At 70.2% G+C, this 56,367-nt stretch carries 50 protein-coding genes and 3 pseudogenes (1 of these 53 only partly in view); 30 read left to right on the top strand and 23 right to left on the bottom strand.

Translation table 11 applies throughout. The features are described 5' to 3' along the window. Positions 1-689, bottom strand: the 5' portion of a protein-coding gene (locus A3Q37_RS23380) for a hemolysin III family protein (protein ID WP_065487589.1). It extends 4 nt beyond the left edge of the window; the window shows 689 of its 693 coding nt (coding positions 1-689); its start codon is at positions 687-689; its stop codon lies off the left edge, out of view. A gap of 220 nt (positions 690-909) precedes the next feature. Between A3Q37_RS23380 and A3Q37_RS23375 the strand changes: the two genes are divergently transcribed. Further along, entirely contained in the window at positions 910-2,733 is a 1,824-nt protein-coding gene (locus A3Q37_RS23375; RefSeq protein ID WP_065487588.1) for a phosphoenolpyruvate carboxykinase (GTP), read from the top strand. A gap of 312 nt (positions 2,734-3,045) precedes the next feature. On the opposite strand, the pseudogene A3Q37_RS23370 reads toward A3Q37_RS23375, so the two are convergent. The 7 genes and pseudogenes from A3Q37_RS23370 to A3Q37_RS23340 all read right to left on the bottom strand — a co-directional run. Next, positions 3,046-3,639: pseudogene (locus A3Q37_RS23370) on the bottom strand (hypothetical protein); the annotation flags it as partial. 61 nt (positions 3,640-3,700) lie between these two features. Further along, entirely contained in the window at positions 3,701-5,320 is a 1,620-nt protein-coding gene (locus A3Q37_RS23365; protein WP_065487587.1) for a VWA domain-containing protein, read from the bottom strand. Then, positions 5,317-6,537 carry a toxic anion resistance protein gene (locus A3Q37_RS23360; protein ID WP_065487586.1) on the bottom strand — a complete coding sequence of 407 codons (1,221 nt, stop codon included), beginning with the start codon at positions 6,535-6,537 and terminating at the stop codon, positions 5,317-5,319. Before A3Q37_RS23360 ends, A3Q37_RS23365 begins: the two co-directional genes overlap by 4 nt. Before the next feature lie 53 nt (positions 6,538-6,590). Further along, positions 6,591-7,706 carry a hypothetical protein gene (locus A3Q37_RS23355; protein ID WP_079137954.1) on the bottom strand — a complete coding sequence of 372 codons (1,116 nt, stop codon included), beginning with the start codon at positions 7,704-7,706 and terminating at the stop codon, positions 6,591-6,593. A 216-nt stretch (positions 7,707-7,922) separates the two neighbouring features. Further along, positions 7,923-8,330, bottom strand: coding sequence for a hypothetical protein (locus A3Q37_RS23350; protein WP_065487584.1), 408 nt, complete (start codon positions 8,328-8,330; stop codon positions 7,923-7,925). An 81-nt stretch (positions 8,331-8,411) separates the two neighbouring features. Beyond that, on the bottom strand, positions 8,412-9,623 hold the full coding sequence (locus A3Q37_RS23345; protein WP_065487583.1) for a pyridoxal phosphate-dependent aminotransferase: 1,212 nt from the start codon (positions 9,621-9,623) through the stop codon (positions 8,412-8,414). 226 nt (positions 9,624-9,849) lie between these two features. Next, the gene (locus tag A3Q37_RS23340; RefSeq protein ID WP_065487582.1) at positions 9,850-10,662 is read right to left on the bottom strand and encodes an arylamine N-acetyltransferase; all 813 of its coding nucleotides are present in this window, start codon (positions 10,660-10,662) and stop codon (positions 9,850-9,852) included. Between the two features lie 218 nt (positions 10,663-10,880). On the opposite strand from A3Q37_RS23340, the gene A3Q37_RS23335 reads away from it, so the two are divergent. Further along, positions 10,881-11,216: a hypothetical protein gene (locus A3Q37_RS23335; protein WP_065487581.1), complete on the top strand. Its 336-nt coding sequence runs from the start codon at positions 10,881-10,883 to the stop codon at positions 11,214-11,216. A gap of 76 nt (positions 11,217-11,292) precedes the next feature. On the opposite strand, the gene A3Q37_RS23330 is transcribed toward A3Q37_RS23335, so the two are convergent. Further along, positions 11,293-12,111 (bottom strand): NAD(P)-dependent oxidoreductase, encoded by an 819-nt coding sequence (locus tag A3Q37_RS23330; RefSeq protein WP_065487580.1) that lies wholly within the window; start codon positions 12,109-12,111, stop codon positions 11,293-11,295. 101 nt (positions 12,112-12,212) lie between these two features. Here A3Q37_RS23330 and A3Q37_RS23325 point away from each other — a divergent pair, with 101 nt between their 5' ends. Both A3Q37_RS23325 and A3Q37_RS23320 read left to right on the top strand, forming a co-directional pair. Next, positions 12,213-12,605 (top strand): helix-turn-helix domain-containing protein, encoded by a 393-nt coding sequence (locus tag A3Q37_RS23325; protein ID WP_065487579.1) that lies wholly within the window; start codon positions 12,213-12,215, stop codon positions 12,603-12,605. 124 nt (positions 12,606-12,729) lie between these two features. Continuing rightward, positions 12,730-13,596 (top strand): serine protease, encoded by an 867-nt coding sequence (locus tag A3Q37_RS23320; RefSeq protein WP_065487578.1) that lies wholly within the window; start codon positions 12,730-12,732, stop codon positions 13,594-13,596. Between the two features lie 42 nt (positions 13,597-13,638). Here the strand turns inward: A3Q37_RS23320 and A3Q37_RS23315 are convergent, their stop codons facing one another. Next, positions 13,639-14,460, bottom strand: a complete 822-nt coding sequence (locus tag A3Q37_RS23315) for a TetR/AcrR family transcriptional regulator (RefSeq protein WP_065487577.1) — start codon at positions 14,458-14,460, stop codon at positions 13,639-13,641. A gap of 90 nt (positions 14,461-14,550) precedes the next feature. On the opposite strand from A3Q37_RS23315, the gene A3Q37_RS23310 reads away from it, so the two are divergent. Next, positions 14,551-15,408, top strand: a complete 858-nt coding sequence (locus A3Q37_RS23310; RefSeq protein WP_065487576.1) for a siderophore-interacting protein — start codon at positions 14,551-14,553, stop codon at positions 15,406-15,408. 37 nt (positions 15,409-15,445) lie between these two features. Here the strand turns inward: A3Q37_RS23310 and A3Q37_RS23305 are convergent, their stop codons facing one another. Together A3Q37_RS23305 and A3Q37_RS23300 are read right to left on the bottom strand one after the other, a co-directional pair. Next, positions 15,446-17,071: an amidohydrolase family protein gene (locus A3Q37_RS23305; protein ID WP_065487575.1), complete on the bottom strand. Its 1,626-nt coding sequence runs from the start codon at positions 17,069-17,071 to the stop codon at positions 15,446-15,448. 33 nt (positions 17,072-17,104) lie between these two features. Beyond that, a complete protein-coding gene (locus tag A3Q37_RS23300) occupies positions 17,105-18,472 on the bottom strand; it encodes an alanine racemase (RefSeq protein WP_176711490.1) in 1,368 nt (455 codons plus the stop codon). 91 nt (positions 18,473-18,563) lie between these two features. Between A3Q37_RS23300 and A3Q37_RS23295 the strand changes: the two genes are divergently transcribed. The 4 genes from A3Q37_RS23295 to A3Q37_RS23280 all read left to right on the top strand — a co-directional run bounded on the left by A3Q37_RS23295 (position 18,564) and on the right by A3Q37_RS23280 (position 22,454). Beyond that, positions 18,564-19,658, top strand: coding sequence for a sugar kinase (locus A3Q37_RS23295; protein WP_065487573.1), 1,095 nt, complete (start codon positions 18,564-18,566; stop codon positions 19,656-19,658). Next, positions 19,655-20,419: an IclR family transcriptional regulator gene (locus A3Q37_RS23290; protein WP_065487572.1), complete on the top strand. Its 765-nt coding sequence runs from the start codon at positions 19,655-19,657 to the stop codon at positions 20,417-20,419. The genes A3Q37_RS23295 and A3Q37_RS23290 overlap by 4 nt, the downstream gene beginning before the upstream one ends. Positions 20,420-20,425: 6 nt before the next feature. Further along, the gene (locus A3Q37_RS23285) at positions 20,426-20,836 is read left to right on the top strand and encodes a RidA family protein (RefSeq protein ID WP_030561417.1); all 411 of its coding nucleotides are present in this window, start codon (positions 20,426-20,428) and stop codon (positions 20,834-20,836) included. Positions 20,837-20,978: 142 nt separating this feature from the next. Next, positions 20,979-22,454 carry a GntP family permease gene (locus A3Q37_RS23280; protein ID WP_065487571.1) on the top strand — a complete coding sequence of 492 codons (1,476 nt, stop codon included), beginning with the start codon at positions 20,979-20,981 and terminating at the stop codon, positions 22,452-22,454. A 78-nt stretch (positions 22,455-22,532) separates the two neighbouring features. On the opposite strand, the gene A3Q37_RS23275 is transcribed toward A3Q37_RS23280, so the two are convergent. Then, entirely contained in the window at positions 22,533-23,618 is a 1,086-nt protein-coding gene (locus A3Q37_RS23275) for a class I SAM-dependent methyltransferase (RefSeq protein WP_065487570.1), read from the bottom strand. Between the two features lie 177 nt (positions 23,619-23,795). Between A3Q37_RS23275 and A3Q37_RS23270 the strand changes: the two genes are divergently transcribed. Continuing rightward, complete coding sequence (locus A3Q37_RS23270) at positions 23,796-25,133, top strand: Nramp family divalent metal transporter (RefSeq protein WP_065487669.1); 1,338 nt, start codon at positions 23,796-23,798, stop codon at positions 25,131-25,133. A gap of 87 nt (positions 25,134-25,220) precedes the next feature. Here the strand turns inward: A3Q37_RS23270 and A3Q37_RS23265 are convergent, their stop codons facing one another. After that, positions 25,221-26,951 carry a chitinase gene (locus A3Q37_RS23265; RefSeq protein ID WP_079137944.1) on the bottom strand — a complete coding sequence of 577 codons (1,731 nt, stop codon included), beginning with the start codon at positions 26,949-26,951 and terminating at the stop codon, positions 25,221-25,223. A 574-nt stretch (positions 26,952-27,525) separates the two neighbouring features. Between A3Q37_RS23265 and A3Q37_RS23260 the strand changes: the two genes are divergently transcribed. From A3Q37_RS23260 to A3Q37_RS37955, 17 genes and pseudogenes are all read left to right on the top strand, one after another. After that, positions 27,526-28,392 carry a hypothetical protein gene (locus A3Q37_RS23260; protein ID WP_176711489.1) on the top strand — a complete coding sequence of 289 codons (867 nt, stop codon included), beginning with the start codon at positions 27,526-27,528 and terminating at the stop codon, positions 28,390-28,392. Positions 28,393-28,571: 179 nt separating this feature from the next. After that, a complete protein-coding gene (gene cpaB, locus A3Q37_RS23255) occupies positions 28,572-29,279 on the top strand; it encodes a Flp pilus assembly protein CpaB (protein ID WP_065487568.1) in 708 nt (235 codons plus the stop codon). Positions 29,280-29,286: 7 nt separating this feature from the next. Further along, positions 29,287-30,603, top strand: coding sequence for an AAA family ATPase (locus A3Q37_RS23250; RefSeq protein WP_065487567.1), 1,317 nt, complete (start codon positions 29,287-29,289; stop codon positions 30,601-30,603). A gap of 3 nt (positions 30,604-30,606) precedes the next feature. Further along, positions 30,607-31,038, top strand: coding sequence for a TadE family protein (locus A3Q37_RS23245; RefSeq protein WP_065487566.1), 432 nt, complete (start codon positions 30,607-30,609; stop codon positions 31,036-31,038). Next, positions 31,035-31,460 (top strand): TadE/TadG family type IV pilus assembly protein, encoded by a 426-nt coding sequence (locus A3Q37_RS23240; RefSeq protein WP_065487667.1) that lies wholly within the window; start codon positions 31,035-31,037, stop codon positions 31,458-31,460. Before A3Q37_RS23245 ends, A3Q37_RS23240 begins: the two co-directional genes overlap by 4 nt. Positions 31,461-31,538: 78 nt before the next feature. Beyond that, positions 31,539-32,876 carry a CpaF family protein gene (locus A3Q37_RS23235; protein WP_065487565.1) on the top strand — a complete coding sequence of 446 codons (1,338 nt, stop codon included), beginning with the start codon at positions 31,539-31,541 and terminating at the stop codon, positions 32,874-32,876. 10 nt (positions 32,877-32,886) lie between these two features. Beyond that, a complete protein-coding gene (locus A3Q37_RS23230) occupies positions 32,887-33,831 on the top strand; it encodes a type II secretion system F family protein (protein ID WP_065487564.1) in 945 nt (314 codons plus the stop codon). Between the two features lie 25 nt (positions 33,832-33,856). After that, positions 33,857-34,744, top strand: a complete 888-nt coding sequence (locus A3Q37_RS23225) for a DUF5936 domain-containing protein (protein WP_065487563.1) — start codon at positions 33,857-33,859, stop codon at positions 34,742-34,744. Positions 34,745-34,864: 120 nt separating this feature from the next. Next, positions 34,865-36,265: a sensor histidine kinase gene (locus A3Q37_RS23220; protein WP_065487562.1), complete on the top strand. Its 1,401-nt coding sequence runs from the start codon at positions 34,865-34,867 to the stop codon at positions 36,263-36,265. Positions 36,266-36,279: 14 nt separating this feature from the next. Beyond that, the gene (locus A3Q37_RS23215) at positions 36,280-37,242 is read left to right on the top strand and encodes a response regulator transcription factor (RefSeq protein ID WP_065487561.1); all 963 of its coding nucleotides are present in this window, start codon (positions 36,280-36,282) and stop codon (positions 37,240-37,242) included. 204 nt (positions 37,243-37,446) lie between these two features. Next, positions 37,447-37,677, top strand: a complete 231-nt coding sequence (locus tag A3Q37_RS23210; protein WP_032783163.1) for a hypothetical protein — start codon at positions 37,447-37,449, stop codon at positions 37,675-37,677. Then, positions 37,677-38,285 (top strand): pilus assembly protein TadG-related protein, encoded by a 609-nt coding sequence (locus tag A3Q37_RS23205; protein WP_065487560.1) that lies wholly within the window; start codon positions 37,677-37,679, stop codon positions 38,283-38,285. The genes A3Q37_RS23210 and A3Q37_RS23205 overlap by 1 nt, the downstream gene beginning before the upstream one ends. Positions 38,286-38,314: 29 nt before the next feature. After that, positions 38,315-38,935, top strand: a complete 621-nt coding sequence (locus A3Q37_RS23200) for a hypothetical protein (RefSeq protein ID WP_065487559.1) — start codon at positions 38,315-38,317, stop codon at positions 38,933-38,935. A gap of 29 nt (positions 38,936-38,964) precedes the next feature. Continuing rightward, entirely contained in the window at positions 38,965-39,585 is a 621-nt protein-coding gene (locus tag A3Q37_RS23195; RefSeq protein ID WP_255311916.1) for an OmpA family protein, read from the top strand. A gap of 205 nt (positions 39,586-39,790) precedes the next feature. Continuing rightward, positions 39,791-40,151: pseudogene (locus A3Q37_RS35925) on the top strand (type II toxin-antitoxin system RelE/ParE family toxin). After that, on the top strand, positions 40,148-40,486 hold the full coding sequence (locus A3Q37_RS23190) for an XRE family transcriptional regulator (protein ID WP_065487557.1): 339 nt from the start codon (positions 40,148-40,150) through the stop codon (positions 40,484-40,486). The pseudogene A3Q37_RS35925 and the gene A3Q37_RS23190 overlap by 4 nt, the downstream one beginning before the upstream one ends. Positions 40,487-40,588: 102 nt before the next feature. Beyond that, positions 40,589-40,772, top strand: a pseudogene (locus tag A3Q37_RS37955) (type II toxin-antitoxin system RelE/ParE family toxin); the annotation flags it as partial. A gap of 75 nt (positions 40,773-40,847) precedes the next feature. On the opposite strand, the gene A3Q37_RS23185 reads toward A3Q37_RS37955, so the two are convergent. Continuing rightward, a complete protein-coding gene (locus A3Q37_RS23185; protein ID WP_065487556.1) occupies positions 40,848-42,038 on the bottom strand; it encodes a hypothetical protein in 1,191 nt (396 codons plus the stop codon). A gap of 332 nt (positions 42,039-42,370) precedes the next feature. On the opposite strand from A3Q37_RS23185, the gene A3Q37_RS37320 reads away from it, so the two are divergent. Beyond that, complete coding sequence (locus tag A3Q37_RS37320) at positions 42,371-42,508, top strand: hypothetical protein (protein ID WP_176711488.1); 138 nt, start codon at positions 42,371-42,373, stop codon at positions 42,506-42,508. A gap of 10 nt (positions 42,509-42,518) precedes the next feature. On the opposite strand, the gene A3Q37_RS36875 is transcribed toward A3Q37_RS37320, so the two are convergent. From A3Q37_RS36875 to A3Q37_RS23165, 5 genes are all read right to left on the bottom strand, one after another. Further along, the gene (locus A3Q37_RS36875) at positions 42,519-43,376 is read right to left on the bottom strand and encodes a hypothetical protein (protein WP_141693602.1); all 858 of its coding nucleotides are present in this window, start codon (positions 43,374-43,376) and stop codon (positions 42,519-42,521) included. Beyond that, the gene (locus A3Q37_RS23180; RefSeq protein WP_141693601.1) at positions 43,376-45,787 is read right to left on the bottom strand and encodes a DUF6571 family protein; all 2,412 of its coding nucleotides are present in this window, start codon (positions 45,785-45,787) and stop codon (positions 43,376-43,378) included. Before A3Q37_RS23180 ends, A3Q37_RS36875 begins: the two co-directional genes overlap by 1 nt. Positions 45,788-45,828: 41 nt before the next feature. Next, positions 45,829-46,266, bottom strand: a complete 438-nt coding sequence (locus A3Q37_RS23175; protein ID WP_065487554.1) for a hypothetical protein — start codon at positions 46,264-46,266, stop codon at positions 45,829-45,831. 1 nt (position 46,267) lies between these two features. Further along, the gene (mycP, locus tag A3Q37_RS23170) at positions 46,268-47,563 is read right to left on the bottom strand and encodes a type VII secretion-associated serine protease mycosin (RefSeq protein ID WP_255311913.1); all 1,296 of its coding nucleotides are present in this window, start codon (positions 47,561-47,563) and stop codon (positions 46,268-46,270) included. 1,656 nt (positions 47,564-49,219) lie between these two features. Then, positions 49,220-49,708, bottom strand: coding sequence for a hypothetical protein (locus A3Q37_RS23165; RefSeq protein WP_065487552.1), 489 nt, complete (start codon positions 49,706-49,708; stop codon positions 49,220-49,222). A gap of 470 nt (positions 49,709-50,178) precedes the next feature. Between A3Q37_RS23165 and A3Q37_RS23160 the strand changes: the two genes are divergently transcribed. After that, positions 50,179-51,810 (top strand): hypothetical protein, encoded by a 1,632-nt coding sequence (locus tag A3Q37_RS23160; protein ID WP_065487551.1) that lies wholly within the window; start codon positions 50,179-50,181, stop codon positions 51,808-51,810. 31 nt (positions 51,811-51,841) lie between these two features. On the opposite strand, the gene A3Q37_RS23155 is transcribed toward A3Q37_RS23160, so the two are convergent. The 3 genes from A3Q37_RS23155 to A3Q37_RS23145 form a co-directional block, all read right to left on the bottom strand. After that, a complete protein-coding gene (locus A3Q37_RS23155; protein WP_065487550.1) occupies positions 51,842-52,537 on the bottom strand; it encodes a haloacid dehalogenase type II in 696 nt (231 codons plus the stop codon). 78 nt (positions 52,538-52,615) lie between these two features. Further along, positions 52,616-53,242: a hypothetical protein gene (locus A3Q37_RS23150; RefSeq protein ID WP_255311912.1), complete on the bottom strand. Its 627-nt coding sequence runs from the start codon at positions 53,240-53,242 to the stop codon at positions 52,616-52,618. Positions 53,243-53,273: 31 nt separating this feature from the next. Then, the gene (locus tag A3Q37_RS23145) at positions 53,274-55,313 is read right to left on the bottom strand and encodes a hypothetical protein (protein WP_065487549.1); all 2,040 of its coding nucleotides are present in this window, start codon (positions 55,311-55,313) and stop codon (positions 53,274-53,276) included. Positions 55,314-55,602: 289 nt separating this feature from the next. On the opposite strand from A3Q37_RS23145, the gene A3Q37_RS23140 reads away from it, so the two are divergent. Continuing rightward, positions 55,603-56,199: a hypothetical protein gene (locus A3Q37_RS23140; RefSeq protein WP_065487548.1), complete on the top strand. Its 597-nt coding sequence runs from the start codon at positions 55,603-55,605 to the stop codon at positions 56,197-56,199. The last annotated feature ends 168 nt before the right edge of the window (positions 56,200-56,367 follow it).

Raw genomic sequence — 56,367 nt, 5'->3', positions numbered from 1 at the left:
CCGTGCTGGTACGCCACCAGCGAGATGCCCACATAGTGCGCGATGAACGCCGCCAGCGTCAGCGAGTGGAAGACCTCGTGGAAGCCGAACCAGCGCGGCGACGGGTTCGGCTTCTTCATGCCGTAGATCACGCCGCCCGCGCTGTAGAGCACCCCGCCCACGATCACCAGGACCAGGACCGCGATGCCGCCCGCCCGCATGAAGTCCGGCAGGAAGAACACCGCCGCCCAGCCCATCGCGATGTAGCACGGGGTGTAGAGCCAGCGCGGCGCGCCGACCCAGAACACCCGGAACGCGATGCCCGCCACCGCGGCCGCCCAGACCGCCCACAGCAGGGGGCGGGCCGTCGACTCGGGGAGCAGGAGCAGCGTCAGCGGGGTGTAGGTGCCCGCGATGATCAGGAAGATGTTCGCGTGGTCCAGGCGGCGCAGCACCGCCTCGCCGCGCGGCCCCCAGGTGCCGCGGTGGTAGACCGCGCTGATGCCGAACAGCAGGCAGGCGCTGAGGACGTAGACGGCACAGGCGATCCGGCCCGTCGTGCTGTCGGTCAGCGCGATCAGGGTTATCCCGGCCACCAGGACCGCCGGGAACATTCCGGCGTGCAGCCAGCCGCGCATCCGCGGTTTGACGGGGGTGGGGTCGAGTGCGACAGGGGCCGGGGTCGTGGCGTCGGCGGCTGCGTCAGTCATGCCCGCATGCTACCTACGCCACCGTAGGTAGTGGTTATGGGGCGCACATGAGTGGCAATGCTCACGTGTGAGGCCCCCTGGACAGATGGGCGAAACGGTCGGATGATCAAATGAGTGCGGTCGGCACCGGATGAGCGCCAGGGGATCGAAGGGTACGAAGCATCCGGGTCGCAGCCCCCACGGGGCACCTGACAACACACACCCTCTTCAAGGAGCGATCGTGGCGCGCGACATCGCGGCTCCCCTCACTGTCCCCACCCACCACCAGGAGCTGATCTCCTGGGTCGACGAGATCGCAGCCATCACCCAGCCGGACCAGGTGGTCTGGTGCGACGGCTCCGAGGCCGAGTACGAGCGCCTGTGCGGGGAGCTCGTCGCCAAGGGCACGTTCACCAAGCTGGACGAGATCAAGCGGCCGAACTCGTACTACGCCGCGTCCGACCCGAGCGACGTCGCCCGCGTCGAGGACCGTACGTTCATCTGCTCCAAGGAGGAGAAGGACGCGGGTCCGACCAACCACTGGAAGGACCCCGCCGAGATGCGGGAGATCTTCACCGGGGAGAACGGCATCTTCCGCGGCTCCATGCGCGGTCGCACCATGTACGTCGTGCCCTTCTGCATGGGCCCCGTCGGCTCCCCGCTCTCCGCCATCGGCGTCGAGATCACCGACTCGGCGTACGTCGCCGTCGCCATGCGCACCATGACCCGCATGGGCCAGGCGGTCCTGGACGAGCTGGGCACCGACGGCTTCTTCGTGAAGGCCGTCCACACCCTGGGCGCACCCCTGGAGGAGGGCCAGGAGGACGTCCCGTGGCCCTGCAACACCACCAAGTACATCTCGCACTTCCCCGAGGACCGCGAGATCTGGTCGTACGGCTCCGGCTACGGCGGCAACGCCCTGCTCGGCAAGAAGTGCTACGCCCTGCGCATCGCCTCCGTCATGGCCCGCGACGAGGGCTGGCTCGCCGAGCACATGCTCATCCTGAAGCTCACGCCGCCGCGTGGTGAGTCGAAGTACGTGGCCGCTGCCTTCCCGTCCGCCTGCGGGAAGACGAACCTGGCCATGCTGGAGCCGACCATCCCCGGCTGGACCGTGGAGACCATCGGCGACGACATCGCCTGGATGCGGTTCGGCGAGGACGGCCGCCTCTACGCCATCAACCCCGAGGCCGGCTTCTTCGGCGTCGCGCCCGGCACCGGCGAGCACACCAACGCCAACGCCATGAAGACCATGTGGGGCAACTCCGTCTTCACCAACGTGGCGCTGACGGATGACGGCGACGTGTGGTGGGAGGGTATGACCGAGGAGGCGCCCGCGCACCTCACCGACTGGAAGGGCAACGACTGGACCCCCGAGTCCGGCACGCCCGCCGCCCACCCCAACGCCCGCTTCACCGTCCCCGCCGGACAGTGCCCGATCATCGCGCCCGAGTGGGAGGACCCCAAGGGCGTGCCGATCTCCGCGATCCTCTTCGGCGGCCGCCGCGCCTCCGCCGTCCCGCTGGTCACCGAGTCCTTCGACTGGCAGCACGGCGTCTTCCTCGGCGCCAATGTCGCCTCCGAGAAGACCGCCGCCGCCGAGGGCAAGGTCGGCGAGCTCCGCCGCGACCCGTTCGCCATGCTGCCGTTCTGCGGCTACAACATGGGCGACTACATGAACCACTGGGTCAAGGTCGGCGCCGACAAGGACCAGGCCAAGCTGCCGAAGATCTACTACGTGAACTGGTTCCGCAAGAACGACGCGGGCAAGTTCGTGTGGCCCGGCTTCGGCGAGAACAGCCGCGTCCTGAAGTGGATCGTGGAGCGCCTGGAGGGCACCGCCGAGGGCGTCGAGAGCCCGATCGGCATCCTGCCGGCCAAGGGTGCGCTGGACACCGAGGGCCTGGACCTCTCCGAGGCCGACCTCGACTTCCTGCTCACGGTCGACAAGAAGGTCTGGCGCGAGGAGGCCTCCCTGGTCCCCGAGCACCTGAACACCTTCGGCGACCACACGCCCAAGGAGCTGTGGGACGAGTACCACGCGCTCGTCGAGCGCCTGGGCTGATCCCGGCACGCCCACCGAATCTCCGCGGCCGGGTCCGTCGGACATCCGCCCTGACCTGTGGGGCCGAACGATCCGCCGCGGTACGGGGCCTGTCGTCGCGCCAGTCGTCGCCGACAGCCCCGGAGGGCCTGTTCCCGACCAAGGACACCCCTCCCGGCCCCCGGAACCCCCTCACGGTTCCGGGGGCCGCCCCGTCTCCGCCCGCGCCGCTCCTGTGCCGCCCCGGTCCGCCGGATACGTGGAGCCGCCCCGGTCCTCCTCCGCGCGTGCCGCGCCGAAGCCTGGGTGCTCCTCCGCGCGTGCCGCGCCGTAGCCCCGGTCCTCCAGGTACCGCGTGTGCGACCGCTGGCGCAGCTCCTCCGCCTCCCGCAACCCGTCCACCAGGGCCTGCGCCTCCCCGTGCAGCAGCGTCACCTGCCGCTCCAGCTCCTCCTCCGGGGCCCGCCCGCCCGGGGCGAGCCGCGTCCACCACCGCGTCCGCAGATACGCGTCGACCGACTCCGGAACGTCCCGGCGCACCGCCCGCGCCACGACGTGCACGCCCTCCGGGTCCTCCGCCAGCGCTTCCGAGACCCAGCCCGGTGCCAGCAGCCCCTCCAGCAGGCCGGTCAGCGCCTCCAGCCGCTCCGCCGCGGTCGACGGCAGCTCCACCCGCTCCAGGTACGCCCGCAGGGTCACCAGGTCGGCCCGCAGCTCGTCCAGCCGGGACGACGGCTCCTCGAACGCGGGGGCGGGCGGTCGGCGCGGCGGGGCGAGCAGTGCGCCCGCCCCGTACAGCCCGCCGACCACCACCGGCCAGTACGCGCCCGCGAACCCGGCGAAGGTGAGGAGCAGCCCGCCGAGGGCCGCCGCGCTCCCGGTCAGATTCCGGGCCGACTCCAGATAGCCGAGGACCCTGCCCGTCACCGAACTCCCGTTCGCCCGGGCCTCGTCACCGGCGGCCGGTGTTCTCTTCGCCGCCCCGTCCTCACTGGTAGCCACGGATCTCCTCGAACGCACCGTCCAGCGAGCCCGGGCCCTCCTCCTTCGTCCCGTCGAAGAGCCGGCCGCCGGTCAGTGCGGCGATCGCCTCCAGCTCCGAGCGGTCGGAATCGCCGAACACGATCGGGAACACCGGGGTGGCCCGCCTGGCCTCGGGCAGCGCCCGGTAGAACGTCCCGAACTCCGCCGCCGACCGGCCCGCCGTGTTCTCGCCGTCCGTCATCAGCACGATGGAGGTGAACGCGGACTCGGTGTCGGGGCCCAGATGGTCGTAGGCGGCGGCGAGCGACGAGTAGATCGCGGTCTCCCCCTCGGCGGTCAGCGCGGCCGCGTCCGCCCGGATCGCCGCCGGGCCCGCCTTCGGGTCCGCAGGGTCGACGGTGTGCGTGCGGACCTGTTTGACGGTGGATCCGAACGGCAGCAGCGTGACCTGTTCGCGCTCCCGGAAATCGCCGGTCAGCCCGTTCAGCGCGGATTTCAGCTGCGCGAGCCGCCCGCCCTTCATCGACCCGGAGGTGTCCAGCACGTACACGGTCCGCGAAGGGCGCCGCAGCCGGTGTTCGTACGACGACAGCAGCCCGTCCGCCACCGATCGCGTACCGGGGAACGGCAGTTCGCGACGCTGCTCGGGCGCGAGCGGATCGGCGGGACGCGCGGCGGCCACGACCGGGCGGCGCAGCGTCAGCGCGGTGATCTCCCGCTGCACGGCGGTTGACCGGAAGTGCTCGGTCAGCGTCCGTACGGCGTCCCGGGCCTCCGGCGTGGCGCCGGTGAGCGCGCTCAGCGGGTAGTCGGCGGTCACCACCCCGTCGCGCGGGCGGATCACGGTCAGCCCGGCGTCGCTGTCCCGGTTCAGCGACAGCAGCACCGACTCGTAGTTGATCAGCGCGTCCACGGTGGAGCGCCGCGCGTACGCCTCGGCCAGCCAGCCGGAGGAGCCGGAGGTCAGCCGCTGCCCCGCGAAGAACTCCTTCAGCTTCGGCCCGGCCCTGCGGACATCGGCGTCGGTGAGCGCCGCCTGCGCGCCGGAGAGCCCGGAGGCGATGGAGATCAGCGCGGAGAAACCGGAGTTGGAGCGGTTCGGGTCGGTCATCCCGTACGTCAGGTCCCCGGCCGCGACCGCCCGGTGGACCTGCGCCCAGCTGACCGCCTCGGCGTCCCAGCCGAGCCGCCGCACCGTCGCGGGCCGTACGCCGAGGGCGACCGGGGACGCCATCAGCGGGGTCTCGGAGGCGATCCGCCGGGCCGCCTCCGGGTCGAGGCGCAGATAGTCGTTGGACGACAGCCACACCGCGTCGAACGACCCGTCCGCGTCCCCGGACGCCAGGCGTTCGACGGCGTCCAGCGTGCCCGACCAGGTGGGCCGCACGGTGATCCCGGTCGCCTCCCGGGCCTTCTCCAACAGGGGCTTCATATCGCTGAGTTCGCTGGAGGCCAGCACGCGGATCGTCCCCGTGCGCGCCCGCCCGTCGTCGGAACCCTGCCCTGTGCCCTGGTCGGACGTACAGGCGGCGAGCGGGAGCAGCAGGGCCGCGGCCAGCAGCGGGAGAAGCACGCGGCGGGCGCGGGGCGGTCGGCGGGCATGCGGGGCGCGGCGGTCTCTCATGAGCGGCCCCCGTCCAGCGCCGTGTCGGCCGCCCGGACCCGTTCCAACCGGTTCCCGGCTTCCTGGAGTTCGGCGGTCAGCGACGCCACGGTGGCGGCCATCGTCTCGGTCGCCCGCGCCTTGTACGCATCGATGGCGTCGAGCGTGGCGTAGATCTGGCCGAACGCCGTGCGCAGCGTCTCGGCCCCGACCGCCGGATCGGCCGCGATGCGCTGGATCTCCCCGCTCTGCGTGGCGAGCATGTCCGCGTTGCCCCGGATCAGGTCCTCGGTGGTCGTACGCAGCACCTGCACCTGCTCGGTCACCCGGCGCTGGTTCTCCAGCGCCGAGGACAGCATCACCGCGATCCGCAGCGCGGACACGGTGGTGGTGGCCGCCCGGTCGACGCCCTTGATCAGCTCGTCGTTGTTGCGCCGCACGACGTCCATCGCCAGATACCCCTGGGCGCAGACCGCGATCTGGGTCAGCAGATCCTGGTGCTTCTGCCGTACGGGGAAGAGGACATCGGCCCGCAGCGCGTCCGCCCGCACCGGGTCGCCCGCCGCCTCCGCCTCCGCGACGCGCCGCTCCACGACGCCGGCGAGGGCCGCGGTGAGGACCTCGTACTCCTGCAACTTGCCCATGGTCTCCCAGAGGCGGGTGCGCTCGGTCTGCAACACCGCGTTGTCGCGTTGGAGTTCGTCCTGCCCGCTGCGGAGCGAGCCCACGATCCGGTCCAGAGTGCCCTTGGCGGAGGCGTACTTCGCGACATGGTCACGCAGCCGGCGCCCGCCCGGCAGCCGCGACAGCAGCCGCCGCGCCCCGCGCCCCGGGGTGTCGCGCGGGTCGAGGTCCTCCACCGTGCGGCGCAGCTCGACCAGCGAGGAGCCCACCCGGGCCGGGGCGTCGCCCTCGCCGGAGGCCAGCGAGCGGACGGTACGGTCCAGCATCCGGTTGGACTGCTGGGCGGCGCCGCGGATGTCGCCCTGCCCGAGCGCGGCGATCTCGGCGACCCGGGCGCCGAACTCGGGGGAGCGGGCGTCGAGTCCGGCGAGCCCGTCGACGTACTCCTCGGCCCGCCGCAGCATGTCGGCGCGCACGTTTTCCGCGACCGGGACGAGCCCGGTGGCCTGCTCGGCGCGGACGGGGGCGACGGGTGCGGGCGGGGTGAGCACGAGCGGGGTGGTGGCCGGGTCGTACGGCCTCCGGGGGTCCGGGGGCCCGGGGTGCTGGGTCATGGTGGAGGTCTCCTGACTGCGGGGAGCTGGGCTGGATGCGGGCCGGGGCGTCGTCAGCCGCGTGCCTGCCGCGCCATCGAGCGCAGCACCTCCGCGGTGGGCACGGGCGCCTGGCGTACGCCGGTCAGCCGCTGGTCGATGTAGGCGGTGTGGCCGGCCGTGGCGGCGGTGAACTCGGCCGCCGCGCCCTGCGGCCGGAAGCCGTGGCGTACCGCCAGCTTCCGCAGCGCGGGGTCGGTGGACAGCAGCTCGCCGAGCTCGCGGCCTTCGTCCGTCAGCGGTACGAGGGTGTGGTCGCTGGAGACCGTGGTGTCCGGGTAGAGGACGACGAGGTCACCGACCTCCTGTCGCTGACTGCCCATCAGGAGTGAGGCCACCTGCGACTCGTAGACCAGCACGAGCGGATTGCCGACCCCGCTGATGAAGTCGCGGAACGGCGCGTCGCTGCTCGTCTGCTGCGCGCCCTGCACCTGGACGAGCTTGCGCATCAGCGGTGCGGTGCGCTCGACGGCCCGCGCGTCCGCGGCCACCCGGCCGCCGTCGGCGACGTACGAGGCGGCGGCGAGGTAGAGGGCGCCGGAGTTGGAGGTGACGGGGTCGGTGCTCGTGATGAACACCGTGCCGCTCAACTCGGCATGCCCGGAAGCCCCCTTGAGCTGCTGCCAGGTCCGGTCGTCCTCGGCCGCCGCCAGGTAGGGCTCCATGAGCAGCGTCCCCTGGGTGGCCCACTTGGAGGCGCCGTCAGCGTCGCCCGTTCCGTTCGTCCGCAGGCGGGCCAGGCCGTTGGCCGCGAGGACTTCGGCGGCGTTGCGGTGGGCCACCACGACGAGCGGCGAGTAGAACGGCCGCAGCGGTCCGCCCCGGGCCCCGGCGCTCCGGCTCAGCTCGTCGGCCGGGGCCTTGGAGCCGGGGAAGGCGAAGTCGTAGCCCTTCAGGGGCAGTCGGTCCATCGCCCAGGACCCGGAGGTCTCCGTACGGACGGTGAACCCTTTGGCCGCGAGGGCTTTCACGGTGTCGGGGTCGGCGAAGAACTCGGCCTTCTCCGATCCGATCACCCCGCGCACGGTTTTGGCGGCCGTGCCGCTGTCCCCACCGGCCTTGCTGTCGCGGCCCAGGGCGACGGCCGCTGCCACACCGGCGATCAGAAGGACCGCCAGGACGATTCCCACGATGCGTCTCACCCGCGCAGCGTGCTCGCGGAAACCCACATTCCGGGCCGAGTCGGGTGGACGGCAGATGAAGGGGCCATCCCAGAACGCCAACGGAACGGCAGCGGGGCGGTAGCGGACCGGTGGTGGGGCGGTGGCGGACCGGCGGTGGGGCGGGGAGCCCCGGGGGTCGTGGCGCCCGGTCCGCACGCCTCCGAGGCGCGCGGACCGGGGCCGTCAGTGGGCGCCGACCAGCTGCTCGGAGGGAGCGGAGCCGGCGAGGGCGGCGAGGGCCGCGGTGTGGGCGTCCATCCGCTCGGCGGAGAGGATGGCGGCGGTCGTGTCGGCACGGGACGCGGCCACCAGCAGGGCCCGGCCCGCGAGCGCGTGGGCGCGGCGGTGGAGGTCGGCGGGGGCGGCGGAGGTCAGACCGGCGTGCCGGGCGGGCGGGGCGCCGCGCAGCCGGGCCACCTGCTCGGCGATACGGTCGCCCGCCGTGCCCAGGCCCAGTTCGTCGGTGACCGCGAGGAGGGCGGCCAGGTGCCCGGCGAGCTGGATGTCCAGCTCCTCCTCACGGCTGCGGTGCGGAAAGCCCGCGTCGTCGGCCGGGGTGTGGACCGAGGGGCTGCGGATCGGCTCGTACATGGATGGCCTCCCGAGGGTGCGTGCCACCATCCTACATTGGAACGAGTCTAAAGTTGTCTGTGATCCGGAAGCGTGATCGGTCTACGGCTGTCCGTAACCGTCCAGGAAGGTGCCGATCCGGGTCACGGCGTCGGTCAGGTCCTCGACCGTCGGCAGCGTGACGATCCGGAAGTGATCGGGCTCGGGCCAGTTGAAGCCGGTGCCCTGCACGACCATGATCTTCTCGGCCCGCAGCAGGTCCAGCACCATCTGCCGGTCGTCCTTGATCTTGTAGACCTTGGGGTCGAGCCGGGGGAAGAGATACAGCGCCCCCTTCGGCTTCACGCAGGTCACCCCGGGGATCGAGGTCAGCAGGTCGTACGCCGTGTTCCGCTGCTCCAGGATCCGGCCGCCCGGCAGCACCAGGTCCTCGATCGACTGCCGCCCGCCGAGCGCGGTGGCCACCGCGTGCTGCGAGGGCATGTTGGCGCAGAGCCGCATGTTGGCGAGGATCGTCAGCCCCTCGATGTACGAGGTGGCGTGCGCCTTCGGGCCGCAGACGGCCATCCAGCCGGAGCGGTAGCCGGCCACCCGGTAGTTCTTGGAGAGCCCGTTGAAGGTCAGCACCATGAGGTCGGGGGCGAGGGCCGCCGTCGGGGTGTGGGTCGCGCCGTCGTACAGGATCCGGTCGTAGATCTCGTCGGAGCAGACGATCAGGTTGTGCCGGCGGGCGATCTCGGTGAGACCGCGCAGCATCTCGTCGTCGTACACCGCACCGGTCGGGTTGTTCGGGTTGATGATCACCAGGGCCTTGGTGCGGTCGGTGATCTTCCGCTCGATGTCCGCGAGGTCCGGCATCCAGTCGGCCTGCTCGTCGCACCGGTAGTGCACGGCCGTGCCGCCCGCCAGCGAGACCGAAGCGGTCCACAGCGGATAGTCGGGAGCCGGTACGAGCACCTCGTCGCCGTCGTCCAGCAGCGCCTGCATCGACATCTGGATCAGCTCGGAGACGCCGTTGCCCAGGTAGATGTCCTCGACGTCGAGCTCGATGCCCTTGGTCTGGTAGTGCTGCATCACCGCACGGCGCGCGGACAGCAGGCCCTTCGCGTCGCCGTAGCCGTGCGCGCCCGCGACGTTGCGCAGGATGTCCTCAAGAATCTCCGGCGGGCACTCGAACCCGAACGCGGCCGGGTTGCCCGTGTTCAGCTTGAGGATGCGCTGACCGGCCGCTTCCAGCCGCATCGCCTCCTCCAGCACGGGGCCCCGGATCTCGTAACAGACATTGGCGAGCTTCGTGGACTGGATGACCTGCATGTCCGCGAGCTTACGGCGGGGTTTCGCGGGGTGCGCGGGGATTGCTCCCGGCGCACTCCCTCCGGGGCGCGTCCTCGGCCCGCCCCGTCTTCCATCGCCATGCCCGCCGCCGCCCCGGACCGTGGGATCTCCCGGTCGGGGCGGCGTCGCGGCTTGGAAAGGAGGCGTGGGCGGCGGGGACGGGTGAGATGCGCCACGCGGGGGACTGTGCGACCGCCCGCAGCCGTCACTCCGGCAGTCGCGTGCCCTCCGGGAGCCGGATGCCGAAGTCGTCCGCCAGGACCCGCAGCGCCTCGTCGCCGTCCTTCAGCGTCCGCTCCTTGACCGTGCCGTCGTCGGCCGTCTCCACCAGATCCAGCCCGGCCAGCAGCAGATGCGTCCCGGGCCGGGTGCGCTGCGCGTACACCGCCTGCCGGAACGGCGAGCGCGGGTGCGTCGCGATGTGCCAGTTGATCACCTCGTAGTCCGGCGCCTCGAACGGCTCCAGGGTGAACGCGTACTGCGACTCCCACGCGCCGCCCTTCTCCGCCTGGAGCTCCCACATCGGCAGCGGCCCGTCGTGCGCCACATGCACGAGCCGGTGGTGGCGCGGGCCGTCGAAGACCTCCGCGCCCTCCACCAGCGGGATCGGCTCCACCAGGGCGCCGGTCGCCCCGAAGCCGACGTCCGCCAGACAGGGGTGCGGCTCGCCCTCCACGTCCACCTGCATGAGCATGTGCGTACGCGGCCGGATGTCGCCCGGAGCCGCGCCCAGCAGCACCCGGGCCACCAGCAGCGTCACGGGGAAGCCGAGCTGCCGCAGGACGGTGGAGAAGAGGGTGTTGTGCTCGTAGCAGTATCCGCCGCGCTCGCTGCGTACGAGTTTCGCCTCCAGGTCGTCGATCGCCAGGGACGGGGCGGAGCCGAGGACGGCGTCCAGGTTCTCGAACGGGATGCCGAACAGGTGGGCCCGATGCAGGGACCGCAGCACCTCCAGGGTGGGGCGGGGCTCCCCGGTCCAGCCGATGCGGGCGAAGTACGCGTCGAGGTCGAGTGTCATACGCCGACCGTACGCAGCCGGGGTACGGGCGCGCCTCGGGCTGCGGACCGACGTGCGCGACCGAAGGGCCTCGGTCGCAGGACGGAGGCCCGGGACCGAGGCCCGGGACCGAGGCCCGGAACGACCGAGGCGGAGGCCCGCGAGGTCCCGGTCCGGGCGGGGGCTCAGATCTTGCTCAACTTTTGTGCGAGCCGGGCCGGCCCGGGTAGCAGTGGATCATGAGCCTGTTCCGGAAGCCCCAGCCCCTCGCCGTTCTCGTCGTCCGCGACGCCCCCGATCTCGTCGCCGCGCTGCGGAGCGCGCTGGAGAGCGCCCCGGACGCCGAGCGCCCCGGGCTGGAGCGTGCCCTCGCGCTGGCCGAGGAGTCCGCCGGGCGCCCGGACGCGGAGCTGCGCGGCCGATGGGTGCGTCAGCGGCTCGACGCCGCCGGGCACGAGGGCCCGGCGGACTCCCTGGAGGCGATAAGGCTCCTGCGGCGGGCCGAGCCCGGACTGACGCTGCTCCAGGCCGTGACGTACGCCAAGGAGACCGCGGCGACGGAGGCGGAAGCCTGACCCGGACAGGCCCGGGGCGGAAGGGCGTGCCGGGTCCGTCGCGTGCCTCGGTCCGCCCGGCGCGTGAGGATGACCGTCACATGCCGGTCATCGCCCCCGCCGACGCGACCAGCAGCGCCGTCCCGACGCCCTGTTCCTCCGCCGTACGGAGCAGCGCCGCGTCCCCCGCCTCCGCCACGGCCGCGCTGGTCGGGGCGTCGGGCACGGGCCCGCCCGCGTACGCCGCTGTCGCCGGGGCCATCGCCGTGAGCCACTCCGCGACCAGCGTGCCGAACTCCTCCTGGTCGATCCCCGCGTCCGCCACCAGCGCCGCCGCGTGCCGGGCCCCGGCGAACATGGCGGTCATCGCGCTGAGCAGCGCCACATCGTGGAGCGCGGCGAAACCCGGGTCGGCGCCGACGTACCGGGTGGCGACGGGCACGGCCAGCACCGCGCGGTGGGCGTCGAAGACCTCGCGGGAGCCGCTGTAGAAGACATAGCCCCCGGCCTCCGGCACCCCGATCATCGGCGGTACGGCCATGATCCCGCCGTCCAGGAAGCGGGCGCCGCGCTCGTTCGCCCAGGCCGCCCGGGACCGCGACTCGGCCGGGGTCGAGGTGGTGAGGTCGACCAGGTCCTTGCCCGTGAGGTCGGCCTCCGCCAGCGCCTCGCGGACCGAGGCGTCGTCCAGCAGACAGGTCACGACGAGCGGGCTCGCGGCCACCGCCTCTGCCGCCGTCGCGGCCACCCGCGCCCCGGCGGCGGCGAGTTCGGCGGCCTTGCCGGGGCTGCGGTTCCAGACGGTCAGGGGGTGCCCGGCGGCGAGCCAGGTGCGGGCGAGCGCGGCGCCCATCGAACCGAGGCCGAGCAGGGTGAGAGGGGCGGGTGCGGCGGAAGCAACGGTGTTGTCGGACATGGCGATTAGGCTGGTCGAAGGCTCCGGCGGCAACAAGTACGCACTCCGGAGTGGGTGGTTACCTCGTGGATAGCGAGCAGGCGGGGAGGGGTGGACGGACGATGACGCGGATCGTACGGCGGCCGGGGACGTTCGTCTGCGGGATCGACGCGGCGATGGAGGTGATCGGCGGCAAGTGGAAGGTGCTCATCCTGTGGGCGCTGAACGAGAAGACCTGCCGCTTCGGTGAGCTGCGCCGGGCCGTGCCCGGAGTGACCGAGAAGGTGCTCAGCTCGCACTTCAAGGAGCTGGAGGACGACGGCATCGCGCACCGCGAGGTGTACGCCGAGGTGCCGCCGCGCGTGGAGTATTCGCTGACCCCGCTGGGCCTCTCGCTGAACGCGGCCCTGGAACCGCTGGGGGCGTGGGGGCGCGCCCATGTCCACCGGGGCGCGGAGGAGCCGGGCGAGGCGGAGCCCGGCGCGGAGGCCGCCGCCGAGCCCGTGCGGGGCTGAGCCGGCGGCCGCCGGAGCCGCGGCCGGAATTGACCCCTTGTGATGGCCTGGCATCTGCGCCAACATGCGCATGTCAAAAGCCGGAAGATCTCCGGCCCTTGGCATCACTGGAGGTACCCCCCACATGAACAAGCCTCTCGTCGGTGCGTTTCTTGCTGCCCTGCTCCTGGGAGCGGGTGTCGCGCCCGCCGTCGCAGCCGAACCCGCACCGCAGGACCGGACGCAGACCCAGGCGCAGGAGACCGCCCCCGAGGCGAAGGCCGTGACCTTCGCCGGGACCGTCGCGCTCAGCAACTGTTCGGGCTCCGTGGTCCGTTCGCCGGACTCCGCCCCCACCGACCCCGCCCTCGTGCTCTCCAACGGGCACTGCATGGAGTCCGGCTTCCCGGGCCCCGGCGAGGTCGTCATCGACCAGCCGTCCTCCCGGACGTTCACCCTGCTCAACGCCTCGGGCAGCGGGGTCGGCACGCTGCGGGCGAGCAAGATCGCCTACGGCACCATGACCGACACCGATCTCTCGCTCTACGAACTCACCAGCACCTACCAGCAGATCGAGGACAGCTACGGCATCCAGGCGCTGGAGCTGGAGACCGCCCACCCGACGGCGGGCACCGCCATCACGGTCGCCTCCGGCTACTGGAAGCGCACCTACAGCTGCGACATCGACGGCTTCGTCCACCAGCTCAAGGAAGGCCGGTGGACCTGGAAGGACTCGGTCCGCTACACCCCGGAGTGCCAGACCATCGGCGGTACGTCCGGCTCGCCGGTGATCGACGACGCCACCGGCAAGGTGGTCGCCGTCAACAACACCGGCAACGAGAACGGCCAGGAGTGCACGGACAACAACCCGTGCGAGGTCGACGAGAACGGCAACGTGACCGTCCGCGAGGGCATCAACTACGCCCAGCAGACGTACACCATGGTCCCGTGCATCGGGACCGGCAACAAGATCGACCTCGACCGCGAGGGCTGCGCGCTGCCCAAGCCGTAGCCGCCGCCACCGCATGGGCGCGCCGGGCGGTCCTGGCCCCGGTCAGGGCCGTCCGGCGCGCGCCGCCTCGATTCCGTCCAGCAGCACCCCGAGCCCCACCCGGAACGTCTCGCGGGCCTCCCGCTCCGGATACGGCACCGTCTCGCCGCCCTCGGGGGCCGCTCCCGGATACGGCTCCACCGGCCCCTCCGCCTCCAGGCCGCTCACCGCCGGGAAGCGCTCCGCGAAGTCGGGGACCAGCTCCAGCAGGGCCGCCGAGCGTGCCGCCCACCACTCCTCGTCGGAGCTCCCGGTCGCCGCAGTGGCCAGCCTCGCGTCGGCCACCGCCTGCGCCGAGCCCCGGACGAACGGGAACAGGGTCCCCACCAGCCGCCGCACCACCCCGGCCGGCAGGCCCGTCGCCCGCAGTAGCGTGATCAGCGTGTCCAGCCCCGCGTACTCGTGCGGCCCCAGCACCGGACGCGCCTGCGAGACCTGGAGCACCCAGGGGTGGCGGACGTAGAACTCCAGCACCTCCCCGGCCCAGGCGGTGAGCGCCGCCCGCCAGTCACCCTGTTCCCCTTCCCCGTAGTGCGTGGGCAGTTCGGCGTGGACCGCGTCGTACATCAGGTCCAGCAGCTCGCTCTTGCCGGGGACATAGGTGTAGAGCGCCATCGCCGTGCGGCCGAGCCGGTCGCCGACCGCGCGCATCGACAGCGCCGCCATCCCCTCCTCGTCCGCGAGCGCCACCGCCGCCGCCACGATCGCGTCCACGCTCAGCCGGGGCTTGGGCCCCGGGCCGCCGCGCGTCGGCGTCGGGGCGTCCGCGCGCCACAGGAGGGAGAGGGAACGGCGCGGGTCGCCCTGCCCGGCGAAGACCACCACTTGCGACTCCTTACGTCGTAAAGTAACGTCCGGCGGGTAATTCATTACGCCGTAAGGTATCAAGCTCCACGGGAGAGGGGTCGGATCGCGATGGGTCAGGCGCTGCCGGTCACCTACGTACGGGTCGTGGATGTCGAGCGGGTCACCCCCGGGACGGCGAGGATCGGCTTCACCGCCGACGAGTTGCCCGGGCTGATGGAGGACCGCCCGGACCAGCAGATGAAGCTCTGTTTGCCGCGCGCAGGGCAGACCGTGCCCCGGCTGCCGGAGCGGGACGCCGAGGACCCGTACGGCATGCGGTGGTACGAGGCGTACCTCGCGGTCCCGGAGGCGGAGAGGCCCTGGATGCGCAGCTTCACCGTCCGCTCGTACGACCGCGAACGCAACGTGATGGCCGTGGACTTCGTGCTGCACGGCGAGGGCGGACCCGCCTCCCGCTGGGGTGCGGCGGCCCGGGTCGGCGACGTCCTCGGCATGGTCGGACCGTCCTCCCTCTATGCCCGGCCCCTGCCCGCCGCCCGGCGGATGCTGCTCGCCGGGGACGAGACCGCGCTCCCGGCCATCGCCACGGTGCTGGAGGCGCTGCCGCCCGGAACCGGGGCCGTCGTGTACGCCGAGGTCGCGGACGCGGCGGAGGAACGGGAGCTGCCGTCGGCGGCCGGGGGAGCCGAGGTCCGCTGGGTGCACCGCGACCGGGGCGGCTCGCTGGCGGACGCCGTACGGGACGCCGGAGCGGACCTCGACGGGGTGGACGCGGCCTGGATGGCGGGCGAGGCGTCCGCCGTCCGCGCGCTCCGCCGCCACCTGGTCGAGGACCGTGAACTACCCAAGGCGGCCGTCGAGTTCAGCGGCTACTGGCGGCGCGCGCTCACCCAGGACGGCGCCCCCACGGAGGAGGACCTCGCCTGGGCGGCGGAACGGGCTGCGGAGGCTGCGGAGTCTTCGTAGGGGCTCCGGGTGGCGGGCGGCGGGAGCTTCGTAGGGCTCAGGTCGCCGTGGCCCCCGCTCCCCGGACCGCCCGGCCCGCCAGGACCGACGTCCGCTTGCCATCCTCGATGACGAAGCGGCCGTCGATCAGGACGTGCGGGATGCCCACCGGCAGCGTGCGCGGCTCCGCGAACGTGGAGCCCGCCGCCACCGTGTCCGGGTCGAACAGCACCAGGTCCGCGCGGTAGCCCTCGCGCACCAGTCCCCGGTCCGCGAGCCGCAGCCGGGTGGCCGGGCGCGAGGTCAGATGGGCCACGCACTCCTCCAGCGAGAGGATCCCCAACTCCCGGGCGTACCGGCCCAGATACTGCGGGAACGTGCCGTACGCCCTCGGGTGCGGCTTGTCGCCCTGGAGGATGCCGTCGCTGCCGCCGGTGTGCACCGGGTGGCGCATGATCTGCTGCACGTTCTCCTCATGGCCCACGTGCTGGAGGATCGTCGTCCCCAGCCGGTCCTCGGTGAGCAGCCGCCGCGCGGTCACCCAGGGCTCCTCGCCGAGCAGCCGCGCCGACTCCTCGACCGTACGGCCCACGTACTCCGCGAGATGCGGCGCGCTGACGCCGGAGATCTCGATGGTGTCCCACTCGATCGGCACCCCGTGGCAGCCGTCCGAGCCCAGCACCTCCAGATGGTGCCGGATCTTCTCCGCGCTCGCCGGGTCCGCGAGCCGGGTCAGAACCGACTCCGGACCGCCCTCGCTCGCCCAACTCGGCAGCATGGCCACGAGCGTTGTGCAGCCCGGGGTGTACGGGTAGGTGTCGAGCGAGATGTCGGCCCCGGCGGCGAGCGCGCCGTCCAGGAGGGCCAGGAGGTCGGGCGCCCTGCCCTTGTTCACGCCGAAGTTCATGGTGGCGTGGGCGAGATGGAGGGCGCAGCCGGCGGTGCGGGTCAGCCGCACCATCTCCTCGTACGCTTCGAGCGCACCGGCCCCGTAACTGCGGTGGTGCGGGCAGTAGTAGCCGCCGTGGCGGGCCACCACCCGGCAGAGTTCGGTGAGTTCGGCGTCGTCCGCGTACATCCCGGGGGTGTAGGTCAGCCCGGACGACATGCCGACCGCGCCCTCGCGCATGCCCTGGTCCACCAGCTCCCGCATCCGGGCCAGTTCGGCGTCGGTGGCGGGCCGGTCCTCCCAGCCGACCGCGTACATCCGGACCGTGCCCTGCGGGATGAGGTAGGCGGCGTTGACCGCGATGCCCTGGCCGCCGAAGTTCCGGTCCAGGCGGTCCAGATAGCCGCCGACCGTGCGCCAGTCGAAGTCGATGTCGCTGCCGTCGCCGTTCCAGCCGGTGATGGAGCGGCGGACCTCGGCGAGCGTACGGTCGTCGACGGGGGCGTACGAAAGACCGTCCTGGCCCAGCACTTCGAGCGTGACGCCCTGCGCCGCCTTCGCGCTGTGGTCCGGGTCGCGCAGCAGTGCCAGATCGCTGTGGGCGTGCATGTCGATGAAGCCGGGCGAGAGGGCGAGCCCGTCGGCGTCGACCGTCCGGGTCGCGGTGGGGCGGGGGCCGGGGGAGCCCTCGCGGTGGATCTCGGCTATGCGGCCGCCGTCCACCGCCACATCGGCGCGGCAGGACGGCTCGCCGGTGCCGTCGACGACGAGCGCGTCGCGCAGGACCAGGTCCATGGGTGACCTCTCAGGGAGCGGAGACGGAACGGCTCAGAAGAACGTGCGGAGGTAGTCGATGACCGTGCCGTCCGCCTCCGCCAGCGGGATCAGCTGCCACTTGTCGAAGCTGGTGCACGGGTGCGAGAGGCCCAGACCGACCCAGTCGCCCACCTCCAGCTCGGCCCCCGACTCCGTACGCACCCAGGTGTGCTGGTCGGAGAGACCGGTGACCGTGACCCCGGTGGCGGGCCGCACCGAGCCGTCCCGACCGGAGCGGATCACCTGCGCCTCGGGCAGGTCGAGGTCGTACGCCGCGTCCCGCTTGCCCGCGTTCAGGAACGCCTGCTCGCCGGTCGGGCGGGAGACGACCTGCGCCCAGAGCCGGAAGGCGGGCTCCAGGGCCCCTTCCTCGGGGACGCGGTTGAAGGGGGTGAGGTGCTTGTAGTGGCCGTCGTCGTGCGAGACGTACGCGCCGGAGCGCAGCAACTTCAGGACGGGCAGGCTCAGTTCGGGGATCTCGGCGAAGACGTCCGCGACCGCGTCGAACCAGGCGCTGCCGCCCGCGCTGATCGCGATCTCCTCGGCGCCGGCGAACCTCTTCTCGCCGTCGAAGGCGGCCGCGAGCGCGACGAGCCGCCGCAGCCACGCCCGTACGCGCTCCGGATCGGCGTCCGGGACCTCGCCCTCGTACCCGGCGACGCCCACCAGGCGCAGCGAACCGGCCGTCGCCACCGCGTCGGCCACCGCCGCGCAGTCGGCCTCCGTACGGGCCCCGGTGCGTGCGCCCTCGCCCGCGCCCAGCTCCACCACCACGTCGACCGGGCGGGTGGCGCCCGCCGCGCTCAGGGCCTCGTCCATCAGCTCGACGCCGCGCACGGAGTCGACGTAACAGACGAAGCGGAACGACGGGTCGGCCGTCATCTCGCCGGCCAGCCAGCGCAGGGCGACCGGGTCGACCAGCTCGTTGGCGAGGAAGATCCGCGCGATCCCGTACGCCCGGTAGACGCGCGCCTGGTGCGGCACGGCGGCCGTGATGCCCCACGCGCCGCGCTCCAGCTGGTCCACGAAGAGCTGCGGGGACATGGACGTCTTGCCGTGCGGGGCGAACGCGAGGCCGTGGCGCTCGGCGTACGTCCCCAGGAGGTCGAGGTTGTGGGCCACCGACTCGGCGGAGAGCGCGAGCACGGGGGTGGTGAACCCGCCGGTGAAGAGACTGCGGCGCTCGGCGGCCAGCGCCCCGACGGTCAGGCCCTCCGCGTCCGGCGGCAGAGCCTTGAACCGGTGATCGACGAGCTCGTCGGCGAGGGAGGCCGTGAGGGACGCGGCGGAGGGCGCGGTGCGGTCGGTGGGGCTTTCGGCGGGGCGTTCGGCTGCCAAGGGGAGCTCCTCGAAGTTCGTTGCAACATATGCAACATCCATTGCGTATATCGCTCAACGCTGTCTAACATCCGAGCCGATGCCCGGTCAATGGTGACCACCGGCCCGCACGCCGATCAGCGAGGAGCCCTCAGTGTCCGGACCCGCAGCAGGGACGGCCGTCGCCGCCACGACCACCGATGTCGTCTGTCTCGGTGAGTCCATGGTGACGTTCCTGCCCTCGCAGCCCGGCCGCCTCGCCGACGTGCCCTCCTTCGGGCGCGGGATCGGCGGGGCCGAGTCCAATGTGGCCTGCGCGCTCGCCGCCGCCGGGCACCGGGCGGCCTGGGTCGGCCGGGTCGGCGCTGACGGGTTCGGCGACCACCTCGTCGAGACGATCGGGTCGTACGGGGTCGACACGTCGGCGGTCCGCCGGGATCCGGTCCGGCCGACGGGCATCTACTTCCGTACGGCCACGGACCGGGGGACCGACACGCACGAGGTCGCGTACTACCGGGCGGGGTCGGCGGCGTCCGCGATGTCGCCGGCGAACGTGCCGTACGAGGAGCTGTTCGCGGGGCGGATCCTGCATCTGTCCGGGATCACGGCGGCGCTGTCCGGTGACTGCCTGGCGCTGCTGCGGGAGCTGACGGCTGCGCGGCCGGGGCGCCCGTTGGTGTCGTTCGACGTGAACCATCGGCCGCATCTGTGGCGGGGTGGTCCGGCCGACGCGTCCGTGCTGCTGGAGCTGGCTCGCCGCTGTGACCTGGTGTTCGTGGGGGAGGACGAGGCGGAGGAGGCGTGGGGGATCGTGGGCGCGGAGGCGATCCGGGGGGCGGTTCCGGAGCCTTCCGTGCTCGTGGTGAAGCGGGGGAGCGCGGGCGCGACGGTGTTCGCCTCGGGGCTCCGCCCCGGACCCCGCTCCTCAATCGCCGGAGGGGCTGAGATGGTCACCCACGTCCCCGCCCTCCGTGTCGACGTCGTCGCTGCCGTTGGAGCCGGTGACGCCTTCGCTGCCGGGTTTCTCTCCGCCACCCTGCGCGGGCTGTCCGTCCGTGACCGGGCCCGGCACGGGCACCTGATGGCCGCCGCCGCCCTCACCGTGCCCGGCGATCTCGCCGACCCGCCGCCCGCCCGCGGCCACGCCGACCGGCTCGTCGCCCTCGACGACGACGCCTGGGGGAGACTTCGTCTCGGCCCCGGCTGGACCGCAGCCGACCGGGCCCCCGAGGAGGTACGTACACCATGAGCCAGACCGTCGACCGGGCACTGAGCATCCTGCCGCTGCTCGCCCAGGGACCCGCCGACCTCGGCCAGGTCGCCGAGCGGCTCGGCGTGCACAAGTCCACGGCGCTGCGCCTGCTGCGTACGCTCCACGAGCACGGCCTCGTCTACCGCCAGGAGGACCAGCGCTACCGCCTCGGCGCCCGGCTGTTCGCCCTCGCGCAGGAGGCCGTCGAGAACCTCGACGTACGCGAGATCGCCCACCCCCACCTGGTCGCCCTGAACGACCGGTGCGGGCACACCGTCCACCTCGCCGTGTACGAGGAGCAGGAAGTCCTCTACATCGACAAGGTCGAGAGCCGCTACCCGGTCCGGATGTACTCCCGGATCGGGAAGCCCGTCGCGATCACCGTCGCGGCCGTCGCCAAGCTGCTGCTGGCCGACCTCACCGAGCCCGAGCGGCGCGCGATCGCCGAGAAGCTCGATTACCCCATGTACACGTCCCGTTCGACGCCCGACGCGGCCGCCTTCCTCAAGGAGCTGGCCGTCGTCCGCGAACAGGGCTGGGCCACCGACCTCGGTGGCCACGAGGAGTCCATCAACTGCATCGGCGCCCCCATCCGCGGCGCGGACGGGCGGGTCGTCGCGGCCATGTCGGTGTCCGCACCGAACGTGGTCGTCACGGCCGAGGAACTCCTCACCCTGCTCCCGCTGGTCCGGCGCACCGCCGAGACCATCAGCCGGGAGTACTCCGGCTCCGGCACCAACCGACCCAAGAAAGCCTGATCAGCCATGACCGAGAAGACCGCCCTCACCCCCTCCACCCACACCACGCCGCCCGCGAAGTTCTCGCACGGGGTGCGGAAGGGGAACATCCTCCAGGTCGCCGGCCAGGTCGGCTTCCTCCCCGCCGTCGAGGGCCAGGCCCCCACCCCGGCCGGCCCCACCCTGCGCGAGCAGACCCTCCAGACCTTCGCCAACGTCAAGGCGATCCTGGAGGAGGGCGGCGCGAGCTGGGACGACGTGATGATGATGCGCGTCTACCTCACGGACGTGGACCACTTCGCGGAGATGAACGAGATCTACAACGCGTACTTCGCCGAGCAGAACCTGAAGGAGGCCCCCTCGGCGCGGACGACGGTCTACGTGGGCCTGCCCAAGGGCCTGCTGATCGAGATCGACGCGCTCGCGGTGCTCAGCTGACGGTTCGGACTTCTCGCACCCTCACAGCCTTGCTCCACCCGCAGCAACTCTCCAACCCGCCGTACGGCACGGCGCCCCGTCCCCCGGGGGCGCCGTGCCGCGCTCCGCCCTGCCCTCCCTCCAGCACCATCGGAGTTCCCCCATGCTGCTCGCCGCCACCCCACCGCCGGTCGAGACCCCGCCGCACACCGGCGGTCTGCTCCTCCTGATCGACGGCACCGCCGGTCTGCTGACCGTCGCCGCCCTCGGTATCGTGCTCCTCCTCTTCCTGATCATCAAGGTCAGACTCCAGCCGTTCGTCGCCCTGCTGGCCGTCTCCATAGCCGTCGGCCTCGGCGCCGGGCTCTCGGTCACCGAACTCTTCGGCACCGTGCAGAAATCCGCCGCCGTCTCGGTCATCGAATCCGGCATGGGCGGCATCCTCGGCCATGTGGCGATCATCATCGGGCTCGGTACGATGCTCGGCGCGATCCTCGAAGTCTCCGGCGGGGCCGAGGTGTTGAGCGCCCGCCTGCTGAACCTCTTCGGGGAGAAGCGCGCCCCGCTCGCGATGGGCCTCACCGGCCTCATCTTCGGCATCCCGGTCTTCTTCGACGTCGGCATCTTCGTCCTCGCGCCGATCGTGTACGCGGCGGCCAAGCGCTCCGGAAAATCGATTCTGCTCTATGCGATGCCGCTGCTGGCGGGGCTGTCGATGACCCACGCGTTCCTGCCGCCGCACCCGGGCCCGGTGGCCGCCGCCGGACTCTTCAACGTGTCGCTGGGCTGGGTCATCCTGATGGGCATCGTGGTCGGCATCCCGTCCGTCATCGCCGCCTGGGGCTACTCCGCCTGGATCGGCAAGCGGGTCTTCGTCGACGTACCGCAGGACATGGTGGAGGCCGCCGAGGAGGCCAAGGCCGCCGTCGCCGCCGAGCAGCGCGCCGCGGGCGTCACCCCGCACGAGAAGCCGGTGCCGCTCGCCACGGTCCTCGCGATCATCGGCACCCCGCTGGTCCTGATCCTCGCCGCGACGTTCTCCTCGATCGCCCTGGACCCTTCGACTCTCCGCTCGGTGATCGAGTTCTTCGGCAACCCGTTCGTCGCCCTGACGATCGCCCTGTTCCTCGCGTACTACCTGCTGGGCATCCGGCGCGGCTGGTCCCGCAAGTCCCTGGAGTCCGTCTCCACGTCCTCGCTCAAGCCCGTCGGCAACATCCTGCTGGTGGTCGGCGCGGGAGGCATCTTCGGCGCGGTCCTCAAGGGCAGCGGCATCGCGGACGCGCTCGCCGACACGTTCAACGACGTCGGCCTGCCCGTCATCCTGCTCGCCTGGCTGATCTCGGTCGTGCTGCGGGTCGCCCAGGGCTCGGCCACCGTCGCGATCGTCACCACGGCCGGGATCGTGGTTCCGCTGGTCGAGGGCCAGGACCTGTCCCAGGCGCACCTGGCGCTGATCATCATGGCGATCTCGGCGGGCTCGATCTTCGCCTCGCACGTGAACGACGGCGGCTTCTGGATGGTGTCGAAGTACTTCGGCATCAGCGAGCGCGACACGTTGAAGTCCTGGACGGTGCTGGAGACGGTGCTGTCGGTGGCGGGCTTCGTGGTGGCGGCGCTGCTGAGTCTGCTGCTCTAGGCGTACGCGGGCGGGTTCGGCGCGGTCCGCGTCGAACCCGCCCCCGGGCGAGGCCCGTCGGGCTCCCGCGCGCCGCCCTCAACTCCCCTTCCGCGCCACGTAATACACGTTCAGAATGTCGCCCTCCACCTCACGCACCGCGACCTCCCCGAACCCCGCCTCCGCCAGCATCCGCAGCGCGGTCTGCCGGCCCCAGACGGTCCCCAGGCCCGCCCCGCCCTCGCCGAGCGAGACGGTCATGCAGTAGAAGACCGAGAACGTGTAGAGCGCGGGGCCCAGCGGCAGGTCGAGGTTCTCCTCCAGCCTGCTGGAGGCCGCGATGTCGCCCATCAGGAACACCCCGTCGTCCCGTAGCGCGGCGGCGACGGCCGCCAGGGTCTCCGCCGGGCGGGCCAGGTCGTGGATCACGTCGAAGGCGGTGATCAGGTCGTACGGTCCGGTCATCGCGGCCGCGTCCGCCAGCTCGAACCGCGCGTTCCGCAGGCCCAGCCGCGCCGCCTCGTCCCGGGCCGCCGCGATACCGCCCTCCGACATGTCCACCCCGGTGAACCGACTGGCCGGAAACGCCCGCGCCAGCAGATTCACCGCGTGCCCCTGCCCCGTACCGATGTCGAGCACGTCCAGACCGTCCCCCGAGCCCAGCCGCTCCGGCAGCCCGGGCACCAGCGGGATGATCGTGTCGACCAGCGCCGCGTCGTACACCCGGGCCGTCTCCTCGGCCTGGAGCTCCTGGAACTTCGGGTACGAGGAGTAGGGCACCCCGCCCCCGTCCCGGAACGCCGTGACCACCTCGTCCTCGACCAGCCCGATCAGCGCGAGGTTCTGCACGAAAGAAGCGAGGTTGTCGGGCCCGGCGTCCCGGCACAGGGACGCGGCGTGCTCGGGCGGCAGCCGGTACGTACCGTCCGCCGGGTCGTACTCGACGATCCCGCCCACGGTCACCCCGCCGAGCCACTCGCGTACATAGCGCTCGTTCAGCCCGGCGGCCCCGGCGATCCGCTCACTGGTCGACGGCGGCAGCTGCGCCATCACGTCGAAGAGCCGCGTCCGGTGTCCGAGGCTGCACAGATACCCCAGGCAGGAATCGTTGAGCACCTGGAGCATCCGCCCGGCGAACTCCTCCTGCCGGACCGGATCCGTCGTCCGCTCGATCGTGTGCGACATGGCGCGCCTCCTTCGGAAGCCCGCAGCGCCCCGCCGGAACCACGCCCGCTCCACCCCCGCGGGCGCCCGCTTCCTCCCCGTATCCGCCGCTCGCTGCCGGCCGATGGGTCCCCTCAGAATTTTACTGCCGTGCACGCCCCCTTGTGCCGTACAGCCGATTGCGCTTCCTTGATCGGCATGGCGGAGACAAGCGCAACCACGGAGACAGGGGAGCCGGCCTCCCGACCACGCAAGTCCAGCTGGAAGTACATCGGCCCCGGCATCGTCGTCGCGGCGACCGGGGTCGGGGCCGGCGATCTCGTCGCGACGCTGATCGCGGGCAGCAAGTTCGGCTACACCCTGATGTGGGCGGCGGTGATCGGCTGCGTCGTCAAGATCTCGCTCGCCGAGGCCGCCGGCCGCTGGCACCTGGCGACCGGCCGCACGCTCTTCGACGGCTGGCGCAGCCTGGGCGCCTGGACCACGGTCTACTTCGCGATCTACGTCGTCGTCTGGGGCTTCATCTACGGGGCGACGGCCATGTCCTCCAGCGCCCTGCCCATCGTGGCGCTGTTCCCCGACGGGCCGGGGCTGAAGTTCTGGGCGATCGTGACCGGGCTGATCGGGCTGGTCTTCGTCTGGTTCAACCGGTACGCCGTCTTCGAGAAGGTCATGACGGTCCTGATCGGCATCATGTTCGTGGTGGTCATGTACGTGGCGATCCGGGTCGTCCCGGACGTCGGGGCCTCCTTCGCCGGACTGGTGCCCGTGCTCCCGGACGGCTCGCTCCTCTACACCCTCGGGCTGATCGGCGGCGTCGGCGGCACGATCACCATGGCCGCCTACGGGTACTGGGTCAACGCCAAGGGGTGGAGCAACTCCTCCTGGATGAAGGTGATGCGGCTCGACAACCGGGTCGCCTACATCACCACCGGGATCTTCGTCGTCGCCATGCTCATCGTCGGCGCCGAGCTGCTGCACGCCTCGCAGATCGCCCTCACCTCCGGTGACCGCGGGCTGATCGACCTGGGCACGGTGCTGGAGGACCGCTTCGGCGCGGGCACCGCCAAACTCTTCCTGATCGGCTTCTTCGCCACGTCGTTCTCGTCGCTGATCGGCGTCTGGCACGGGGTGAGCCTGATGTTCGCCGACTTCGTGGAGCGGTTCCGGGCCCCGGTGGGCCCGGGGGCCTCCGAGGACTCCGAGGCCTCCGCGGCCTCCGCGGAGGAGCACGCCGGTCCCGCGGTCACCGCCCGGCAGCAGCGCTCCCTGCCCTTCCGCGCGTACCTCCTCTGGCTGACCTTCCCGCCGATGACGCTGCTCTGGCTGGACGAGCCCTTCGGTCTGGTCATCGCGTACGGGGTGCTCGGCGCGTTCTTCATGCCGTTCCTGGCCCTGACCCTGATCTGGCTGCTCAACTCCTCCCGTACGCCGGGGGAATGGCGCAACGGATGGGGCAGCAACGGGATGCTCGCCCTCTCCGGGCTGCTGTTCGTCGTGCTGTGCGTCCAGCAGGTGCGCGACCTGCCCTGGTAACGGGCCGGTCCGACGAACGCCGCAGCGCCGCCGGGGGAGCGGCGGCGCTGCGGGTTTCGAGGATCGCCGAGCGATACGGGATACGGGCTACGGCAGGCTGCGGACGTGCGGGCCGACCGCCTTCGACCAGGCGAACCCGGCCGTCGCGTCCCAGTTCGTCGACCAGGTCATCGCGCCGCGCAGCGACGGGTAGGTCTTCGACGGCTTGAACGAGCCGCAGTTGGTGCCCTTGGTCAGGCAGTCCAGCGCCGCGTTCACGATCGACGGGGCGACATAGCCGCTGCCCGCGCCGCGGGTGGAGGCGGGGACGCCGATGCCGACCTGGGACGGGTCGAGACCGCCCTCCAGCTGGATGCAGGCGAGCGCGGTGAGGAAGTCCACCGAACCCTGCGAGTAGACCTTGCCGTCACAGCCGAGCATCGAACCACTGTTGTAGTACTGCATGTTGACGACGGTCAGGATGTCCTTGATGTTGAGCGCCGTCTTGAAGTACTCGCCCGACGTCGACTGCATGTCGATCGTCTGCGGGGCCATCGTGATGACCAGTCCGCTGCCCGCCTTTGCCGACAGCTGGCGCAGCGCCTTCGTCATGTAGGTGGCGTTGAGACCGTTCTCCAGGTCGATGTCGACCCCGTTGAAGCCGTAGTCCTGCATCAGCGCGTACACGGAGTCGGCGAACGCGGTGGCGGAGGCGTCGTTGTCGACCCGGACCGTGCCCAGCTCGCCGCCGATCGAGATGATGACGTTCTTGCCCTGGGCCTGCTTGGTCCTGATGTCGGCCCGGAACTGGGCGTCGGTGTAGCCGTTCAGCCCGGCCGTGTCCAGGTTGAAGGTGACCTGGCCCGGCGTCGGCGTGGCGTCCGCGAAGGAGACCGCGATGATGTCGTAGTCGGCCGGGACGTCGGTGAGCTTCTGGACGGCCGCGCCGTTGTTGAAGTTCTGCCAGTAGCCGGTGACCGCGTGCTTCGGCACGGTCGTGCCGGGGCCGGGGCCCGTACCCTCCTTCGCCGTACGGACGCTGATGGCCGCCGACTTGACCGACTCGCCGGCCGCGTTCGTGGCGCTCACCGAGAACTGGTAGGCGGTGTCCGCGGTCAGGCCCGTGACGGTCGCCGAGGTCCCGGTGGCGGTCGTCGCCTGGGCGCCGTCCCGGTACACCTTGTAGCCCGTGGCGCCGGAGACCGCGTTCCAGGACAGGGCGATCGACGACGTGGTCGTGGCGCCCGCCGTGAGACCGGCCGGGGCCGCCGGAATGACCGGCCCGGGCTCCTCGCCGCCCCCGCCGTCGGGCCCGGTCACCTCGATGTCGTCGGCGAAGTAGGCGGCCTGCCCGTACCAGCCGTGGGTGTAGACGTCCACCGACGTGGTGTTCGCGCCGGTCGTGAAGCTGGTGGACAGCTTGGTCCAGGAGGAGGAGCCCGGCGTCCAGGTGGAGACGTCGGTGGTGCCCGTGCCGCTCACGCCGAGGTAGGCGTAACCGCCCTGCACCCAGGAGCTGAGCGCGTACGTCGAGTTGGGCTTCACCTTGACCGACTGCGAACACTTGGCGTTGTCCTGGCCGGCCGGGGTCGCCTTCAGCGCGGACGTACCGCTGCGCACGGGGGAGGAGACGGTGGCGCCACTGCCCCCGGAACAGGTCCAGTTGGCGAGGCCCGACTCGAAGCCCGCGTTCTTGGCGTTGTTGACGTCGGCGGCCTGGGCGGTGCTGACGAGCCCGGTGACGGTCAGGGCGGCGGCCGTGGCGACGGCCAGGGCGCCACCGAGTACGGGCCGGGAGCGGCGGCGTCTTCTGCGACTGCGGCCTGCTGAGCGTTCCACTGGTGCCTCCGGGGGGAGTTGGGGGTGCCGGGGATGGGCGGTGCGGTGCAGTGCGCATAAACTGGTCCAGACCAATCAAGTTGTCAAGACCTCTGGCAGTGAAAGGCGGTCCGCGAAGGCGCGCGCGGGGGCCCGCGGCCACCCCCGTACGGGGGTGCCGGGCGGCGGAATCCCGGTCCGGGAGCGGCGCCGCGACCGCACTCCGCCCCCCGCACGAGTGATCTTGCGGGAGAACTTCGGGCGGTCACGGAAACGCCCTTACGAAAAGGGGGCCGGTCACCCCGGAATCCAGGTTGACGTGCGCGAATGGATACATGATCGAAAAGCGGACGCGGGATTCGGTAACGCTCCGCAGTGACAGCCGAGTTGGACGGAATCGATTTCATCCCGTTTAGCACCCGACCCCCGTCGGAACCGCGTTCGCATGGTGCCGTACTGGTCTCCGATAACTGTTCTCTGCCTGGTGAGACGTGGCTAAAGTGCTGGGGCAGGAGCACGGAGCAGGAGCGATTGCGGTCGGCGTCCCCACGTCGACCGGAGCCGAAACGGGGAGAGCGTGCCGACCGCGATAGCAGTGACGAGCGCAGACCTGGTGCTGCCGCCCACCGACCAGCAGACACCGACCGCCGCTCTGCTCCAGGCCCCCGAGGCCCAGGTGCTGGAGCTGGCGATCGGCGACATGCACCTGCTGCTGGAACAGCACGGATATGTGATCGCCCTCTACCCCTCGGGCATCCGGCCCGAGCACGAACGCCGCCTCCACTCCATCCGCTCGGTGCTGGAGAGCGACCGGATCGCCCTGGTCAAGGTGGACCTCCCGCCCCTCGGCGTCGCCGTACTGGTGCGCCAGCTACGGCAGTTGTCCATCTGCGACTTCAGCCCCGGGGTGGTCGCCTCCGCCGCCCGGCTGCTGTCGCACTACATCTACGCCGGCGCCCTCCTCAACTCCGTCGCCCGGCTCGACCGGGTCCCGGTCAGCCTCAAGAGCCACGCCAAGTCCTGGGTCCCCGGCTCGCAGTTCGCCGTGCTCGCGGGACCCGAACCGCAGCTGGTGAAAGTGGGCCCGGCCGCCGAACCCCTGACGGGCCCGGATTTCGGTACGCATCTTCTGGTGGCCAAAGGGAATCTCCAGTCGGAGTGGGTACAGGAGACCCTCGCGCCCGCCTGGAAGGTCCAGGCCATTCACGACACCTCGGTCCCCGGCGACTCACCGCGCTGGTGGGGTACGGGAAAGCTGGTGGAGTTCGCCGCCCATCTCCCCGACCTCTCCGTGCTCTACCAGCTGGTTTCCTCCGTACGCCGGGAAAAGTGCCATTGGTGCGCCATGGAACTCATCGGCGACCGCTGCGCATTCTGTTCCGCACCTCTTCCGGTTTCGGAGAACCGCGCGCTGCCCACCGGTGTCCCACACCATGGGACCGACGAATCACCGGGCCCCTGACGCGACCGCTCCCCGCACAGCGCCCCGACCCCGCCGCCTCCTCCGCGGCTGCCGTGGGCGCGTCCGTAGCCGCAGATGTAAGCGCGTAACCGCTCGACCGCACGTACCGGTTCCACAGCACCGCTCATTCTGTCCGCTGTCCGCTCCACGCATCCGATTCGAACGAGGTTGTCCGGACCATGAACTCCCGCCAGCGCCGCGGCGTGATACTCCTGCTCCTGTCGGTCCTGTGCGCCTTCGCGGCCTTCGCCGGCGTGCTCTCGGTGATCAGCGACGTCAACTCGAAGGTCGGACCCGAGGTGACGGCGTACCAGCTGAAGACCAACGTGGCTCCGTACACCGCCCTGAAGAGCGGCCAGTTCGAGAAGATCAAGATGCCCAAACGGTGGCTCTCGGAGAACGCCGTGACCGACCTGCGGGAGGTCGAGTCGAAGATCGCGGTCACCGAACTCCGCCAAGGCTCCCTGCTCCAGTCGGACATGATGGTCCGCAAGCCCGAACTCCGCGCCGGTGAGCAGGAGATCGCCATCATGATCGACGCCTCCACCGGCGTCGCGGGCAAGATCACACCGGGCGCCACGGTCAACATCTACGCCACCTTCGCCGGTGAGCAGCAGGGCGACCCCGCCCAGTCCAAGGTCATCGTCGCCAACGCCAAGGTGCTGGACGTCGGCGAGCTCACCGCCCTCGACCCCAGCGCGGACGACCGCCGCAACCGGGCCACCGAAGCCGTGCCGATCACCTTCGCCCTGAACACGCTGGACACCCAACGCGTCGCCTACGCCGAGTCGTTCGCGGAGCACGTGCGCCTCGCGCTCGTCGCCCCCGGCAGCGACGGCACCATCCGCCCCGGGGACCGCACCTACACGCTCGACAAGGACAAGTGAGGATGGGATGACCACCAGAATCCTCCCGGCCGTCGGCGACCTCGACGCGGCCCGCTCCGTCACCACCCTGCTCAGCCAGCTGCCCGACGCCGAACCGGCGACCCCGGTCGGCGACTCCACGCAGCTCATCGACACCCTGGCCCGCCTCGCGGGCGAGGCGCTCGACGAACTGCCCGAGGTGGTGCTGGTCCACGAGCGGATCGGCCCGGTCCCGGCCCTGGAGCTGATCCGGGAGGTGTCGCTGCGGTTCCCGTCCGTCGGCGTCGTCCTGATCACCGCGGACGCCAGCCCGAGCCTCTTCGCCAACGCGATGGACTCCGGCGCCCGCGGCCTGGTCACCCTCCCGCTCAGCTACGAGGAACTGGCCAACCGCGTCCAGGCGGCCGCCCAGTGGTCCGCCGGGGTACGCCGCCACCTCAGCTCCGGCAACGACGTCTTCACCGGACCCGGCGGCACCGTCGTCACGGTCACCGGCGCCAAGGGCGGCGTCGGCGCGACCGTCACCGCCATCCAACTCGCCCTGGCCGCCCAGGCGTCGGGCAACACGGTGGCGCTGGTGGACATGGACCTCCAGACCGGGGACATCGCCTCGTTCCTCGACGTCCAGTTCCGCCGCTCCCTGGTCGACCTCGCCATGATCACCGACATATCGCCCCGGGTCCTGTCCGACGCCGTGTTCTCCCACTCCACCGGCCTCGCCCTGCTCCTCGCCCCCGGCGAGGGCGAACGCGGCGAGGAGGTCAGCGACCGTTCGGCCCGCCAGATCGTCAGCGCGCTGCGCACCCGCTACGAGATCGTCGTCATCGACTGCGGCGGCCAGATGAACGGCGCCAACGCGGCCGCCGTCGAGATGGCGGACGTGGCCCTGCTCGTCACCACCCCCGACGTGGTCGCGGTGCGCGGCGCGAAACGTGTCGTACGGATGTGGGAACGGCTCCAGATCCGCAAGGCGGAGGAGACGGTCACCCTCGTCAACCGCTTCACCCGCAACACCGAGATCCAGCCACCGCTGATCCAGAAGATCACCGGTACCCGGGTCGCCTCGGCGGCGGTCCCCGCGAACTTCAAGGAACTCCAGGCGTCCATCGACTCCGGACGCCTGCACGAACTGGACGCCAAGAGCACGGTCAAACAGGCGCTCTGGGGCCTGGCCGGAGAGCTGGGCATCGTCAAGGAGAGCGCGACAGGCAAGAAGAGCGGCGGCGCCCTGGCCAAACGGAACAGCGGCGGCGCCTTCAAGAACGACCGGGGCTCGATCGGACGCCCGCGCCGCCGGCGCGACGGCTCCGGCCGCGGTCCCGGAGACTCCGAGGGGACACGTTGAGCGATGACCACCACAAGGAACAGCCGCGGCGGCATACGGGGGCGGATCACCGCCCTACGTGACCGCGGGGACCGGGACCGCGGCCAGACGGCCGTCGAGTTCCTGGGCATGACCCCGTTCATCATCCTGATCATGCTGGTGCTCTGGGAGTGCGCCCTGATCGGCTACACCTTCAGCCTCGCGGGCAACGCGGCGGACGTGGGGGCGCGCAAGGGCAGCGGGGCCGAGTTCGCGCCCGGCATCGCCTGCCGGGAGGGCGCGATGAAGGACCTGCCCGACGCCTGGGCGGACAAGGCGGTGGTGCGGTGCGGCGGCGGCAGCGGCCTGTACGAGGCCACGGTGAAGCTGAAGGTCCCGGTGCTGGTGCCGGGCCTGTTCGACCTCGACACGGAGATCACCGGAAAGGCTGGCTCGCCGAGGGAGGACCAGTGGTGACGACGACGAAACCGCACGGCAGGCGCACCCGTCCCGGCCGCACCCGTCCCGCACGCGCGAAGGCCGACCGGGGCCAGGTCGCCATCGAGTACCTCGGCTTCCTCCCCCTGCTGCTCCTCGTCGCGATGGGGGCGATCCAGCTCGGCCTCGCCGCGTACGCCGCGAGCCAGGCGGGCACGGCGGCCCGCGCCGGAGCCCGTACGGCGGCCAGTGTGGACGCCCGGGGCAGCGGCCAGTCCAACGCCCGCGACGCGGTCAGCGACTGGGTGGAGGACGGCGGATTCCACTACCGCGAGGACGGCGGCCGGGACATCACCGTCACGGTCCGGGTCAAGGTGCCCTCCGTCGTGCCGGGACTGAACGGCTGGTGGGCCGAGCGGAGCGCGACGATGCCCAACGAGCACTCCGCCTTCGGCTTCTGACCCGCCCCGCCCGAGGGTCCGACCCCAACAAGCCGACGAACCCGACGACCTGACGACCCGACGAGGAGAGTTACGCACATGAGCCTGCGGGCACGCATGACCGCTCCGGAGGAGCAGGGCGGCGCACGGGAGGACGGCCACATGGTGGCCACCTACCGGGCCAAGCTGCTGGAGGAGATCGACCTCGCGGAGATGTCCTCGCTGGCCGCCGCCGACCGGCGGGCCCGGCTGGAACGCGTCCTCGGCCACATCATCAGCCGCGAGGGCCCGGTCCTCTCCACGGTCGAGCGCTCGCAGCTCATCCGCCGCGTCGTCGACGAGGCGCTCGGCCTCGGCATCCTGGAACCGCTCCTGGAGGACGCGTCCATCACCGAGATCATGGTCAACGGTCCCGACCAGATCTTCGTCGAACGCAACGGCAAGGTCGAACAGCTCCCGATGCGGTTCGGCTCCCACGAGCAGCTGATGCAGACCATCGAGCGGATCGTGTCGACCGTCAACCGCCGCGTCGACGAGTCCAACCCGATGGTCGACGCCCGCCTCCCCAGCGGCGAACGTGTCAACGTGATCATCCCGCCGCTGTCGCTGACCGGCGCGACGCTCACCATCCGCCGCTTCCCGCGCTCCTTCACGCTCCAGGAGATGATCGGCTTCGGCTCGCTGGACGAACAGATGCTGGTGCTGCTCGCCGGGCTCGTCCAGGCCAAGCTCAACATCATCGTCTCGGGGGCCACCGGCACCGGAAAGACGACCCTCCTCAACGCGCTCTCCGGACTGATCCCCAACGCCGAGCGCATCGTCACCATCGAGGACTCCGCCGAACTCCAGCTCCAGCAGAGCCATGTGATCCGGCTGGAGTCCCGCCCGGCCAACGTCGAGGGCAAGGGCCAGATCACCATCCGCGACCTGGTCCGCAACTCCCTGCGTATGCGCCCCGACCGGATCGTCGTCGGTGAGGTCCGAGGCGGCGAATCGCTCGACATGCTCCAGGCGATGTCCACCGGTCACGACGGCTCGCTGGCCACCGTCCACGCCAACAGCGCCGAGGACGCGCTGATGAGGCTCCAGACCCTCGCCTCGATGTCGGAGGTCGAGATCCCCTTCGAGGCGCTGCACGACCAGATCAACAGCGCCGTCGACGTGATCGTCCAGCTCACCCGGCACGCCGACGGCGCCAGGAAGATCACCGAGATCGCCGTCCTGGACAGCCACGGCCGCGACCCGTACCGCATCGTCACGGCGGCCCGCTTCAACGCGCAGCCCATGGCCCCGGACGGCCGGATCTACGGCGACTTCCAGTACCTCCCGCTGCCCCGGAGGCTCGCCGAGCGCCTCTACCTGGCCAGCCAGCCCATCCCGCAGGCGTTCGGCGTCGCCCAGTCCGCCGATCAGCTCGCCACCCGAGAGGCCAACTAGGTACCGAGCCATGGACAACGTCAACCTCCCCCTGGTCACCATCGGCGTCACGCTGCTGTGCTGCGTGCTCGGCGTGATGGGCCTGTACGCCTACTCCGGCGGCAAGGCCGACCGTGACGCCCTCGTCGAGCGGCTCTCGCACGTCGGGCAGATCCCCGAGACGGGGCGCGTGCGCCGCTTCAAGGGGCTCGACCGCAGGCTGCGCGGCACCGCGCTGGGCCGGAAGCTGGAGCTGAAGCTCGCCGCGACCGGCCTGGACATCACACCCGGCGAGTTCCTCGTCTACGCGGTCGTCGCGATGGCGGGGCTCTGGATGCTTGCCTCCTCCATGCTCGCCGCGTTCTTCGGCCCGGTCGCCGCGCTGATCGGCCTCTGGGGCACCAACGCGTTCCTCAACTGGCAGCGGGTCAAGCGCACCGAGCGCTTCATCAACCAGCTGCCCGAGCTCTCCCGCATCCTCGCCAACGCCACCCAGGCGGGCCTGGCCCTGCGCACCTCGCTGTCCATGGCGGCCGAGGAGCTGGAAAACCCGGCGGGGGAGGAACTGGCCAGGGTGGCAAGGCGCTTGGCCGTGGGGGAACCCTTGGAGGACGCCCTGAGCGAACTGACGGACCGCCTCCCTTCCCGCGAACTGGTGGTTCTGGTAACCACGTTGGTCCTCTCCAACAGGGCGGGCGGTACGGTCGTCAGCTCGCTGCGCAACCTCACCGAGACCCTGGAGGAGCGCAAGGAGACCCGCCGCGAGGTCAAGACCCAGCTCTCCCAGGTCACCGTCACCGCCTACGCCGTCCCCATCTTCGGCGTCGGCGCGATGCTGCTGATGAACGCGGTCATGCCCGGTGCGCTGGACCGGATGACGGGGGCCTTCATCGGCCAGGCCGCGGTGGTCGTGGCGATCGTCCTGTACGCGATCGGGTTCGTCGTGATCCGCCGCCTGTCCCGTATCGACGTCTGACGAGCTGAGGGGAAGAAGAACCGCCATGGACCTGCTGCTAGCCCTGGTCGTCGGACTCGCCGTGTACGGGGTCATCCACGGCATCCGGATGTACCGGGCCGACGCCAAACTCCCCGGCGACCTGGCCGTCGCCCTCGAATCCGGGGCCACCCGCACGAGCGCGGTCGGCTCCGGCATCGACCGCCTGGGCATGCGGTGGGCCCCCGCGGTCCTGCGGATGATGGGCCCCAAGGCCGTCAACAAGAAGCGCCGCCAGATCGACCTGGCGGGCAACCCGGGCGGCCTCACCATCGACCGTTACGCCGCCCGCCGCGCGGTCTACGGCGCGCTGGGGGTCCTCGGGGCCTTCTCCATGCTCCTCCGGGGCCAGCTCTTCCTCGCCCTCCTGATGATCGCCTTCGGCCTGTTCTGGGTGGAGGCCGGCATCTGGTCGGCGATCCGGGTCCGCCGCGACCACATCGAACGCACCCTGCCGGACTTCCTCGACGTCCTGGCCGTCGTCGTCTCCGCCGGACTCGGCTTCCGGCAGGCGCTGGACCGGGTGGCGGAGAAGTACGAGGGCCCGTGGTCCGACGAACTGCGCATCACGCTCCGCCAGATGGACATGGGCGTCAGCCGCCGCCAGGCCTTCGAGGAACTGCGCAGACGCAACGACTCCGAACAGGTCGCCATGTTCGTCACGACGCTCCAGCAGGGCGAGGAGCTGGGCGCGCCGATCGTCGAGACGCTGATCCAGATCGCCAACGACATGCGCCGCACCGACGCCCAGAACGCCCGCCGCAAGGCGGCCAAGGCGGTCCCGAAGGCGACGTTCGCGGTGACCACGTTCCTCCTGCCCGGCACGCTCCTGCTGCTCACGGTCGGATTCGTGTACGGAGCCGACGTCGACTTCGGGGCCCTCACGGGCGGGTGACATGAACGACGGGCGGGATGGGGACGGAGACCCAGCAGGAACAGCTTGACGGAGACCCAGCAGGAACAGCTTTACGGGACACGAGACGGATACGGGACACGAGACGGAGGTGACAGGCACATGGCATACCAGCTCGGCAGCGCGCAGCCCGGACTGACCGCGGAACTGACCCGCGCCCACACCGGCACGCCTGCCCGCCCGGCGTTCGCCATCCAGGTCAACGCGCTCCAGGCGATGTGCCGCCAGGTCTTCGGCTTCCGCCTGGCGATGATCGCGATAGCGACTCCGTACGCCATCGACCGCACCGCCCCCGGCCTGCCCACCTGGTTCATCGGCTCGGCGGTCCTCGTCACCTTCATGGGCTCGTACCTGCTGTTCCGGGACTGGGAGCGCTTCGGCCCGGTCCTCCTGCGCCACCCCTGGCTGCTGGCCGTCGACGTGTTCTTCGGCGCGCTGCTGCTGATCACGGCGACTCCCGAGTCGACCCTCGCGTACGTCACCGTCTGCACCCCGCTGCTGGCGGGCCTGATCCACGGCTGGCGCGGGGCGGCGGTCTTCGCGGCGCTCCAGGTGATCATCGTCTTCGGCGTGTACGCGAGCGTCCCGAAGCTGGAAGGGGGAGGGGCGACACGACTCCTTCTCCCCGGCTTCTGCGTGATCGCGGGCGCGGTCGGGGTCACCCTGCGCAACCTGCTCCTGCGCTTCGGGTCGGCCACCCAGGCGCTGACCGAGACCCGGGCGCGTCTTGCGGTGAACGAGGCGGTGGAGGGCGAACGCACCCGCCTGGCACGGGAGATGCACGACTCGGTCGCCAAGACCCTGCACGGCCTGGCGCTGGCCGCCGACGGCCTGGCGGGCTCGGCGGACCGGATGGACCCGCCCACCGTGAAACTCCAGGCGGAACTGGTCGCCCGGGCCGCCCGCCGGGCCGCCGCCGAGTCCCGGGAACTGCTCACGGACCTGCGCCGCGAACAGGGCCTGGAGGGCGGCGTCGACCTGGTCGCCGAACTGGCGGCCCAGGCCGAGGACTTCACCGCCCGCCACCCGGTCACGGCCACCTTCCGCCGCCTGTCCGAGGAGATCCCGGTCCCCCCGGTCCCGCAGGCGGTGGCGCGCCAGCTGCTCACGGTCGCCTCGGAGGCCATGGAGAACGCGCACCGCCACGCCTCCCCGACGTACCTGATCGTCCTCGCGGGCGTGAAGGGCGACATGCTCCGCGTCACCGTGTACGACGACGGCCGCGGCCTGCCCGCCGGAACGACCCTGGAATCGCTGCGCCGGGCGGGCCACTTCGGCCTGGTCGGCATGGTGGAGCGGGCCGCGTCGATCGGGGCCCGGATCAGGATCGGCCGGGGGAAGGCGGAGAAGGGGACGGAGGTACGGGTGGAGCTCCCGCTGGCGGCGCTGGCGGGCGGGCCCGAGACCACCGCGCAACCCCTGGAGCAGGCTCCCGGCCCCGCTGCCGCACCGAGATCCGTACTCGAGACTGCCACGCCACTCACCTACAACCCTCAACCCTGAGAGGAGGTCGCAGCATGCCGGACGATGTCTCCCCTGCGCCGAACAGCTACGGGGCTGCGGCTCACCGCCACGCCCCTCAGCACCCGTCGCCGCCCATCCCGCTCACCCCGGCTCCCAGCGCTCGGCCCTCTGCGTCCCCGTCCCCCTTCGCCCCGGGCCCCGCCGCCCCCGTCGCCGAACGCCTCCGGGTGGTGGTCGCGGACGACAACCCGGTGGTCCGGGCCGGCCTGGGCGTACTGCTGTCGGGCCGGGCGGACATCCAGGTGGTCGCGGAGGCGGCGGACGGCCGGGAAGCGTACGAGAAGACGCTCGAACACCGCCCCGACGTGGTCCTGCTGGACGTCCGCATGCCCGGCGTGGACGGCATCTCGGCCCTGCCGCACTTGGTCGGCATAGCACCCGTGCTGATGCTGACGTACAGCCGCGAGAGCGAGATCGTCCACGAGGCGCTGCGGCTGGGCGCGGGCGGCTACTTGGTGCACGGCGAGTTCACGGCGAATCAGCTGGTCCAGGCGGTACGGGACACGAAGGACGGCCGCGCCAACTTCACCGTTACGGCGGCGGACGCCCTCCTGGCCCATATGCGCCACGGCACGCCGCCGCAGCGGGGCCCGCTCCCCGAAGGCCTGGGCTCGGCCCTGGCGACGGCACCGCCCCCACCGCCCCCGCACACCGCCGAACCTTCGGAAAGTCTTTCGCAACTGCAACCAGTTGTGGGACAGTCTTCTGTATCCGGGGGGTCGGTATCCACCCCCAACAGGCAGCATTACGGGCTGAGTTCGAGGGAGGTGGAGGTCATGGACCTGATTGCGTCCGGAATGAGTAATCAGCAGATCGCCGCCACCTGCTTCATCAGTGAGAAGACGGTCAAGAACCACATCAACCGCATCTTCACCAAGCTCCACAGCGCCACCCGCAGCGAGGCCATCGCCCACTGGCTCGGCACCGCGCCCCGGAACCCCGGGCGGCAGCCATGACCGGCCGAATCCGCAACGGGTGGACCCAGAGGGCGCTTTGGGCCCGGGAATGGGCCCACGGGCCCTCTGTGGGAGTGCGGGTTCCCGCCTATGTTTCTCATGTCGCCAGCGGCACCGGCCAGGAGGAAGCCGGTTACGAGGGCGCCACCGCAGAAACGCGCGAGTCGGCCGGCACCCGGTCGGCCGAACCCGGAGGGGAACACCATGTCGGACATCACCGTGAAGACCGCCGTCCGCGTCAACGGCTGGGCCAACACCGCCGTCAGCGCCATCCAGAAGCGCTACGCGGCGAAGGACCGGGGGCAGACGGCGTTCGAGTACCTGGGGATCATTCTGGTGGTCGTGGCGATCATCGGGGCGATCGTGGCCACGGGTATCGGTGGCGCGATCTCGGAGCGCATCAGCGGTCTGGTGGATTCCATCACGGCTCAGTGATGCTCGGTCGTTCTCGCAACGACGGAGGGCAGGCCTTCCCCATCTACATCATGATGGTGGCGGGCCTGCTCTTCCTTGCGTTGGCCTTCTTCGCTGTCGGTAAGGCGTCGGCTCTGCGCAACGGTTCCCAGGGTGCGGCGGACGCCGCCGCCCTGGCCGCCGCCCAGCAGGCGCGCGACGACTTCGGGACGGGCTTCTACGCCTCGCTCCCCACCAACATGCTGGATCTGTTCCTCAACGCACCTTTCGCTGCGCCCTGTTACGAGGCGGATCGCCTGGCGGCGGCCAACGACGCCAGAAAGACCTCGTGCTATGCGACCCCTGGCTATCTGCGCGACCGGATCACGGTCGAGGTCGAGGGCCTGAAGGCGGTCGACTCTTCGGTACTGCCAGGCTCGGACGACAAGAAGGCCAAGGCCAAGGCCACCGCGCTCATCGAGTTCCGCTGCCCGCGCCCGAAAGCCGTGGACTTCAACAGCGACGGAGTCCAGGACCTCTTCATCTTCACGTGCCGGAACGGCAAGATCCTCGAGATCGCGCCCGGCAGCCCCCCACCATGGGAGAGCGTGAGCAGAACTCTCTTTGACGTGCGGTTGGTCGACCAGTGACAGCGAACGATGAGTAGAGGAAACAGATCATGAGCATTCGGCACACCACGACGGGCAGAAGGGCGCTGGCGGCTGTCGCTTTGGCAGCTGTCTTCGGCCTGGCGCTCACCGGCTGCGGTGACGACGGCGGCAGCGATGAGGCCAAGCAGGGTGGTGAGAACTCGGCGAAGCCCTCCGAGCCCGCTGCTCCGTCCTCGGAGGAGAAGGGCGAACAGCAGCCGGACACCGCTGCCGGAGAGAACGTGGACCCGAATGCCAAGCTTGCGGAAGTCCGTGGCGACGGACTGGTGATGACCATCCATCAGGCCAAGCGCGACTCCGGTGGATTCATCACCCTGCAAGCGTCGATCAAGAACGAGGGCACGCAGTCGAAGAACACGACCGCATGGGCAGGCACGGAGACGGCGCTGCTGGCGAAGAACCCCAACTCGGTCGCCGGCGCGACTCTTGTCGACAAGGTCGGCAAGAAGCGCTACTACATCCTGCGTGACACCGAGAACCGTTGCCTGTGCACGACGGGTATCCCGCCGTTGCTGGCCGGGAAGACCACATCCGTGTTCATGCAGTTCCCGGCACCGCCGGAGACGACGACGGAGGTCGACTTCACGCTGCCGACGTTCGCGACCACGTCGGTGAAGATTTCCGGGTGACGGCAGAGATGACACACACACGCACCCGAATGAGGCCGGTGGGGCTGTCGGCCGCTTCGTTCCTGGTCGTCGCGAGCTTCACGTTGTTCGGGGCGGCGCCTGCCCTGGCCGACGACGGCCCGAGCGTCCCCCCGGGAACCGAGGCGCAGTCGGTCCCACCGGTTCAGGTGGACCCCAATGACCCGGACCTGAAGATGCCCGACGGGGGCACCCTCGGTCCGTCGAAGGTCCTCGACATCGTCCAGGTCGTCGAGGATCTCGGCGGCGAGGAGCGCCGCGAGGACAGCAACGCCGACATCAAGTTCGCGCTCCAGGCGGAAGTCCTCTTCGGCAAGGACAGCGCGAAGCTCTCCTCGGCGGCCAACGCCCGTATCGCCGCCATCGCCGACGAGATCAAGAAGCAGAACGCGACCAAGGTCCGCGTCTTCGGCTTCACCGACAACCTCGGCTCCTCGGCTCACGGCGACGTCCTGTCCAAGCAGCGGGCCGACGCCGTGCACGGGGTCCTGTCGAAGCAGCTCGGCCCCACGGTCACGTACGAGATCCGGGGCTACGGTGAGCAGTACCCGATCGCCAGCAACAGCAACGAAGAGGGCCGGAAGAAGAACCGCCGCGTGGAGGTCTCCTTCCCGCGCGGAGAGGGGTCCTGACCTCCTCTGTCTGCACGGCGGCGGCATCCGTGCCGCCGCCGTGAGCACTCGCAGGCCGGAGAGCCACCTTCCGGGGGCGGGGGCTGTGATCGATCCGCCCCCGCGCCTGGGGGCCGCGCGGATTCACTCGAAGGCGTGAGCTGCACAGATTCCGCTTCCCGAAATTAACGCTTGCATTAACCTCGCAGGTGCGGCTCAATGGGAAGTGATTCTGGTGGCCGAGGTTGCCACGTGGTACGACGCACTGGTCGACGAGGACTGGGACAGTGCCCAACAAGTAGAAGATGCGATCGACGTGCTGGCTGCGGTCGGGCCGACACTCGGACGACCGCTGGTCGATCGGATCAAGGGTGCTGAACAGCACCATATGAAGGAGCTGCGGCCCGGATCGTCCGGGAGCGGGGAGATCCGGATCCTCTTCGCCTTCGACCCGATTCGTCGCGCGGTGCTTCTCGTGGCTGGTGACAAGGCCGGTGACTGGCAAGGCTGGTACAACGCGCATCCCGCTGGCCGAGAGGCGCTATCAAAACCATCTCGCCGAACTCGACTCCAGGGAGTACGAATGAGCAGCGTCAGCTGGGAGGAGACCAAGCGTGCGGCGCGGGAGCGTCGTATCGCGGCGGGTCTGCCCGTGCGTACGGCCGAGGAGAAGCAAGCGGCCATGGACCGGCTGGCTGCCGAGGTGCGGGCGTATCAGCTGGCCGAGGTTCGGCGGGACCAGGCGCTCACGCAGCGTGATGTTGCCGGGGTGATGGGAGTCTCGGCGCCGCGAGTTTCCGCGATCGAGCACGGAGAGGTCGACCGTACCGAGGTGGCGACCCTCCGGTCCTACGTGGAAGCACTCGGCGGCAGGCTCCGGGTCGTCGCCGACTTCGGAGACACCGAATACACCGTGGCGTGATCGAAGAGGGATCTGCCAGCACCTTGAGGCTGCTCTCCTTCTGTGTGTGCCGACGCGGACAAGACCAGAGCCACTGAGCACGCCGCCCATTCCAAGGGAATCATGTGGGTCGCCAAGGTCGTGGCCGGACTGCGTGAGGGCGGTCCGACTCTTGGAAGACCGCTGGCTGACCGGCTGAAGGGTGCGGAGCTGCATCACCTGAAGGGAGCTACGGCCGGGGTCGGCAGGCCGTTCCGAGATCAGGATCATCTTCGCCTTTGATCCGACGCGCTCGGCGCTGCTGCTCGGTTCTCGCGGGTCGGTTCGTGAAGGCGCGGACGGCACTCCGGCGACCTTGGCACCCAGGTACCCGGTTGCTGGATCAGGGTGCCTTGAGGCGATTGCGGAGTTCGGCGACGTACGCGCCGACGTCGCGAACATCGGGAGCGTCGAGGGTCTCGACGGACTGCTCCTCGGCGGCCCCGGAGGCGTGGTGGGTGCGGCAGGGGCGGCAGAGGCCGTCCGGGAGGGCTTCGGGGCGGCCGGGGGCGCCGCAGTCCGCGCACTCGACCAGGAGGCGCCGGGCGGGGGCCTCGGGCCGAGGCGTGTCCTGTTCGGTGGGCAGTTGGGGCGGGATCTTGTCCATGAGCCGGCGGCGGATGAGGGCGACGGGTGAGTCGACGGAGTAGGGAAGCCCGGCGGTCAGGGTGTGGATGAGGTAGTCGGTGCTGACGCCTCGGTCGAGCCATGCGGTGGCGAGGGGTTCGAGTGCGGTGCAGTCGGCGGCGGACAAGGCGACGCGGATGTCCTTGCGGGCGAGCTGGGCGAGCGCGAGGTAGGCGGGGGAGTGGCGGTTGCCCGGCTCCGGAGCCGGGACGTTCGACGGCTGTACGGGGCCGAAGCCGGCGGGAGCACTCGGCGGAGCGGCGACGGGCCTGGGTGCCTGGTCGGGGCAGGGTGCTTGAGCTGCGGCCGGCTCGACGGGCCGGGTGTCCTTCGCGGGTACGGGTGCGGGTGGCGACTGGTCGAGCGGAGGCTCGGAGGCAGGTTCAACAGCAGGCTCATCCGAGGGTTCATCAGCGGGGACCCAGGGCGGCGGCGGGGCGGTGGATCCGCCGGCGGCCGGGTCGCGGGGGAGGCCGTCGAGGCTCTCGCTGCCGTCGAGTTGGCGCATCTCGTCGGCGAGGTAGGCGTTCCACCACTCGTTGTCGCGCGCGGTCCGGGACCAGAAGGTGCGGAAGGCCCAGCGGGTCGTCTCGCCCTGGCCGACGGCGCATCGCACGCGGCGCAGGTGCCCGGCGACGGACAGGGCGGTCAGGGCCGTGCCGACGGCTTGCTGCCCGTAGAGCGGGAGTTGCCTGGCGAGGGTCTTGACGCTCATCGCCGCGCCGTCGGGGAGGCGGTCGACGAACCCGGCGACGTACCGCTCACGCATCGGCAGTAAGGCGAAGTCATCCGGACGTCGCGGCAGTTGGCCGGGCGCGGAGCGTTTGCCGTAGCCGGGTGTCGCCTTCGGGTACGCGGGCGAGGGTGCGGGGGCGCTGAGGGCGGAGCTAAAGTGCTGGGTAGCCAAGGGATCGTTCTTTCTAAGGGGGGCGATCTTGCGGTGAGACCCCGGCCTGGTGCTACCAACACCGTGTCGGGGTCGTTTGGTTCTCGCACCGTAAGCAGTCGCGTCGGCGCGCCGCAAGCTGCCACGATTAGTCATACTTGCTGGCCGTGACGGGGTCGGGAGGGTGGGGAGGTTTTCTCGAACCCCCCTCATTTCCCTACCGGTTACCAAGGAAGCTCGAATCCCGGGTCTCGCGTCCCGGCCCTCGGATCCCGGGTCCCGAGCTTCGGGCGGGGGCCCCGTTCACGTACCCCCGGAAGAGTGAACGCCCCGCCCCGGCGCTCGGGTCTCGGGTGCCGAGCTTCGAGCGCCGGGGGTGTTTTGGCCGGCATGCCTCCTCCAAGGCCCCCGAGGCCGACCAGCTGTTCGCGACGACGAAGCCGGTCGCCGACCGCGGGGCCGCGCTGAAGTCCGACCTGGCCACCACCTGAAGGGTCGAGGCTAATCCCAGTCGTTGAAGGACGACCTTGCCAGAGAATAGATCTCCTGAACTCGCTCCGAGTCTTTCGGGGCGTCCAGCTGGTTGCAGCGCGCCTGAAGAAGCTTCTCCAGGTGTGGCCAGCCGTATCTGGACGAGATGGCGTCCGTCTCCTTGTCGCCACCTGTGATTCGGGCTCCGTACAGCGTTCCTGCGGAAGCACCGACTGCACGAGCGACTCCGCGAGCTCGGTCGGTGTTGCCGCTGGGTTTACGAGTCAGCTCTGCGCGAGTGAGAGTGTTGACTTCATGTGCAACGTGTCGCATTTGTGCGTCGTAAACAACATCGAATGCTTCGCTGTCTCTGGCTATCGCCGCGATGAAGCCGCTGACGTCCGACCGCTCGATATCTAGATCGTTGGGTTTCGTAGAGAACTCAGGGCTAGAAAAATCAACCTGAATGCTCAAAATTTCGTGAATGTCGCTGGAGTAATATGTGAGTGCGTTCGCTAGATTCCCGCGGATCTCGCCAGGGATGGCAGCGACCTTGGGGTCGGCGTACGTCTTGACTACATTCTCGGTGACCGCTGCATGTTCGGAGTCGAGCATGCCGACATTATCGTCTGGCTTCTTCTGGCCCGCCGGGCTCCCGGTCATGGCAACTTCCAGCGCGTCGCCACAATCCTTCAGTGAACCGGTAGAGTTGTGACTCTCGGCCGGCACCAGACTCCAGCAGAGCTTCTCTTCGCGATCTTTTGTCTCCTCTCCGTCACCGCCCAGGAGGAAGAAGGAGATCCCTCCAGCCACAGCCAGGGCGCTGACAGCGGAAATGATGACGAAGAGGCGCCGGGTTGTCCGGTTGTGATTCCTAGAGTTTTTCATTACCCCTGCTCCCCAGTGGATCCGTCGGCAGAATCGAGCCCGTCACCGTACGCACCCCTGGCGGTGCCAGTCAATTCAGATACGCGACTCCCCTTTTCCATAACCTGTTCCGGTGGTATGCCCACCTCTGAAATATGACGACTGAGCATTCTGTTGAGTCGCGGATATCCGTTCTCGTCGTAATATTTAATTAGCTCTTCCCGGGCTCTGCCGGTCGCAGCATTATTGAGTTCCTCGGCCTCCTTTCCTGTGCCGATGTCAATCATGCGTTGTATTCCGTCACCGAAGAACGGTAGGCCAGTCACCGGTGCACCAAAAAGATGGTACTGGTAAGCCTTGTTCCAATTATTCTGAGAGATTTCTGCGTCCCTGTTGTCGGTCAGGACGTCGGCACGGATTTGGTCCAGTGTGCCCATGACGTATCCAGACTCCCGCATGACACCCATGGCGGTGTCCGCCTGTTCGGCACCAGGCCTGATCGTCAGATCGCCCTTCGAGAGACCGTCTATTTCCTGCGCAATGACGCCGACTTGCGAGTCGTGGATCGTTCGATATGCGCCACCATCCGCAGATGCTTCGCGAAGGAATCGCGTGAGCTCGCCATTACTCACATTTAGGTCATTCGGTTTCGTTGAATATTCAGGGCTGGAGAAATCGGCGTTCTTTCCGAGGATCTGATGGATGTCATCCGGGTAGTGGGCGACGATATTTCCCATATTCTGCCGCATGTTTTCAGGGATTACTGAACCATGCCTCTCTGAGGTTGCCGATTCCGCGTAGGACCTGATTATCTCCTCGAAGACGCGAGATTGCGCTGCAGAGTGCCTTTCGTAGCCCTCGGGTACGTCTGCGGTACCCGGTGGGCGGCCGGTCGCCGCCGCCTCGAGCGCGAGTCCGAACCCGATTCCACTGTCAGCATCCTGTGCGTCCGGAACGCTCAACGAGACCTGGTCTTTGTGGGTCAACACGATGTCGCCGACGACCTCCCAATCCCTTTCGTTTTGAAGGTAATTAAGGCGGTCGCTCCCGTGCTGCACTACTGCACCATCTCCAGAGCCTGAGTTGTCACTGAACTGGAATCCCTTCGGGTCGAAGTAGGCGGTGGCCGTGTCGGGATCTTTGCTCATCAAGCCGAGCACGCCGTCCATGGGGTCGTTGGCAAACCAGCCCCCGCCATTCTTCTTGTTCCTTCCGTCGTACTCGGCCCCGATGTCCCAGATATCTGGATTGCCCTTCTGTTTGGGGTCCTCCGCTCGCCGGATATCATCTGCCAGGTCGTGCAGGAATGTTCCGCTGTAGTCGCCCCCTTGCTGCATCATGGTGACGAGGCTTTGGTACCCGTGGGCTTTATCGTCGGAGCGTTGAAGTTCGGTGAGCTCAGTTACTGCCTTGGTGTCATATTCTTTCGTTCCGACCTCTTTCATGCCGTTAAGCCAATTGTTGTAGAATTTCGCGTCCCCAGTCGTCCTCCAGTTCTTGACCGCCTCGGCGTATGGCCTGGAGCCGATGGCCAGGGTTTCCTGCTTCGATCCGGGCGGAAGAGGTTTGCCGTCTGCCCCGAAATCCGGAACCCGAGTGGCGACGGCCAGCGATGTGGACAAGCCCTTTTGAAGGGTCAGATAGTTCTTCTTTCGGTCCTTGTCGTCGAAATAGGCAAGATCGTTGAGCTTGTTTGTGAACTTGATAGTTCCGTCAGGGCCCAGGCTATTGAGAAGCGTTTGGCTGTAGACCTTGTTTCCGGAGTTGTCGCGCAATGACCGCTCCGCTTCCTTGAGGTCTTGGGCAGTTGCTGTCCCTGAATTGATCCGTGTGGAAATCTCCGCCATCTGGTCGGCTTCGTATTTCTCGATGTCGCTCTTGGCCTTCGCGTTAAAGCCATTCATCGTCCCGTCAAGCACGTCGGTGTCGACGACGACTGCGTTGAGCGCGATCTTGACACCGGCGTCGGCGTCTGTGACTGCTTTGACAGCGCGATCAATCGCCTGCTCCCACTTGGCTGCCTCGGCTCGGCCGGACTCTTGGTAGCTCGGGTCGTGCTGGTAAGCACTGCGGTTGCTCGGGCTTAGCTTCTCGGTGTCGAAGAAGACGGCCCCTTGGGCCGAGACCTTCATGCCGGCCTCGATGGCATCGGCTCGTGCGGCTTGCACTTTGCCTCGAAGGTCCACGAACTGGGAGTATGCGTCGCGCACCAGTGCGGCGATCGCTTTTGCTTCCGTCTGAGCTGCCTGAAGTTCCCGTAGCGTCACCTTGAAGTGTTCATTGGCGGCTGTCGCACTGAGGCCCACCCATGAACCGTCCACAGTCACTCCGTGAATATTCTTTCTGTACTGATCTTCAAGCTTCTTGAACTTACCTGCCATCGCCTCCCACTCGTCGGCAGCAGCAGTGAGCTTGGACAGGTCTGTTTGCATGACTTCGTAGTAAGTAGGCACAGTTCCCCCCTCGGAAGCAGTCAGAGACTGTCGATATTGGACTTCGGTCGCATGCCTGCGGCGATACCGATGTCGTCGTTCCGCAGATCGATTGACGTCTTCAGCAACCCGTTCGCCTCGTAGAGCAGACGGCCCCTCAGTGCCGTGACCTGTTTCTTCCACGTGGCATGTGCTTTCTTCAGACCGGCAGCGGTGTCCCAGCCGTCACCGTCTCTGGGGCCGAACTCCTTCACCGCTGTTTTTGTGCTCTCTTCGGCGTCGTTTCCATGGTCTTTGACATAGGGCTCCAGATGTTTGTTGATCGCTTCGCTCGCTGCCTTATTTCGAGCGGGGCTTGTGACCTGATCGGGTGAACTGCCCCCTCCGCCACCAGGGGCGAGCTGATTCAGCTGCGTCGACGCGGGCTCACGCTCACGCACTGCGGCCTTTATCTCCTGCCATTCCTGGTCCCAAGCCATTTCATGCCCTCCCGTTGTGGTTGTGGTCTGTGCTGTGTGGCGGTCGGAGATCGACGCCCTGATGCGGCGTGAAGGCCGGCGGCTGTCCCCCGTACGGTGTCGGGGGCATGGCCGAAGAGGGCCCTGCGCGGCCACGGCGGTTACGGACCACCAGAACAGCGACGGCCGCGCTGAGCAGAACGGCGGTGCCGATGCCGCCGGCGATCCAAGCGGTCGGCGCGTTGCTGTCGTCGTTGGACGCGGTCGCCGCGGCCGTCGGCTGGGCAGCGCCCTGCGCAGGCTTGGAGGGCTCCAGGGATGGGGGCTTGGCGTCCTCGTAGGTGAAGTCGGGGAGCGGGTATTCGTCAGCCGGGCCCGGATCGCCCGGGTCTGTGAGCGCGATCCGGGGGCGTACAACGCCGTAGCCGATGACGTCGTCGCGGCTCAGCCCCTTCTCATTGCCGCTGGCCGTCTGCATCAGGACGCGCAGGACCTGGTTGTTGGTCCAGTCCGGGTGCTGGGACCAGAGGAGGGCGGCGGAGGCGGACGCGAGAGCGGAGGCGCCGCTTGTGCCGGTTCCGTCACAGAGCTCTGTCCCGCCTGCGCAGGCGCTGACCATGTCCTTGCCGGGGGCGGCGATGTCGACCTGGGAGCCCCACTGAGAGTCCTTGACCGGTTTGGCGTTCCGGTCCACGCCGGCCACGCCGACGACACCCGGAGTCGCGGCTGGGTACTCCTTCTCATTCTTGACGTCGCCGCTGTTGCCGGCCGCCGCGAAGATCAACTTACCCTTCTCCAGAGCGTGCTTCACGGCAGTGTTCAACTCCGGATAGTCCGCGTCCCAGCCCCCCATGGAGATGTTGATGACCTTCGCGTCGGAGTCAGCAGCGAAACGGATGGCCAGGGCCATGTCCGCTGCGTACTTCTTCGCCTGGCTCTTGGTCCACAGCGCCCCCTGCTTCCCGTACGGCATCTTGACGGGAAGGATCTTCGTGCCAGGAGCCAGACCATAAGAGCCGCTGTCCTTGCCACGCGCTCCAGTTGCTGCGATGAGGGCAGCCGTGCCGGTGCCGTGTCCTGCTTGGTCCGTGTGCTCGTCGCCTTCCTCGCCGGAATAGTCGACGCCGTCCAGGACCTGACCGCGCAGGTCAGCCACGCTCTTGTCGACGCCGGAGTCGATCACCGCGACCGTAATGCCCTCTCCAGTGCTCGTCTTCCACATCTCCTCGGCATGCATCGCGTCGAGATGCCACTGCTGTTCCCGGACGGTTTCGGCGTGTGCGGGGACCGTCGCGACACCCGCCAGCGCCAGGCCCATGCCGACCGTCAGAGCGTGGCGGAGCCGGGCGGACTGCCTTTTGGTATGCATCTCGTACCTCTTACGGATTCGGTGCAGGATGTCACTCGACGACCGGGGGAACGACACGGCGTCCGTTCTGCTTCCAGACGTCCTCGTCCTCGGCGAGATAGTCGGGCCGAGCTCCGCCCTGCCTGTCACGTCGGCGGGCCGACGAATTGGAGGCCGGAGTCGTCGCCGTTCCTCCCCTCCCCACCGCAGCACCCGAAGTGTTCTGTCGAGGAGAGGACCCGGGCAGGGGACCGGAACCTCTCGGCGTGAGCGGGTTCGACCCAGGCCGACCAGCCCGCTGGTGGCTCCCTCCGACGATTCCGCCCGTTTCGGAGGCGAAGCCACGGCTGCGACCAGGTACACCTGGCCGCGTGGTGCCGTTCCCTGCCCCCATCGCGGGGTTGTGTCCCATCGGGCCCCGAGCGGCCGGAGTCCCCTCCCCGCCGAAGGCCAGACCGCGTGGAATGGCCTGCCCCGGGCCGGTCGTGCTCGGCGGCACCGGGCGCCCGCCGATGATTCCGTTGTCTCGCGGCAGGCGCGCCGGACCACCAGGGCCCACCGGCCCTTGCGTGGGCAGGGACGGCGGCCGTGCACCGGTCTGGCCGGGGTGGCCTGTCACGGGAGGCGTGGCCGGCGCGGAAGGCTTGACAGCGCCCATGCCCAGCACAGGAGGCACGGGCGCGGGCGGCATACCTCGGGGATCAGAGGTGCCGGCCGGCGGCAGGCTTGCCGGGGGCGTGGCCGGAGACGGCGGTGTGGCCGGAGGCAAGGTCGTGAGGCTGTCGATCTCCGTACGCGTCGGAGGCTCTACCAGCGAGTGCTGTTCCGGGGATAGGCCCAAATTGGGCCGTGGCGCACCGGCCACCCTGTCGGGGTGCACAGGAACCGTGTCGGGGCGCACGGGACTGGTCGGGGCAGTCACGGGTTCCGCACCGGCCACCGCCCTTGCGGATGCTGCTGGTCCCTCACCCGGAACCGATCTGTACGAAACTTCGCGCCGCCACCCGTCCATGTACATCGCCGGCGGTGGAAACGTCGGCGGGGTCGCCGCGTTCACCTGCTGCGCACTGAACTCGTATGTCTGCGCCAGCTTCCGCAATCGCAGCGCCGCCTCGCCCCGTGCCGCGTCGATCCGGGCCTCCGCCGACGCCGCGTCCGCCTGCGCGGAACGCGCCAGTCCTCGTGTGTCCGGGTCGTTGCGGTTGGCCGGGTCGATCGCCACGTTGTACGCGGCCTTCGCCCTCACCAGCGCGTTCTGGGCCCGCGTCGTCTCCGACACCGGCGGCATCGCCGCTTTCGCCTCGCTGATGGCCTCCGCGACCAACTCCATCCACCGCGAAGCGCCCTTGCTGTACTCCCCGAGCCGCAACGTCGCGGCGGCCGTCTGCCCGCCCCAGGAGCGGAACGCGTCACCGCCCTCACCGTGCCACGGCAGACCCGACACGTACTCCCTCAGGTCTTCGCCGATCTTCGTGATGGTGGAGGACGCCTGGGCCAGCTTCGTCGACAGGATCGACGCACCCGACGGGCTCGCCGACGCGATCAGTGAGACCAGCTGCTGGTGCGTCATCGACTCGAAGTCCGTACGCCGCGGTTGCGGCCTCTTGCCACCGGTCCCCTCGGCCATCAGAAGCCCGCCTCCTTGTCCGCCTTCTTCCCCTTCGGCGCGGCCTCCACGAACGGGTCCCGTTCCCGGTCGTAGAGCGACTCGACTTCCGCATTGATCGCCTTCATGCGGTCGCGGATGTCCTGGTCGACGTTGTCGTAACCCACGCGGGACGAATGGACCGCCAGGCCCATGCCCTCGATCTGCGCGCCCAGCGCCTTCGACAGCTTCTCCAGCTCGTCGTGGACGACCGTGTACGACTCGTACAGGAACTGCGCCTCACCGAACTCCGCGGCACCCAGCTGCGCGCGGGACAAACGGCCGCCGCCCATCCGGGTCGGAGCGGCCTCCGAGCCGTCGAGTGCGATCAACAGATCGTCGACCCTCTTCTTGAAGGTCTTCATCTTCTGGGCCTCGATCACCAAGGCCTGCTGCGGGTTCACCGCGTACAAGCTGTCGAACGACTTCCCCGCCTCCGACGCCGCCGGCCCGTCTCCCCCGTGCGCCACAGCACACCTCCCCGTACAGCCAATGCCCCTGCGGCCATTCTAGGACGAGGGGCGGAGGCGATTCACAGGAGCAACGTAGCCAGAATGCAGGCACATTGAGCCAGTTTGCCCAGGGAGGAGCCCGTCCGGCCTGTCGCTTCTGCCAGCAGCAGGGATGGGGAGTTTCGCTGCCGCGACCAGGGAAGGCGGCCGGGCACGCTGACGTGCAGTCACGGGAGTGCAGAACCTCTGGACGTGGACAGCGGATGGTCACGCTGCGGGGCGGGAACGGTTTGAGGCCCTCGTCAGGGCCGGAATCCGGCCACATCCTCGCCGTGGCCGTCACCCGAACGGTGGACCGTCGTTTGTGTTGTGGGCCGGAATCCGGACTGCCCGGCGTAGGAGACTGTGACACGCCGCGCGCCGCTGACGTACGCACAGAACAGGTGGGTGCCGTGGTGCGCATACGAATAGTCGTCGAGGAAGGTGTGATGGGTGTGGAGGCCCACGCGACGAACGAACGCGTGACGGGACGCAAGTGGACGGTGCGGCTGGACCCCGTCGGCCGTGGGCGTGCGGACGTGCGGGTCTCGTGCAGCCGCCCGGCCTGCGCCGCGCAGGTGCTGCCCTCCGCCGCTGCCGGCCGTACGGCGGCGATCGCGCACCTCAAGGCTCACCTGCGGGCCGGTCCGGCCCCCCGCCCCTCCGTGTACTGCGCCTGTCGGGCCGAGGAGTGCCATACGCACATCCGGCCCGCCGGACCGCGAGAGCGGCCCATGCCCTGGCGGTGCGGGGGAGCGGTCGTCCTGGCCGTCGTCACGGACCGGGAAGGGCGCTGGTGGCAGGTCATGGAGTGCTGCTCGCGCTGCGCCGCCGCCCACCCCACCGCGAAGGTCGTCGCCACCGCACCGGCCTCCGAAGGGCCGGCGCGGGCCGACCAGCTCCGGGCCGACGGGCTCCGGGCCGACGCCGCAGCCCCCGGGGCCCCCGCAGCCCCCGGGGCCCCCACGCCGGCCATGTCCGCGATCGGCCCGTACTTCTCGCACGGCGCCCCCGGGACCGCCGTCCCGCAGCAGTCGTCGGCGCCCCGGTCCGATCCCCGGTCCGACCCCAGGGCGGCTCCCCGGTCCGCGCGGCCCATGCGCAGGCGCCCCCCGCGCGGGAGGATCGCGCAGCGCCTCGTCCCGCACGACCTGCGGCCCGTCACGCTGCGGGACGAACTCACCGAGCTCGGCGAGCTCTTCCGCGCCTACCAGGCACGCACCGAACCCGACCTGGAGATGCTCGCCGATCTCCACGCCCGTAAGGCGGAGGCCTTCCACGCCTGGGCCGAGGTCACCGCCGACACCGGGCTGCGCCTCGACGCCCAGCGGGCCGAACAGGCCGCCGCCACCGCCCGCCTCCAGCATCTGCACCGCATCGGCCAGGCCCCGGACGGCGAAGGGCCCGCCGTGGCGCGGCTGCTGACCGCCCCCGCGCAGTGGAACCACGCCCGAGCCGTCCTCGCCCACGTGGCCGAGAACGCCCCCCTGCCCGGAGCCGAGGCGCGGCTGCTGGTGGTGATGGTGACGCTGCGCACCGCCCAGTCCGGGGTCGGCAACCTCGTCGGGCAGGACATCAAGGGGCTGCCCCTCCAGGACCCCGAGCATCTGGTGGGGCAGTTGGTGGAGTCGGGCTGGCTCGGCATCTCCGGGACCGTCGAGGAACTGATCGCCTCCCGCCCGGAGAACCCCACCCGGATCACCGTGCCGTCCCTGACACCCGACGAGGACGACCCGGGCCCGTTCACGTTCGGCAGGAAGCTGCGCCCCAAGCTCAGCGGATGGGCCCAGCGGGTCGTCGGGGAGAAGAAGCTCCGCAAGGGCAAGACCGAGGCCGACGTACGGCTCCTGGCCCTGGCCCTGGCCACCGGCTCCGACGGAGAGGGACGCCTGGGACCCGGGGGGCAGGGCATCGCCCTGGACACCTTGTCCTCCTGGTGCTCCGTCGACCCCGGCGACCTGTCGCGGCTCGTGGACCGGCTGGCCGAGTTGGACTGGCTGGCGGAGGCCGACGTCACCGACACCCACCTCACCGGCAGGCTCACCGAACGCGTCCTCCCGCTCGGGTGCCCGCTGACCTGAGAAGCGGAACGCATCCCCGGAGCCTCGGGCCTCAGGACACCCCGAGCTGATCCGCCAGATCCGCCAGGTCCTTCGCGTACAGGTCGAAGCGGTCCGAGGACGTGGGCGGGTCGCCGACCGGGCGGGCCACATACGCCGTGCGCAGGCCCAGCGCCTGTGCGCCGCGCAGGTCCCAGGCGTGGGCGGCGACCATCAGCAGGCGCTCCGGTGGCAGCCCGGCGACGGTGACGGCCAGTCGGTAGACCGCCGGATCCGGCTTGTAGGTACGGGCGTCCTCCGCGGACAGGGCCTGGTGCCAGCGCAGCCCGGCGTGGGCGTTCAGCTCCAGCAGTGCCGTCCGGCTCGCGTTGGACAGGCCGATCAGCGGGAAGTGCTCGGCGAGGCGGGCGAGTCCCGCCACGGTGTCGGGCCACGGCGGCAGGCGGCGGGCCGCCCGGGCCAACGACTCCACGGCGTCCGGGTCCTCCGCTCCGGCCGCCCGCGCGACGACCTCGGCGGCCTCCCGGTCCAGGGTGTCGCTCGGGAGGTAGGGCCGGTCGCCGTCGACGATGCGGCGCTGCTCGCGCTCGATGTGCCGCTGCCACAGCAGCAGAAGCCGTTCGGTCCCGGGGCCGTCGAGGGCCGCGGAGGGGTCCAGCGAGCGGATGCCCGTGCGCAGTCCGGCCGGTTCGTCGACGAGCGTGCCCAGCACATCGAACACGACGGCGTCGATCGTCAGCTCTGCCATGGCGAGGTCTCCTCCAGAAGGTGGCCCAGAAGGTGGTCTGGCAGAGGGAACAACGTCCCAAGCGCCCCTCTCCATGCCCTACTTCACCGTGATCGACCCCACGAACGCGTCCAGGTCCTCCGCGTCCACCGCGTCCTTCACCGCGTTCAGACGCACCACGAACGGGACGCCCTTCGAGTCCACGCCCGCGACCAGGACCCCGGTCATCGGTGTCCCCCTGTTCGGGGTGTCCTCCTGGCCGTCCGCCGTGAAGTCGTAGTCGATCCGGCGGGCTTCGCGGGCCTCGGGGGCGTCGTCCGGGCCCGCCAGGCGGACGTCCTCCGTCGCCTTGCGGGTGGAGTTGAGGCCGATGCCCGCGCCCGCCGCTGCCGCCGCCCCGGCCGCGTCGTGGACGCCCGTGGCGAAGTTCAGCTGGACCGAGACCATGCCGGTCCGGATGCCGTTCTCCTCCTTGAGCGCGACGGCCGCGTTGGCCTTGGCCCGTTCGGCCGCGGGCTGTTCCGCGTACCCCTCGTTCTTCGGGTAGCCGACGCTCAGGCTGTCGGTCTTCAACGTGCCCCAGCCCTCCGGTACGGAGGCCGTGCCCCCGTCGCCGCCGCAGCCGGCCAGCAGCACGGCCGCCGCCACGACGGCCGCCGCCGTGACCGCCGCGGTGGCTGTCCGCCGCCGCAGAGGCCTCCGCACGGTCCGCGTCCCGGCACTCATCGTCGTACTCATCGACTCCGTCACCACCCGTTCAGTTCGCGCAGTAGCTGTACGGAAGATACGTGCGCGCGTCGCCCCGCGGGGCCCCGAGGAACTGTGCGTCCGTCAGTGTCTCCTTCTTCTCCTCCGTGGAGAGGGAGAACCCGAGGCTCATCCCGAGGGAGATCTCGAAGCCGAACTCCTGGGCGTCGCTCTCGCCCGTGTACCGCAGGGTGCTGGACAGCCCGTCCTCGAACATCAGCTGCTCGAACGGGTCGTTGCCGGCCGGGCGGTTCTCCATGCCGTGGTCGCCGAAGAGGTATTCGAAGGGGGCCGTGTTGTTGCCGGAGCCGTCCAGCCACTGTTCCGCGATGGCCCGCTTGGCCTCGGTCGCCGCGTCCGTGTCCTTGCCGAAGACGATCGAGTTCGTCACCACGTCGATGCCGGTCTCGCCCGAGGAGTCCGTCGCGCTGCCCTTGCCGCCGCGCTTGTCCTGGCCGCTCTCGCCGTTGTCGCCGCCGACCTCGACCTTGCCGGACGTCGAGCCGCTCTCCACGGTCTGCGTCATGTCGATGCGCACGATCTTCCCGGTCTTCTGGTCGCGGGTGACGGTGATCGCGCCGGTACGGTTCTGCTTGCCGCCCACCGTGCCCTTGACCGGGCCCACGTTTCCGCCGACCTTGCCCTCCAGTTCGAGCTTCGCGGTGTACGTGTACGACTCGTTGCCGTTCACGTCGTCCTTGGTGATCGTCACCTCGGGCGAGAACTTCGCCTTGCCGCCGAGTTTCGCGCCCAGTTCGCCCTCGTCGCCGCCCTTGATGGAGAGGCCGCCGTCCGCGTAGGCGTTGAGGCCGACGGTCGAGTAGGAGATCTTCTTGTCGCCGATCTTCTTCTCGATGTCCTCCTTCTTCTCCGCCCACTTCATCGCGGAGTACCAGCCGCCGCCGTAGCCGCCGCTGTGCTTGGTGGAGGTCTCCCACATCTTCATTTCCTCGATGTCGTCCCGCATCTGCTGAGCCTCCTCCTCGCTCGCGAAGATCCAGGTGTCACCGTTGGTGATCTTGATGCCGCCGCCGATGTCGACATCCGCCTTGCCCAGGCTGCCGAGCTTGACGCCCGGCGTGCTGGCGGTGGCCCCGGCAGAGGCGGCGTCGGTGAACGTCATCGAGACGACCTTGTCGTTGCCGTCGACCTTCCCGTCACCGTTCACATCGGTGCTCGCCTGGGAGACCTTCTGCTGGAAGCCGTACTCCTCGCCCCACTCGAACCAGCCGATCTTGACCTTGCCGCCCGCCGTGTCCGAGATGCTGGAGACCTGGCACATCTTGGGCTCGTAGTCCGCGTCCGTCTTCGGCTTCGCCTCGGGGTCCTGGCCGCCGGACGAGCAGGAGCCCCCGCCACCGGCCATCGAGCTGATCGCACACCGCAGCCGGTCCCCGATCTTGCCGCCGACCCCGGCCATCGCCATCGCGCCGATCAGCATCGTGACGAGGACGACGAGACCCAGGTACTCCGTCGCCGTCGCGCCGCCGTCCCGCCAGTTGTACGAGTACCGGGGCGGCTCCGGCGTCCGCGTGGCGCGCTCCTCCAGCAGCCGGTCGACGGCCACCCCCGACGCCGCGCCCGCCGCCAGCGACACGGCCGGCATGAGCACGCCCTCGATCCCGACGACGTCCCCCGCGACGGCGAAGCCGTACAGCAGTCCGGCCAGCGGTACGGTCAGGGCCGCGAGCAGATACACCGTGCGGGAGGACTCGCGGTGCTCCTCGGGGAGGACGCGCGTCGCCGCGAGCACCGTCAGCAGCGTCACGACGAGGGCGGGCAGGTGGAGCAGGGCCAGCCGCCAGCCGAACGTCTCCAGCCGCGCCTCGGTGGCCAGCAGATCGACCAGGACCCGGCTCATGACGAACCCGAGGGCGAGGTAGACCAGGCCGCCGACCACCCAGCTCCGGGTCAACGCGAAGAAACGGCTGCCCTGTTGGGACTGGTACGGGACGCCGGAACCGGCGATGCCGTGGCGTCCCAGCGGTAGGTGCCCCGCGCTCCGGTCTCCCCGGGCCCGGCCCCGGCCTCCGCCCCCGTCACCGCTCACGGTGCACCCTCTCCTCGACCCGCGCGTGTTGCCGACGGCCGAGAGCGTACGGCCGAAAAGCCGCCACGGCCCGGGTCCCCGGTCCCAAAAACGGGCCCAAGTCCGGGGTGTGCCGCGCGCGTTGTGGCGGGCCCCGGTGGCCGTTCCGCTTGGGGCCGACCGTGGGTCCGTGGGCCCACGCAGCCCCAACCGTCGCTCAGTACGCTCGGGAGTGCCCGGGGTCGCCGACCACGACGCCGAGCGAGGGCGACAGCGATCGCGAAGACGAGAGCGATGGGGGTGGGCGTCGATGGGTGCCGGATTCTTCTACTCGTACCACCTCGGCTGGACCCGCCTCGACGCCCGTACGTTGCTGGGCGACCTGGAGGCCGAGGGGCTCCGTCCGGTGCACCCGGTGACCGGCCGCACCGTGCTCGTCAGCCTCGACTCCGCGTCCCTCGGGGCCCGTTCGCCCGTCACCCGCGAGCAGCTGCTGTCCCTCGCCGGGCTCCAGCGGCTGCACGAGGTCGGATTCCGGTTGTGGACGGACGGGGGCCTCGACCTCATGGTGCGCATCCGGCGGGCCCGGGCCGGTGTCGTCGCCGTCGAGTTCTCCGTCGGCGAGCTGCCGGAGCCGGAGCGGGAGCACGCGGTGGGCGCCATCCGGCGGACCGTCGGACGGGCCTCGGTGCTGTGCATCGGCTTCGTCGTCGACCGGGCCGGCACGACGGCCGCCACCGACTGGGACGGCGTCGTCATCGAGGGCGCCGCGCACCTCGACGCCTGGCCGGACACGGTCGCCGTACGCGACGAGACGGCGGCCCGGCACCCGCAGCTGGCGGTGATGGACGCGGTGGAGATGTCGCCGTGGAAGGTGTTCGGGAACGAGGTGCTCGGCGGGGTCTGACCCGGGCGGCCCCGACCGGTACGGGGGGCCGGGGCCGCCCGGGGCTCCTGCTCGCCGTGGCACGGCCCGCCCGGACCCCTGCCGGCCGCGGGCCGCCCGGGCCGGCAGGGGCGAGGAGTGCCCGCCCGGATCGGCAGGGGCCCGGGTGGCCGCGCCGGCTGGCCGCCG

This window comes from Streptomyces sp. PTY087I2 (assembly GCF_001687325.1).
In the GTDB taxonomy this organism is placed as follows: domain Bacteria; phylum Actinomycetota; class Actinomycetes; order Streptomycetales; family Streptomycetaceae; genus Streptomyces.
The sequence above is the reverse complement of the archived record's forward strand: the minus strand, read 5'-3'. Positions and strand labels throughout refer to the sequence as shown.

Bases quoted from the DNA above. Each gene is read 5' to 3' on its own strand.
- A3Q37_RS23140 (WP_065487548.1), top strand. From the start codon at position 55,603: ATGGGTGCCGGATTCTTCTACTCGTACCACCTCGGCTGGACCCGCCTC.
- A3Q37_RS23275 (WP_065487570.1), bottom strand. From the start codon at position 23,618: ATGTCGCACACGATCGAGCGGACGACGGATCCGGTCCGGCAGGAGGAG.
- A3Q37_RS23330 (WP_065487580.1), bottom strand. From the start codon at position 12,111: ATGTCCGACAACACCGTTGCTTCCGCCGCACCCGCCCCTCTCACCCTG.
- A3Q37_RS23175 (WP_065487554.1), bottom strand. From the start codon at position 46,266: ATGGCTTGGGACCAGGAATGGCAGGAGATAAAGGCCGCAGTGCGTGAG.
- A3Q37_RS23310 (WP_065487576.1), top strand. From the start codon at position 14,551: ATGGGTCAGGCGCTGCCGGTCACCTACGTACGGGTCGTGGATGTCGAG.
- A3Q37_RS23290 (WP_065487572.1), top strand. From the start codon at position 19,655: ATGAGCCAGACCGTCGACCGGGCACTGAGCATCCTGCCGCTGCTCGCC.
- A3Q37_RS23225 (WP_065487563.1), top strand. From the start codon at position 33,857: ATGGACCTGCTGCTAGCCCTGGTCGTCGGACTCGCCGTGTACGGGGTC.
- A3Q37_RS23360 (WP_065487586.1), bottom strand. From the start codon at position 6,537: ATGACCCAGCACCCCGGGCCCCCGGACCCCCGGAGGCCGTACGACCCG.
- A3Q37_RS23245 (WP_065487566.1), top strand. From the start codon at position 30,607: ATGACCACCACAAGGAACAGCCGCGGCGGCATACGGGGGCGGATCACC.
- A3Q37_RS23195 (WP_255311916.1), top strand. From the start codon at position 38,965: ATGAGGCCGGTGGGGCTGTCGGCCGCTTCGTTCCTGGTCGTCGCGAGC.
- A3Q37_RS23345 (WP_065487583.1), bottom strand. From the start codon at position 9,623: ATGCAGGTCATCCAGTCCACGAAGCTCGCCAATGTCTGTTACGAGATC.
- A3Q37_RS23335 (WP_065487581.1), top strand. From the start codon at position 10,881: ATGAGCCTGTTCCGGAAGCCCCAGCCCCTCGCCGTTCTCGTCGTCCGC.
- cpaB (WP_065487568.1), top strand. From the start codon at position 28,572: ATGAACTCCCGCCAGCGCCGCGGCGTGATACTCCTGCTCCTGTCGGTC.
- A3Q37_RS23200 (WP_065487559.1), top strand. From the start codon at position 38,315: ATGAGCATTCGGCACACCACGACGGGCAGAAGGGCGCTGGCGGCTGTC.
- A3Q37_RS36875 (WP_141693602.1), bottom strand. From the start codon at position 43,376: ATGAAAAACTCTAGGAATCACAACCGGACAACCCGGCGCCTCTTCGTC.
- A3Q37_RS23180 (WP_141693601.1), bottom strand. From the start codon at position 45,787: ATGCAAACAGACCTGTCCAAGCTCACTGCTGCTGCCGACGAGTGGGAG.
- A3Q37_RS23215 (WP_065487561.1), top strand. From the start codon at position 36,280: ATGCCGGACGATGTCTCCCCTGCGCCGAACAGCTACGGGGCTGCGGCT.
- A3Q37_RS23365 (WP_065487587.1), bottom strand. From the start codon at position 5,320: ATGAGAGACCGCCGCGCCCCGCATGCCCGCCGACCGCCCCGCGCCCGC.
- A3Q37_RS23190 (WP_065487557.1), top strand. From the start codon at position 40,148: ATGAGCAGCGTCAGCTGGGAGGAGACCAAGCGTGCGGCGCGGGAGCGT.
- A3Q37_RS23250 (WP_065487567.1), top strand. From the start codon at position 29,287: ATGACCACCAGAATCCTCCCGGCCGTCGGCGACCTCGACGCGGCCCGC.
- A3Q37_RS23280 (WP_065487571.1), top strand. From the start codon at position 20,979: ATGCTGCTCGCCGCCACCCCACCGCCGGTCGAGACCCCGCCGCACACC.
- A3Q37_RS23320 (WP_065487578.1), top strand. From the start codon at position 12,730: ATGAACAAGCCTCTCGTCGGTGCGTTTCTTGCTGCCCTGCTCCTGGGA.
- mycP (WP_255311913.1), bottom strand. From the start codon at position 47,563: ATGGGCCTGGCGCTGGCGGGTGTCGCGACGGTCCCCGCACACGCCGAA.
- A3Q37_RS23270 (WP_065487669.1), top strand. From the start codon at position 23,796: ATGGCGGAGACAAGCGCAACCACGGAGACAGGGGAGCCGGCCTCCCGA.
- A3Q37_RS23300 (WP_176711490.1), bottom strand. From the start codon at position 18,472: ATGGATGTTGCATATGTTGCAACGAACTTCGAGGAGCTCCCCTTGGCA.
- A3Q37_RS23235 (WP_065487565.1), top strand. From the start codon at position 31,539: ATGAGCCTGCGGGCACGCATGACCGCTCCGGAGGAGCAGGGCGGCGCA.
- A3Q37_RS23230 (WP_065487564.1), top strand. From the start codon at position 32,887: ATGGACAACGTCAACCTCCCCCTGGTCACCATCGGCGTCACGCTGCTG.
- A3Q37_RS23325 (WP_065487579.1), top strand. From the start codon at position 12,213: ATGACGCGGATCGTACGGCGGCCGGGGACGTTCGTCTGCGGGATCGAC.
- A3Q37_RS23340 (WP_065487582.1), bottom strand. From the start codon at position 10,662: ATGACACTCGACCTCGACGCGTACTTCGCCCGCATCGGCTGGACCGGG.
- A3Q37_RS23350 (WP_065487584.1), bottom strand. From the start codon at position 8,330: ATGTACGAGCCGATCCGCAGCCCCTCGGTCCACACCCCGGCCGACGAC.
- A3Q37_RS23160 (WP_065487551.1), top strand. From the start codon at position 50,179: ATGGGTGTGGAGGCCCACGCGACGAACGAACGCGTGACGGGACGCAAG.
- A3Q37_RS23305 (WP_065487575.1), bottom strand. From the start codon at position 17,071: ATGGACCTGGTCCTGCGCGACGCGCTCGTCGTCGACGGCACCGGCGAG.
- A3Q37_RS23285 (WP_030561417.1), top strand. From the start codon at position 20,426: ATGACCGAGAAGACCGCCCTCACCCCCTCCACCCACACCACGCCGCCC.
- A3Q37_RS23220 (WP_065487562.1), top strand. From the start codon at position 34,865: ATGGCATACCAGCTCGGCAGCGCGCAGCCCGGACTGACCGCGGAACTG.
- A3Q37_RS23205 (WP_065487560.1), top strand. From the start codon at position 37,677: ATGCTCGGTCGTTCTCGCAACGACGGAGGGCAGGCCTTCCCCATCTAC.
- A3Q37_RS23210 (WP_032783163.1), top strand. From the start codon at position 37,447: ATGTCGGACATCACCGTGAAGACCGCCGTCCGCGTCAACGGCTGGGCC.
- A3Q37_RS23155 (WP_065487550.1), bottom strand. From the start codon at position 52,537: ATGGCAGAGCTGACGATCGACGCCGTCGTGTTCGATGTGCTGGGCACG.
- A3Q37_RS23150 (WP_255311912.1), bottom strand. From the start codon at position 53,242: ATGAGTGCCGGGACGCGGACCGTGCGGAGGCCTCTGCGGCGGCGGACA.